The organism is Collinsella sp. AM41-2BH (assembly GCF_003468085.1).
In the GTDB taxonomy this organism is placed as follows: domain Bacteria; phylum Actinomycetota; class Coriobacteriia; order Coriobacteriales; family Coriobacteriaceae; genus Collinsella.
Map to the genome: position 1 here is coordinate 63,791 of NZ_QSGH01000004.1, position 57,671 is coordinate 121,461.

44 protein-coding genes (1 of these 44 cut by a window edge) are annotated in these 57,671 nt (G+C 60.0%); 34 read left to right on the forward strand and 10 right to left on the reverse strand.

Going from position 1 to position 57,671, the window contains the following annotated elements; translation table 11 throughout:
- Positions 1-207: 207 nt before the first annotated feature.
- The 4 genes from hisS (at position 208) to larD (ending at position 7,115) form a co-directional block, all read left to right on the forward strand.
- Positions 208-1,521, forward strand: a complete 1,314-nt coding sequence (gene hisS / locus DW899_RS03240) for a histidine--tRNA ligase (RefSeq protein WP_117757833.1) — start codon at positions 208-210, stop codon at positions 1,519-1,521.
- Between the two features lie 256 nt (positions 1,522-1,777).
- The gene (locus tag DW899_RS03245; RefSeq protein ID WP_369832234.1) at positions 1,778-4,591 is read left to right on the forward strand and encodes a phosphoenolpyruvate carboxylase; all 2,814 of its coding nucleotides are present in this window, start codon (positions 1,778-1,780) and stop codon (positions 4,589-4,591) included.
- Between the two features lie 465 nt (positions 4,592-5,056).
- Positions 5,057-6,334, forward strand: coding sequence for a nickel-dependent lactate racemase (gene larA, locus DW899_RS03250; protein WP_233539885.1), 1,278 nt, complete (start codon positions 5,057-5,059; stop codon positions 6,332-6,334).
- Between the two features lie 49 nt (positions 6,335-6,383).
- Positions 6,384-7,115, forward strand: a complete 732-nt coding sequence (gene larD / locus DW899_RS03255) for a D/L-lactic acid transporter LarD (RefSeq protein WP_117799985.1) — start codon at positions 6,384-6,386, stop codon at positions 7,113-7,115.
- 322 nt (positions 7,116-7,437) lie between these two features.
- Here larD and DW899_RS03260 read toward each other — a convergent pair whose 3' ends face one another.
- From DW899_RS03260 to serB, 4 genes are all read right to left on the reverse strand, one after another.
- Positions 7,438-7,977 (reverse strand): TetR/AcrR family transcriptional regulator, encoded by a 540-nt coding sequence (locus tag DW899_RS03260; RefSeq protein ID WP_117799986.1) that lies wholly within the window; start codon positions 7,975-7,977, stop codon positions 7,438-7,440.
- Positions 7,978-7,979: 2 nt separating this feature from the next.
- On the reverse strand, positions 7,980-8,897 hold the full coding sequence (locus DW899_RS03265) for a LarC family nickel insertion protein (protein WP_117799987.1): 918 nt from the start codon (positions 8,895-8,897) through the stop codon (positions 7,980-7,982).
- 10 nt (positions 8,898-8,907) lie between these two features.
- Positions 8,908-9,690 (reverse strand): nickel pincer cofactor biosynthesis protein LarB, encoded by a 783-nt coding sequence (gene larB / locus DW899_RS03270; RefSeq protein WP_117799988.1) that lies wholly within the window; start codon positions 9,688-9,690, stop codon positions 8,908-8,910.
- Between the two features lie 114 nt (positions 9,691-9,804).
- Positions 9,805-10,440: a phosphoserine phosphatase SerB gene (serB, locus tag DW899_RS03275; protein WP_117799989.1), complete on the reverse strand. Its 636-nt coding sequence runs from the start codon at positions 10,438-10,440 to the stop codon at positions 9,805-9,807.
- Positions 10,441-10,696: 256 nt separating this feature from the next.
- On the opposite strand from serB, the gene aspS reads away from it, so the two are divergent.
- Positions 10,697-12,484, forward strand: a complete 1,788-nt coding sequence (gene aspS, locus DW899_RS03280; RefSeq protein ID WP_117799990.1) for an aspartate--tRNA ligase — start codon at positions 10,697-10,699, stop codon at positions 12,482-12,484.
- Positions 12,485-12,788: 304 nt separating this feature from the next.
- On the opposite strand, the gene DW899_RS03285 is transcribed toward aspS, so the two are convergent.
- Positions 12,789-13,805, reverse strand: a complete 1,017-nt coding sequence (locus tag DW899_RS03285; RefSeq protein WP_117799991.1) for a LacI family DNA-binding transcriptional regulator — start codon at positions 13,803-13,805, stop codon at positions 12,789-12,791.
- A 376-nt stretch (positions 13,806-14,181) separates the two neighbouring features.
- Between DW899_RS03285 and DW899_RS03290 the strand changes: the two genes are divergently transcribed.
- The 20 genes from DW899_RS03290 (at position 14,182) to DW899_RS03385 (ending at position 42,141) form a co-directional block, all read left to right on the forward strand.
- Positions 14,182-17,190: a glycoside hydrolase family 2 TIM barrel-domain containing protein gene (locus DW899_RS03290; protein WP_117799992.1), complete on the forward strand. Its 3,009-nt coding sequence runs from the start codon at positions 14,182-14,184 to the stop codon at positions 17,188-17,190.
- A 3-nt stretch (positions 17,191-17,193) separates the two neighbouring features.
- Positions 17,194-17,649: a hypothetical protein gene (locus tag DW899_RS03295; RefSeq protein WP_117799993.1), complete on the forward strand. Its 456-nt coding sequence runs from the start codon at positions 17,194-17,196 to the stop codon at positions 17,647-17,649.
- A gap of 153 nt (positions 17,650-17,802) precedes the next feature.
- Positions 17,803-19,266 carry an amino acid permease gene (locus tag DW899_RS03300; protein ID WP_117799994.1) on the forward strand — a complete coding sequence of 488 codons (1,464 nt, stop codon included), beginning with the start codon at positions 17,803-17,805 and terminating at the stop codon, positions 19,264-19,266.
- A 421-nt stretch (positions 19,267-19,687) separates the two neighbouring features.
- Positions 19,688-19,936: an HPr family phosphocarrier protein gene (locus DW899_RS03305; RefSeq protein WP_117634215.1), complete on the forward strand. Its 249-nt coding sequence runs from the start codon at positions 19,688-19,690 to the stop codon at positions 19,934-19,936.
- 185 nt (positions 19,937-20,121) lie between these two features.
- On the forward strand, positions 20,122-20,364 hold the full coding sequence (locus tag DW899_RS03310) for a FeoA family protein (protein ID WP_231500839.1): 243 nt from the start codon (positions 20,122-20,124) through the stop codon (positions 20,362-20,364).
- Positions 20,365-20,403: 39 nt separating this feature from the next.
- On the forward strand, positions 20,404-20,625 hold the full coding sequence (locus tag DW899_RS03315) for a FeoA family protein (RefSeq protein WP_006234774.1): 222 nt from the start codon (positions 20,404-20,406) through the stop codon (positions 20,623-20,625).
- Positions 20,626-20,748: 123 nt separating this feature from the next.
- Entirely contained in the window at positions 20,749-23,076 is a 2,328-nt protein-coding gene (locus tag DW899_RS03320) for a ferrous iron transporter B (RefSeq protein WP_117799995.1), read from the forward strand.
- Positions 23,077-23,251: 175 nt separating this feature from the next.
- Positions 23,252-23,452 carry a hypothetical protein gene (locus DW899_RS03325; RefSeq protein ID WP_117799996.1) on the forward strand — a complete coding sequence of 67 codons (201 nt, stop codon included), beginning with the start codon at positions 23,252-23,254 and terminating at the stop codon, positions 23,450-23,452.
- A 144-nt stretch (positions 23,453-23,596) separates the two neighbouring features.
- Entirely contained in the window at positions 23,597-24,676 is a 1,080-nt protein-coding gene (locus DW899_RS03330; RefSeq protein WP_117799997.1) for a substrate-binding domain-containing protein, read from the forward strand.
- A 459-nt stretch (positions 24,677-25,135) separates the two neighbouring features.
- Positions 25,136-26,563 (forward strand): glucuronate isomerase, encoded by a 1,428-nt coding sequence (uxaC, locus tag DW899_RS03335; protein ID WP_117799998.1) that lies wholly within the window; start codon positions 25,136-25,138, stop codon positions 26,561-26,563.
- Positions 26,564-26,659: 96 nt separating this feature from the next.
- Entirely contained in the window at positions 26,660-28,174 is a 1,515-nt protein-coding gene (locus DW899_RS03340; protein WP_117799999.1) for a tagaturonate reductase, read from the forward strand.
- A 78-nt stretch (positions 28,175-28,252) separates the two neighbouring features.
- Entirely contained in the window at positions 28,253-29,737 is a 1,485-nt protein-coding gene (locus DW899_RS03345) for a UxaA family hydrolase (RefSeq protein WP_117800000.1), read from the forward strand.
- Between the two features lie 379 nt (positions 29,738-30,116).
- On the forward strand, positions 30,117-31,676 hold the full coding sequence (locus DW899_RS03350; protein ID WP_157758022.1) for an MFS transporter: 1,560 nt from the start codon (positions 30,117-30,119) through the stop codon (positions 31,674-31,676).
- A gap of 114 nt (positions 31,677-31,790) precedes the next feature.
- Positions 31,791-33,386: a glycoside hydrolase family 28 protein gene (locus tag DW899_RS03355; RefSeq protein WP_117800001.1), complete on the forward strand. Its 1,596-nt coding sequence runs from the start codon at positions 31,791-31,793 to the stop codon at positions 33,384-33,386.
- Positions 33,387-33,517: 131 nt separating this feature from the next.
- The gene (locus DW899_RS03360; protein WP_117800002.1) at positions 33,518-35,701 is read left to right on the forward strand and encodes a pectinesterase family protein; all 2,184 of its coding nucleotides are present in this window, start codon (positions 33,518-33,520) and stop codon (positions 35,699-35,701) included.
- Positions 35,694-36,419 carry an SGNH/GDSL hydrolase family protein gene (locus DW899_RS03365; protein ID WP_233539886.1) on the forward strand — a complete coding sequence of 242 codons (726 nt, stop codon included), beginning with the start codon at positions 35,694-35,696 and terminating at the stop codon, positions 36,417-36,419. The genes DW899_RS03360 and DW899_RS03365 overlap by 8 nt, the downstream gene beginning before the upstream one ends.
- Positions 36,420-36,526: 107 nt before the next feature.
- The gene (locus DW899_RS03370) at positions 36,527-37,765 is read left to right on the forward strand and encodes a glycoside hydrolase family 105 protein (RefSeq protein ID WP_117800004.1); all 1,239 of its coding nucleotides are present in this window, start codon (positions 36,527-36,529) and stop codon (positions 37,763-37,765) included.
- A gap of 1 nt (position 37,766) precedes the next feature.
- Positions 37,767-38,672, forward strand: coding sequence for a sugar phosphate isomerase/epimerase (locus tag DW899_RS03375; protein ID WP_158566557.1), 906 nt, complete (start codon positions 37,767-37,769; stop codon positions 38,670-38,672).
- A 103-nt stretch (positions 38,673-38,775) separates the two neighbouring features.
- Positions 38,776-39,993 carry an FAD-dependent oxidoreductase gene (locus DW899_RS03380; RefSeq protein ID WP_117800006.1) on the forward strand — a complete coding sequence of 406 codons (1,218 nt, stop codon included), beginning with the start codon at positions 38,776-38,778 and terminating at the stop codon, positions 39,991-39,993.
- A 198-nt stretch (positions 39,994-40,191) separates the two neighbouring features.
- Entirely contained in the window at positions 40,192-42,141 is a 1,950-nt protein-coding gene (locus DW899_RS03385) for an NAD(P)/FAD-dependent oxidoreductase (protein WP_117800007.1), read from the forward strand.
- 151 nt (positions 42,142-42,292) lie between these two features.
- Here DW899_RS03385 and DW899_RS03390 read toward each other — a convergent pair whose 3' ends face one another.
- From DW899_RS03390 to DW899_RS03405, 3 genes are all read right to left on the reverse strand, one after another.
- Entirely contained in the window at positions 42,293-42,934 is a 642-nt protein-coding gene (locus DW899_RS03390; protein ID WP_117563655.1) for an RpiB/LacA/LacB family sugar-phosphate isomerase, read from the reverse strand.
- A gap of 206 nt (positions 42,935-43,140) precedes the next feature.
- Positions 43,141-43,950 (reverse strand): gluconate 5-dehydrogenase, encoded by an 810-nt coding sequence (locus tag DW899_RS03395; protein WP_117800008.1) that lies wholly within the window; start codon positions 43,948-43,950, stop codon positions 43,141-43,143.
- Between the two features lie 857 nt (positions 43,951-44,807).
- On the reverse strand, positions 44,808-45,491 hold the full coding sequence (locus DW899_RS03405; RefSeq protein WP_117800009.1) for a YitT family protein: 684 nt from the start codon (positions 45,489-45,491) through the stop codon (positions 44,808-44,810).
- Positions 45,492-45,954: 463 nt separating this feature from the next.
- Here DW899_RS03405 and DW899_RS03410 point away from each other — a divergent pair, with 463 nt between their 5' ends.
- A complete protein-coding gene (locus tag DW899_RS03410; protein ID WP_147349719.1) occupies positions 45,955-46,647 on the forward strand; it encodes a GntR family transcriptional regulator in 693 nt (230 codons plus the stop codon).
- A gap of 379 nt (positions 46,648-47,026) precedes the next feature.
- On the opposite strand, the gene eda is transcribed toward DW899_RS03410, so the two are convergent.
- Both eda and DW899_RS03420 read right to left on the reverse strand, forming a co-directional pair.
- Positions 47,027-47,668, reverse strand: coding sequence for a bifunctional 4-hydroxy-2-oxoglutarate aldolase/2-dehydro-3-deoxy-phosphogluconate aldolase (eda, locus tag DW899_RS03415; protein ID WP_117800011.1), 642 nt, complete (start codon positions 47,666-47,668; stop codon positions 47,027-47,029).
- 254 nt (positions 47,669-47,922) lie between these two features.
- Positions 47,923-48,957 carry a sugar kinase gene (locus tag DW899_RS03420; RefSeq protein WP_117800012.1) on the reverse strand — a complete coding sequence of 345 codons (1,035 nt, stop codon included), beginning with the start codon at positions 48,955-48,957 and terminating at the stop codon, positions 47,923-47,925.
- A gap of 235 nt (positions 48,958-49,192) precedes the next feature.
- Here DW899_RS03420 and DW899_RS03425 point away from each other — a divergent pair, with 235 nt between their 5' ends.
- From DW899_RS03425 to ligA, 8 genes are all read left to right on the forward strand, one after another.
- The gene (locus tag DW899_RS03425) at positions 49,193-50,215 is read left to right on the forward strand and encodes a LacI family DNA-binding transcriptional regulator (RefSeq protein ID WP_158566558.1); all 1,023 of its coding nucleotides are present in this window, start codon (positions 49,193-49,195) and stop codon (positions 50,213-50,215) included.
- 133 nt (positions 50,216-50,348) lie between these two features.
- A complete protein-coding gene (locus tag DW899_RS03430) occupies positions 50,349-51,686 on the forward strand; it encodes a glutamine synthetase family protein (RefSeq protein ID WP_117800014.1) in 1,338 nt (445 codons plus the stop codon).
- A gap of 50 nt (positions 51,687-51,736) precedes the next feature.
- Positions 51,737-52,399 carry a response regulator transcription factor gene (locus DW899_RS03435; protein ID WP_006234733.1) on the forward strand — a complete coding sequence of 221 codons (663 nt, stop codon included), beginning with the start codon at positions 51,737-51,739 and terminating at the stop codon, positions 52,397-52,399.
- A gap of 182 nt (positions 52,400-52,581) precedes the next feature.
- Positions 52,582-53,709: a hypothetical protein gene (locus DW899_RS03440; protein WP_117800015.1), complete on the forward strand. Its 1,128-nt coding sequence runs from the start codon at positions 52,582-52,584 to the stop codon at positions 53,707-53,709.
- A complete protein-coding gene (locus DW899_RS03445; protein WP_117800016.1) occupies positions 53,699-54,076 on the forward strand; it encodes a hypothetical protein in 378 nt (125 codons plus the stop codon). Before DW899_RS03440 ends, DW899_RS03445 begins: the two co-directional genes overlap by 11 nt.
- Positions 54,073-54,696 (forward strand): hypothetical protein, encoded by a 624-nt coding sequence (locus DW899_RS03450; RefSeq protein WP_089573198.1) that lies wholly within the window; start codon positions 54,073-54,075, stop codon positions 54,694-54,696. The genes DW899_RS03445 and DW899_RS03450 overlap by 4 nt, the downstream gene beginning before the upstream one ends.
- Before the next feature lie 172 nt (positions 54,697-54,868).
- A complete protein-coding gene (locus DW899_RS03455; RefSeq protein WP_117800017.1) occupies positions 54,869-56,329 on the forward strand; it encodes a S1C family serine protease in 1,461 nt (486 codons plus the stop codon).
- A gap of 247 nt (positions 56,330-56,576) precedes the next feature.
- Positions 56,577-57,671, forward strand: partial view of an NAD-dependent DNA ligase LigA gene (gene ligA, locus DW899_RS03460; protein WP_117800018.1) — the 5' portion only. It continues 1,134 nt past the right edge of the window; only the first 1,095 of its 2,229 coding nucleotides appear in the window; its start codon is at positions 56,577-56,579; the stop codon falls past the right edge of the window.

A 57,671-nucleotide genomic window follows, 5' to 3' on the forward strand; every position in this document is an offset into this window, starting at 1 on the left:
GGGTCTACGAAATGATCCCTTTTCCTCCGTCCCCAAGGGATCACGTAATCCGAAGGGGACGGAGGAAAAGGGATCACAAACTGCGGCGGCGCGTCTGGCCGAACGAGCCCCCATACCCTCGTTCGGTCAGACGCGCCGCCGCGTTGCTGCTTTGTGCCGTATAATGTCCACTACCTATGACGCGATACAAAAGAAAGGTGTTTGCCCATGCAGGCACAGAAGGCGGAGGGAACCCGCGACCTTATCGGCGCCGAGATGCGCGCCTGGCAAAAGATGCAGCAGATTGCGGCCGGCGTGTTCGAGCCGTTTGGCTTTAAGCCCATCGAGACGCCCGCGATCGAGCAGGTGGACGTCTTTGTCCACGGCATCGGCCAGTCGACCGACGTCGTTCGCAAGGAGATGTTCCGCGTCTTTAGCGGCGCCAACCTGGAGCGCGTCTTTACCGAGGGCACCGACACAAAACTCAAGCCCAAGCAGCGCCTGGCGCTTCGTCCCGAGGGCACGGCCGGTGTGGTGCGCGCAGTCGTGGAGAACAACCTGGTGCCCCAGGGCTCCACGCCGTTTAAGGCTTACTACGCCGAGGCCATGTTCCGTGGCGAGCGTCCCCAGAAGGGTCGCCTGCGCCAGTTCCACCAGGTGGGTATCGAGTGGCTCGGCGCTCCCGATCCGGCGGCAGACGCCGAGTGCATCATCATGCTCATGGAGTTCTACAAGCGCCTGGGCTTCGATCTTTCCAAGCTCCGTCTGCTCATTAACTCGATGGGCGACGCTCAGTGCCGTCCGGCTTACCGCGAGCAGGTCAAGCAGTTTATCCTCGATCACGCTGACGAGATGTGCGATGAGTGCCGCGAGCGCGCCGAGCTCAACCCGCTGCGTGCCTTCGACTGCAAGAACGACCACTGCCGCGAGATCATGGCCGACGCGCCGCTGATGGGCGACAACCTGTGCGACGAGTGCCGCGAGCACTACGAGCAGGTCAAGCGCTATCTGGATGCCGCCGGTATCGAGTATGTCGAGGATCCCACACTGGTGCGTGGTCTGGACTACTACACCCGCACCGTCTTTGAGGTCGAGGCTCCCGGTGCCGGCGTCGGCTCCATCGGTGGCGGCGGCCGCTACGACGGCCTGGTCGAGCTCGAGGGTGGCAAGCCCACGGCGGGCGTCGGCTTTGCCGTCGGTTTTGAGCGCGCCCTGCTGGCCCTGCAGGCCTTTGGTAACGACTTGGGTGCCGAGGAGGCCCCGTGCGTCTACGTTGCCAATGCCGGCAAGGAGCTGCGTCAGAACGTCTTTGCCATCACGCAGGAGCTTCGCGCCGCTGGCATCGTGACCGAGGCCGACTACCAGGGTCGTTCGCTCAAAGCTCAGTTCAAGCAGGCCGACAAGGTTGGCGCCAAGCTCATTTTGGTCCTGGGTGGCGACGAGCTTGCCGCCGGCAAGGTCAAGGTGCGCGACATGGAGAGCCATGAAGAGGTCCTTGCCGATCTGGCCAACGTCGTCGAGGCGGTTCGCGAGCGCCTGTAGCGCATCATTTTGAGCTGCGGACCCGCTTGAGTGTCCCGTCCATTGCGAGCGATTGTTACGGGGGTGTTTCGCATTTATGCGGAATGCCCCCGTTTGTGTATGCCGTCCACCGAGAAATACGACCATTTAGAGCAAAACCCTTGCAATGCAGAAAATACTTTTGTGTGGTAAAGCGCAATCAGTATCGAAAGTATTTCGCAAGCGCCTATAATGAATACCGCATGTTACGTGCATAGAAGGAGGAATGGGAGGAAACGTGGCTGAGAACCTAAGCAACCAGTCTGTACCCGAAGCCGCGGCGCGCGTCGCTGCCGTGGTCAACCGCCTCGTTAACCGAATCGGCTCGAATGCCGAGTCCAGGGAGCGTCTCGCCGAGATCGAGATCCCCGAGGAGCTGCGCGACAATCTGGCGCTGTTCCTGCGCCTGGAGCGTCGTGTGCTTAGCGAGTATGATCCTGAGATCGCGGACCTGTTCGACAAGATCCTGTCGGCCGAGATTGTGGCCAATGCCGGCAACCCCGGTACCCGCGCTGCCGACGAGGCCGTCGACGAGCAGGGCGTGCCCACCGCCGACGAGCCCACCGCCGTGGCATTCCGTGAGGTCGTCGATTTGATCGACAGCCTGCCGCTCGATAAGCAGCAGGTCATCGTTCGCGCCTTTACGAGCTTCTTCCACCTGGCAAACCTGTCGGAGGAGAACTACCGTGTGGCGCAGCTGCGCGAGCGCGAGGCCGGCGCATCGACCGATACCGAGGTCGATCCCGCCAACGAGCTCACCGTCGCCTATCACCAGTTGGTAAACGAGATGGGTGTCGAGGGCGCCAACGAGCTGCTCAGCAAGCTCGAGTTCCACCCTGTCTTTACCGCACATCCCACCGAGGCCCGTCGTAAGGCCGTCGAGGGCAAGATTCGCCGTATCTCCAACCTGCTGGAGGAGCGTCCGCGTCTGGGCGGCTCCGACCTGGTGGAGAACGAGCGCCATATGCTGCAGGAGATCGACGCCCTGGTGCGTACGAGCCCCATCGCGCTCAAGAAGCCCACGCCGGTCGAGGAAGCCGATACCATCATCGACATCTTCGATAACACGCTGTTCGACGTCATTCCCGTCATCTATCGTCGTTTTGACGACTGGGTGCTGGGTGATAAGGCCGGTACCGTGCCGCCGCTGTGCCCGGCATTCTTCCATCCCGGCAGCTGGATCGGCTCCGACCGTGACGGTAACCCCAACGTCACCGCCAAGGTAAGCCGTGAGGTCGCCGCCAAGTATTTCACCCATATGGTGCTCAAGCTCGAGGACAAGTGCCGCCGCATCGGCCGCAACCTCACGCTCGAGGCTACTTACAGCAAGCCGTCTGCCGAGCTCATCAACCTGTGGAACCATCAGGTCGAGATGAGCACTCAGTACACCGCACGTGCTGAACTAATCTCCGAGCACGAGCCGCATCGCGCCGTCATGCTCGTCATGGCCGACCGACTCAACGCCACCGTGCGTCGCATCACCGACACCATGTACCACAGCGCCGATGAGTTCTTGGAGGACCTGCGCGTCGTCCAGCGCTCGCTGGCCGCCTGCGGTGCCGTCCGTGCTGCCTACGGCCCGGTCCAGACCATCATCTGGCAGGTCGAGTCCTTCGGCTTCCACATGGTCGAGATGGAGTTCCGTCAGCACTCCGTGGTGCACGCCCGCGCCCTCAAGGATATCCACGAGAACGGTATCCATGGTGATCTGCAGCCCATGACGCGCGAGGTCATCGATACCTTCCGCGCTATCGGCTCCATCCAAAAGCGTTACGGCAAGAAGATGGCGCACCGCTACATCATCTCGTTCACCAAGAGCGCCCAGCATGTGGCCGACGTCTTTGAGCTTGCCCACCTGTCCTTTGCGCATGAGGAGGATGTCCCCGAGCTCGACGTGATCCCGCTGTTCGAGCAGCTTGAGGACCTCGAGGGCTGCGTCGACGTGCTCGACCAGATGCTTACGCTGCCCGTGGTGCAAAAGCGCCTTGCCCAGACCAACCGTCGCATGGAGGTCATGCTGGGCTATTCCGACTCCTCCAAGGATGCCGGTCCTACTACGGCTATGCTCGCGCTGCACTCCGCACAGGAGCGTATTGCCAAGTGGGCCGAGAAGAACGATATCGATCTGGTGCTCATGCACGGTCGCGGCGGTGCCGTGGGCCGTGGTGGCGGCCCGGCCAACAAGGCCGTGTTGGCGCAGCCCAAGGGTTCGGTCAACTGCTTCTTTAAGCTCACCGAGCAGGGCGAGGTCATCTTTGCCCGTTACGGTAACCGCACGCTGGCTCAGCGCCATGTTGAGTCCGTTGCCGCCGCAACGCTTTTGCAGTCGGCCCCGAGTGTCGAGAAGACCAACACCGAGACCACGCAGAAGTTCTGGGATATGGCCGACAAGCTCAACGCTGCAAGCCACGAGCGCTATCTGGACCTGCTGAACACCGAGGACTTTACACCGTGGTTCTCGACCGTGACGCCGCTGACCGAGGTCGGTCTGCTGCCGATCGGCTCGCGTCCCGCCAAGCGCGGTTTGGGTGCCAAGTCGCTCGACGACCTGCGTACCATTCCGTGGATCTTCAGCTGGAGCCAGGCGCGCATCAATCTGGCCGCCTGGTACGGCCTGGGTACCGCCTGCGAGCAGTTTGGCGATCTGGACCAGCTTAAGGCTGCCTACCAGGAGTGGCCGTTCTTCCGCACCTTTATCGACAACATCGAGATGTCGATCGCCAAGACCGACCAGCGCATCGCCAAGATGTACCTGCACCTGGGCGATCGCCAGGATTTGTCCGAGAAGGTCTTCACCGAGATGCAGCTCACGCGTAAGTGGGTTCTTGCCATCGTCGGTGACGAATGGCCGCTGCAGCGCCGCCGTGTGTTCGGCTGCGCCGTCCGTGTGCGTAATCCCTACGTCGACGCCCTGTCCATCGCCCAGGTTCGCGCCCTTCGCGAGGTGCGTATGAACCAGGACGAGATGGCCGAGGAGAAGAAGGCCGAGTACATGAGCCTGATTCTTTCGACTGTGACCGGCGTCTCGGCAGGATTGCAGAACACGGGGTAATCGATAGCCCTGTAGTCGTCCGGGCCCGCCATCAGCTTACTTTTAGGCACGTCCTCGGACATGCAAGAAGCCCTCGCTGCGCACTTCGTGCGGCGAGGGCTTCTTGCGTCCTGCGGAGTGTGCCTAAAAGTAAGCTGATGGCGGGCCCTACGATGTCCGGTCTTCGGTGGATTACTGGCTGGGGGAATAATGGCGCGCTTTGCGCGTTTTGGATGGGGTTTGTCCCGGCGGCGCGTTTGGCGCTTCGCGCCTCGCGTCTTATCGATCGGGATTGAGATGCATGTGGCGCTTCTTGACTTACGACTGTAGCGGCCGCGGTCCCGTTTGGGATCGCGGTTGTTTTGTTGTGGGTCAAATATGAACGTTGTGTTAATGAGTCGGTGGACGGTGGTGTTTTTCGGTGAGCGGCGTATCCTTCCAACGGTTTATCTAGTGTGTCAGTTGAAAGGAAGAGGGCGCTCGTCATTGTTTGAATGTGAACTGCCGTTTGACCACAAGACGTTGCATCTGGAACTCGAGGATAAGAACTTCGCGGGTGTGATGGAAGGTCATCAAAACGAGTTTAAGACCACGAAATCGCAGGAAGAGCTGGTGGAGGAGTCGCTTGCCAACCCTTACGGCTCGCCTTCGCTCGAGGAGCTTTGTGCTGGCAAGAAGGATATCGTCATCATTAGCTCAGATCATACGCGTCCCGTTCCCTCGCGTGTGACGATGCCTATTCTGCTGCATCACATCCACTCCGCTGCGCCTGAGGCGCGCGTTCGCATTCTGGTTGCTACGGGTATGCATCGTCCGTCGACGCACGAGGAGCTCGTCAACAAGTACGGCGAGGAGATCGTTGCCAACGAAGAAATCGTTATGCACGTCGCGACTGACGACAGCATGATGAAAAAGATCGGCACCCTGCCTTCTGGTGGCGAGTGCATCATCAACAAGATCGCTGCCGATTGCGACCTGCTTCTTGCCGAGGGCTTCATTGAGCCGCACTTCTTTGCCGGCTTCTCTGGCAGCCGAAAGTCCGTCCTGCCTGGCATCGCCAGCTATAAGACCATCATGTACAACCACAACGGTCAGTTTGTGAACGACTCCCATTCGCGTGCCGGCAACCTGTGCCACAACCACGTGAGCGAGGACATGTTTGCCGCCGCCGAGATGGCTCACCTTGCCTTTGTGCTCAACGTGGTGCTCAACGGCAAGCACGAGGTCATTGGCTCCTTTGCCGGCGACATCCATAAGGCGCACGAGGCTGGCTGCGAGTTCGTGAAGAGCCTTGCCGGCGTTGAGCCCGTGGAGTGCGAGATTGCCATCACCACCAACGGCGGCTACCCGCTCGACCAGAACATCTACCAGGCCGTGAAGGGCATGTGCGCTGCCGAGGCCACGCTTCCCGAGGGTGGCGTGATTATCGATGTCGCCGGTTGTGCCGACGGTCACGGCGGCGAGGGCTTCTATCACAACATCGCCGACAACGATCCGGCGGAGTTTGAGCGTGCCTGCATCGATCGTCCCAAAGACAAGACCCTGCCCGATCAGTGGACGAGCCAGATTTTCGCTCGCATCCTGGCACATCACCCCGTGATCATGGTTACCGATCTGTGCGATCACCAGATGCTCAAGGATATGCACATGACGCCGGTCAACACCCTCGAGGAGGCACTCAAGCTCGCCTTTGAGATGAAGGGTGCCGATGCCAAGGTTGCCGTCATTCCCGATGGCCTGGGCGTTGTTGTTGCGCAGCACTAGTGCGCGGCCTAAACGAATCGTTTATAACCGACAAGAAAGATAAGGTTTTATGCTTACCAAACTCCTCTGCGAATTCGGCGCGACGGCCCTCATGATCGTCTTTGGCGTGGGCGTGCACTGCGATACCGTGCTCAAGGGCACCAAGTATCAGGGCTCCGGCCATATGTTTGCCATCACCACCTGGTCTTTTGGCATCTCGGTCTGCCTGTTTGTCTTTGGCGGCGCCGTGTGCATGAACCCCGCCATGGTGCTTGCCCAGTGCATCGTCGGCTTGGTGCCGTGGGGCAGCTGCATCCCCTTCATGATTGCCGATATGCTCGGCGGCTTTGTGGGTGCCGTAATCGCCTGGTTTATGTATGCCGATGAGTTCAAGGCTTCCGAGGGCGTCGTCGACCCCATTGCCCAGCGCAACATTTTCTCGACCAACCCCACCACCGAGGGTACGAACTATGCCCGTAACTTCTTCTGCGAGGCTATCTGCACCTTCGTGTTCATCAGCGCCATCCTTGCTGCCGCTAGCCGCGCCGGCGAGAACGTTCTGATGCTCGCAATCTGCGTCGGCCTGATCGTTTGGGCTGTCGGCATGGGCATGGGCGGCATCACCGGCTTCGCCATGAACCAGGCTCGTGACCTTGGTCCTCGCATGGCCTATCAGGTGCTGCCGATTAAGAACAAGGCCGATAACAACTGGAAGTACGGCCTGCTTGTTCCTGGCATCGCGCCGTTTGTCGGTGCTATTGTGGCCGCGCTGTTTGTGCATGGCTTCTTGGGCATGTTCTAGTCCAAGGCTACATAGTTGTCCGCTGGCCGCATGGGGTAACTTCCCAGCGCGTCCTCGGACATGAAAGAACCTCCGCTGCGCACTTCGTGCGGCGGGGGTTCTTTCGTCCTGCGGAATGCGCTGGGAAGTTACCCCATGCGGACACCTGCGGGGTCTTTGTTGCGCTCGAGCAAGCAACCCAACATATATATCTGAATTTAAATGGGATGGGCGCTTTGTTGCGATGGGCCTTGAGAGACGGACGGCACTTTGGGTAGGCTCGATGCCTTGGGGTGGAGCGGTGCCTTGAGATGGGGGTTGCGCTTTGGGGCTGAGCGGGTACTTAGTTGAAGAGGGGCGCTATGGCTGAGAGGTAGTTTTTGGCTACGTCGGCTTTGTTGGCTTCGAAGTTGTGCCAGGCCCACCATTGGACCATTCCTACGAAGCTTGAGGCTATGTGGTGTAGTAGGAAGCTTCGGTCCATGGTGGCGGCGGGGCCGTTTGGGTCGGTGGGGACGGTTTCGGCTGCTCGTGACATGATGGTCTTGCGTAGGCAGTCGGCGAAGACGCGTGAGCCGGCGCCGGCTACGAGGGCTCGTACACCCTGGCGGCGCTCCCAGAGGTTGTTGAGGATATGCTCGACCTGCACGAGTGGGTCGTCGAGCGGTGTGCCATCGTCGTCGAGGGCGTGGGTGCAGATGTCGCTCACGAGTTCGGACAGTAGGTCATCTTTGCTTTTGAAGAGGCCGTAGAACGTGGCCCGACCCACATGGGCGCGAGCGATAATGTCGCCGACGGTGATCTTGCCGTAGTCCTCTTCGCGCAGCAGCTCGGAGAACGCCGCAACGATGGCAGCGCGGCTTTTTGCCTTGCGGGCATCCATGGCTATGCGTCCGCGTCAACGAGCAGGCAGCGGAGCGTGCCGGAGCAACCCTCGTAGGGGCGCTTGCCGGCGCCGTAGCCGACGGCCTCGATGCGGTAGCGGGCCGGCAGGTGCTCGGACGTGCGCAGTGCGGCGACGATGGCGGCGCCCGTGGGCGTCACGAGCTCACCGGCGACCGGCGCGGGCGTGAGGGCGATATTGCACGCTTGGCACAGGTTGACGACAGCGGGGACAGGAATGGGCATAAGGCCGTGGGCACAGCGGATGGTGCCGTGACCCTCGGAGAGCGACTCGACCACGATGTCCTCAATACCTAGGTCATCGAGGCAGATGGCGACAGAGCAGACGTCGACGATGGAGTCGATGGCGCCCACCTCGTGGAACATGACGGTCTCGGTCGTTTTGCCGTGGGCCTTGGCCTCGGCGGCGGCGAGCGCGGTAAAGATGGCGAGCGCGCGACGCTTGGCGCCATCGCTTAGCTGCGAGTCATCGATGATGGCGGTGATATCCGCCAAAGAACGGTGGTGATGGTGGTGGGCGTGATGATGGCCATCGTGGTCATGGCCGTGGGCCTCATGGTCATGCTCGTGGCTGTGCTCGTGTTCGCGCTCGCCATGATCATGATGGTGGTGCTCATGCTCATGTGTGTGCTCGGCAGCTGCTTCGTTGCCGTAGAGCCAGGCCATATCGTGATCGTGGTTCTCGAGTTCCTCTGCAAGCTGGACGTCGAAATCGCAGGCGTCGATGCCATGCTTGTTTGCGCGCGTGACGGCGATCGTAAAGCCGTCGACCGGCAGCGTGGCAAGTTGCTCGCGCAGGTGCTCCTCGCTGGCGCCCAGGTCGAGCAGGGCCGCGACGGTCATGTCGCCGCTGATGCCCGAGGTGCCGTCGATGATAAGCGTGTGCTGATGGTTGGACATGAAATGCTCCTTAGCGGGCGCAGGACGTGCCGGCGCTCAGATGATTGATAAGACTTGCCTGGTAGGCGGCACCAAAGCCGTTGTCGATATTGACGACCGAAACGCCGCTGGCGCAGGAGTTGAGCATGGCGAGCAGCGCGGCTACGCCACCAAAGCTCGCGCCGTAACCCACGCTGGTGGGAACGGCTATGACCGGACAGCTTACCAGGCCGCCGACAACGCTCGCCAGTGCGCCCTCCATGCCGGCAATGGCGATGACCACCTGTGCCTGGGCAAGTTCCTCGGCATGCGCGAGCAGACGGTGCAGGCCGGCGACACCCACGTCGTAGAGGCGGTCGACCTCGTTGCCATAGAACTCGGCCGTCAATGCGGCTTCCTCGGCGACGGGCAGGTCGCTCGTACCAGCGCAGGCGACGACGATGCGTCCGTTGCCGGTAGGGGAGGGCTTGCCGCCCACGAGGGCGAGCTGTGCGTCCGGGACATATCCCAGGTCGATGCCGTTGCCAAGAAGCTCGGCGGTGCGCGCGGCTTTTTCGGCATCCAGGCGCGTGACCAGGATGCGCTCCTGGCCGGCATCGCGCAGCGCTTTGATAATGGCGGCAATCTGATCGGCGGTTTTACCGGCCCCGTAGACAACCTCGCCGGCTCCCTGGCGCACCCCGCGCGAAAGATCGAGCTGCGCAAAGCCCAAATCGGCGGTCGGAGCCGTCTGGATGCGCGTGAGGGCGTCGGCAGGGGTGACTGCTCTGCCGGCAACATCGCTCAGCAATTGCTCAAGATCTCGCTTATCCATATATGTTCCCTTCGACGGCGCAAAGTCTAGCACTCAAAGGGTATGTTTCCGAACACTAAGACAAAATTGTTCGGAAACTATAGGACAGACTGATTCACTTGTTAGATGGATTGACTAGTCGCGCAGGATGATGTCCATGGCGAGCATCAGGTTGCGTTCGTCGATGGCAAACGGGGCCGCCTCGCGCGTCTTGGGCTTGGCGCAAAACGCGATGCCCGTGCCCGCGGCCTGAATCATGGGGATGTCGTTGGCGCCGTCGCCGATCGCGACCGTGTGGGCCATATCGACGCCGCACTCAACTGCCCAATCTAGCAGCTGGATGAGCTTGGACTCCTTGGTCACGATGTCGGCCGCCAGCTTGCCGGTGAGCTTGCCGTCCACGACTTCCAGGCGGTTGGCCAGGCAGAAGTCGATACCCGCGGCAGCCACGATTTTGTCAGCGACCTCGTGGAAACCGCCGCTCACCACGCCGACCTTCCAGCCCTTGCTGTGTGCCGAGCGCACAAGCTCCAGCGCGCCGGGGGTAAACGTCACGCGCTCAAAGGTGCGCTCGAACACACTCTTGTCCAAGCCGGCAAGCAGCCCCACGCGCTCCTCGAGCGCCTGCTTAAAGTCGAGCTCGCCGCGCATGGCGCGTTCGGTGATTTGTGCAACTTGCTCGCCCACGCCGGCTTCCTCGCCCAACAGGTCGATGACCTCCTGGTTGATGAGCGTGGAGTCGATATCCATAACGATGAGGCGTGCAGTCATGGCGGGCCTTTCCGAGTGCAGTTGTATTGGGGCACATTGTCGCACGTGGCGCGCGTCGGCGACGGCCACGGTGCGTCAATTGTTTCGTCTCCGTCAAGTCTTTGGGCAGGAGCTACTTTTTCGCGGCACATCGACGCAGGTGCGATAACATAGAACGCCATGTCTGGCTGCGCGGTTTACGCAGGCCGGGTAAATCTGTACGACGCCGCCCGGAACGACACGGGGCGGCACAGATCCATAAAGGAGGATCACTGGTATGAGCCAGACCCGTCCCATCGACGAGCATTCCATGCACACCCGTACTTGCGGTGAGCTTCGCCGCGAGAACGTGGGCGAAGAGGTCACCCTCACCGGTTGGGTGAGCCGTCGCCGCGACCACGGCGGCCTTATCTTCTGCGACCTTCGTGACCGCGAGGGCATCACGCAGCTCACCTTCGACCCCGAGCACTCCGACGGCGACGCCTTTAAGATCGCCGAGACCATGCGTCCCGAGTGGCCCATCAAGATCCACGGCGTCGTGCGCTCCCGTGGCGAGGAGACCACCAACACCAAGCTCGCGACCGGCGAGATCGAGGTCCTGACCGACCACGCCGAGGTGCTCAACACGTCCGTCACCCCGCCGTTCCAGATCGAGGACGGCATCGAGACCAGCGAGGACACCCGTCTGCGCTATCGCTATCTGGACCTTCGTCGTCCCGAGATGATGGCCAACCTCAAGCTGCGCTCCGACTTTACCTTTGCCATTCGCGAGGCGCTGCACAACCGTGAGTTCATGGAGGTCGAGACGCCCTCCCTGTTCAAGTCCACGCCCGAGGGCGCTCGCGACTTCATCGTTCCCAGCCGTATTCAGCCGGGCAACTTCTACGCCCTGCCGCAGTCCCCGCAGCTTCTGAAGCAGCTGCTCATGGTCGGTGGCGTCGAGCGCTACTACCAGGTTGCCAAGTGCTTCCGCGACGAGGACCTGCGTGCCGACCGTCAGCCCGAGTTCACCCAGGTCGATATCGAGATGTCCTTCGTGGACCAGAACGACGTTATGAGCGCGCTCGAAGAGGTCCTGGCTGACGCCTTCGGCCGCATGGGCGTCGAGATGCCCACGCCGCTGCGTCGCATGAACTACTGGGAGGCCATGGACACCTATGGCTCCGACAAGCCCGATACGCGCTACGGCATGCACCTGGTCGACCTGACCGACATTTTTGCCAACTCCAAGTTCAAGGTCTTCGCGACCGCTGCGAACGAGGAGGGCTCTGTCGTCAAGGCTATCAACGCCAAGGGTGCCGGTGCCTGGGCGCGTGCCAAGATCGATAAGCTTGCCGGCGTGGCCTCCACGTTTGGCGCCAAGGGCCTGGCCTGGATCGCCTTCCGCGAGGACGGCTCCATCAACAGCCCCATCGTCAAGTTCTTCTCGGACGAGGAGATGGCGGCTCTGCGTGAGCGCATGAACGTCGAGCCCGGCGACCTTGTGATGTTCGCCGCCGGTCCGCGCCTGCTCTCTGACGAGATCCTGGGCGGCATGCGTTCCCACATGGCCAACGCGCTCGAGATCAAGCGCGAGGGCCACGACTTCCTGTGGGTCGTCAACTTCCCGCTGTTCCACTGGGACGAGGACCGCAAAGCCTATGCAGCCGAGCACCAGCCCTTTACCCTGCCGACCGAGACTGACATCGCCAAGATCGAGGCCGACCCGCTGGCAGCCGGTTCCTGCACCTACGACTTTGTCATGGACGGCTTTGAGGCCGGCGGCGGCGGTATGCGTATCCACAACGCCGAAATGCAGATGTCCATGCTCAAGCTCCTGGGCTTTACCGAGGAGCGCGCCGAGTCGCAGTTCGGCTTCCTCATGGAGGCTCTCAAGTTTGGTGCGCCTCCGATGGGCGGTTTCGCTCTGGGCCTGGACCGCGTGTGCATGCTGCTCACCGGTTCCGACTCCATCCGCGACGTCATGGCGTTCCCCAAGACGGCCAGCGGCTCCGACCTCATGTCGGGCGCCCCGAGTGCCGTTAGCGGCGCCCAGCTCAAGGACGTCAGCCTGCGCCTGATGTAGGCAAGCGGCTACATATTGCCCGTAACGAGGGAGGGACACGTGCCTTCCCTCGTTTTTTATACGCCGAGATTGTGAGGGCATGGGATGACCGGGCGTTGCGGAAAGTGCGTCCCGGAATCTGCGTTCAGAACGGGTCGCGCTTTCCCAAAGGGGGTCCTCTGGGAAAGCGCGACCCAGAATTCGGCAAAATAATGGGACACAGTTTCCGCTTGAGCGGTCTAACGGAAACTGTGCCCCAGAATGAGCGCTCAAAACGGGGCAGGCTTTCCGCAACAACTGTCTGGCGAAAAGCCCGGCCCAGTTTCTACAGCGAGTCTCTCTGGATCAGCTGCATGTGCATCACGGAGGTGGTGGGCTCGGCACCCTTGATCATGTCGAGCGCAATGTTGGCGGCCATGTGGCCTTCTTCGCGCAGGGGCTGGCGGACGGTCGTGAGCGCGGGGACGCAGCACGCCGCAATCTCGTGATCGTCGAAGCCGACGACAGAAACGTCTGCCGGAACGGATAGGCCTGCCTCGTTGAGTGCGGTGATGACGCCAGCCGCGATACGGTCCGATCCGCAGAGCACGCCATCGAAAGCAATCTCGCGCGCGAGGATCTGGTGCATGGCCTGATAGCCGTCTCCGCTGTTCCAGCCGGTATAGATAACGTTTGCGCCTGGGAGGTCTTCGCCCAGGACGGTGCGGTAGCCGCGCAGGCGGTCGACAACAGCGGGGTTGTCTTGCGGTCCCAACACGGCGACGATATCTTTGCGCCCGCGCTCTTTCATAGCGAGTGCCGCAAAGCGTCCACCCTCTTCGTCGTCAGAGTAGACTGTCGAGAACACATCGCGATAGGGGTGGCCCTCGAGCTGGCCGCACAACACGGTGGGTACGCCCAGCTCGCGCAGCACCTCGAGCAGCTCGCTGCCCTTGTAAGGGGAGACGTCGATCACGGCGTCGAACGAGCGGCGCTCAAAGTGCTCGCGTGCGCGGTTGCGCTCATGCGTAGAAGACGCCTGCAAGATAACGGGCAGATAGGACGACTCCGACAGTTCCTCGGTAATGCCGCTCAAAAATTCGCTATAGGTGGGGTCGCTGAAGAGCTCACTCAGGGGCTCGGTCACGAGCACGGCGATGATTTCCGTGCGCCCGACAGCGAGCGCTCGGCCGCGAGCGTTGGGGACAAAATTGACTTTCTTGGCCGCCGCACGGACGCGCTTTTTGGTTTCCTCGCTAATGCGGGGCGAATCGTTGAGGGCGCGCGATGCCGTGGAGCGCGACACGCCGGCAGCTGCGGCAACCTCGGCAAGCGTAGGTGCGGTGCGAACTGGCTGGGTCATGGCGTCTCCTGGAAAATGCGGTCGATGTTGTCACTGATACGGGCTGGTGCGGATACAGCTTACTATAGTGCACCTGAACAGCGTTCATGATATCCGGTGACAGGTGTCGTTTTGCAACCAAGCCGCAATCGAATACGTCTCGTGTGGGTGAGATATCAGCGGGCGTGGCGGTTGCCTACGAGCTTAAGAACGATGTTTTGCGTTGAGTTTCGATATTCAGGGTGACATAAGTGTCGCGGTTGTACAACCGGTTGCACCGTTAATCCGGCCAAATCGACCGTTCAGCGGACAACCGGTTGCACAGTTTTTTGCATCGCCCGTAAGATAAAGACAACCGGTTGCACAAGAATCACTACGATGACGAAGGAGCATCACCATGGACGCCATTAACGATTGGGAAAACCAAGCGCTCACCCACAGGAACCGCCTGGCACCCCATGCGTACTTTATGGGTTATGAGACCGCCGATCTCGCCGCTACGTACAGCCGCGAGCTGTCGCGCGGGTTTGTCCAGCTGTCTGGCTCGTGGCAGTTCCGCCTCTTTGAGGGGCCTGCTGCCGTCTCCAACGAGGAGCTCTCCACGTACAAGTCCGAGTGGGATCACGTGGAGGTTCCGCACCTGTGGCAGGTAGACGGCTATGGCAACCTTGCCTATACCGACGAGGGTTTCCCGTTTCCGGTGGATCAGCCGTTCGTTCCCTCCGACGACCCCACGGGCGTCTACCAGCGCATCGTCAACCTTCCCGCCGTTCCTGCCGGCGCCCGCGAGATCATTCGCTTCGACGGCATCGAGAGCTATGGCGAGCTGTACGTCAACGGTCAGTTTATCGGCATGACCAAGGGCTCGCGCCTGTCTGCCGAGTTCGACGTGACCGACGCGCTCGTCGAGGGCGACAACCTGTTTGCGGTCAAGGTCCTGCAGTACAGCGATGGCAGCTATATCGAGGATCAGGACATGTGGTGGGCCTCGGGCATCTTCCGCGATGTGTACCTTATGCAGCGTCCCGCCGCGCACCTGGTCGACTTTAGGTTCCGCACGCACCGCGAGGGCGATGCCGCTCTGATCACGCTCGATACGGTGGCCGAGGGCGCTTCCCGCGTCGTGTTTACGCTCAGCGATGGCGAGAATGTGGTCGCTACGGGCGAGTGCGTCGATGGCCATGCCGAGTGCAGCGTTGCCGATGCCCACTTCTGGAACCCCGAGGACCCCTTCCTCTATGACCTTACGTTTGAGGTCTACGACGGCGACGAGGTCAGCGAGTACGTTCCGCATCACCAGGGACTTGCCGAGGTGACGGTCGAGGGCAATCATATCTACCTCAACGGCACTTACTTTAAGATGCATGGCGTCAACCGCCACGATCACGACGATCACAAGGGTCGCGCCGTGGGCCTCGATCGCATGCGCCGCGACCTGGAGCTCATGAAGCGGCACAACATCAACGCGGTGCGCACCTCTCACTATGCCAATGACCCGCGCTTCTACGAGCTGTGTGATGAGTATGGCATCATGCTGGTCGCCGAGACCGATATGGAGAGCCACGGCTTCGAGAATATCGGCAACATCGCCCTGGTCACCGACGATCCGGCATGGGAGCCGGCCTACGTCGACCGCATTGAGCGCCTGGTGATGCAGGAGCGCAACCACGCCTGCATCATTATGTGGTCGATGGGCAACGAGAGCGGCTATGGCTGCAACATCCGCGCGATGTACGCCAAGGCTCACGAGCTCGATGATCGTCCGGTCCATTACGAGGAGGACCGCAACGCCGATACCGTCGACGTCATTTCCACGATGTACTCCCGTGTGTCGCAGATGAACGACTTTGGCGAGCATCCGTTCCCCAAGCCGCGCATCAACTGCGAGTACGGCCACTCCATGGGCAATGGCCCCGGAGGCCTGTCCGAGTACCAGGAGGTCTTTGATCGTTGGGATTGCATCCAGGGCCAGTTCATTTGGGAATGGTGCGACCACGGTTTGGCTGCTGTGACCGAGGACGGCGTTGCCTACGACATGTATGGCGGCGACAACGGCGACTACCCCAACAACAGCAACTTCTGCATCGATGGCATGGTGTTCCCCTGGCAGCAGCCGAGCCCGGGCCTTACCGAGTACGGCCAGGTCATCTGCCCGGTCCGCATGGCTTATGACGCCGAGGCAGGCGAGCTGACCGTCACCAACAAGCGTTGGTTCACCACCCTCGAGGATGTCTGCCTGTCGGCCGAGACCCTGGTGGACGGCGACGTGGTCTGCCGCAAGACGCTCATGCCCGGCGCGGTTGCCCCCGGCGAGTCCGTCCAGCTGCCGCTGGTGATTCGCGAGGCCGCGGTAGGCGAGACCCTGCTGACCGTGCGCGCCTACACCATGGCGGCTCACGCCTGGTGCGAGCCGATGTTCCAGTTGGGCGCTAGCCAGTTTGCCATCGCCAACCATCCGGCGCCGGCCATCGCCGCCCCCGCTCGTCCTGAGCTTACGGTCGAGGAGACCGAGCAGGAGATCCGCATTCACTCCCTCAACGGTGAGCTGACCTTCAACAAAGTTAACGGTACCGTGAGCGAGTGGAAGGCATCCGGCCGCGATGTCATGGCTTCTGGCCCCCAGGTTGGTTTTTGGCATCCGCTCGTCGATAACCACGCCCAGGAGTATGACTCCCTGTGGAAGGACAACTTCATCGATGTGATGCAGACGTCTACCCGCAAGGTTTCTTGGAAGCAGGACGGCAATGCGGTCGTCGTTACCGTGAGCCAGCGTATTGCTCCTCCCGTCCGCGCGTTCGGCATGCGCGTCGAGCTCGTCTACACCGTGCTTCCGAGCGGTCGCGTCGACCTCAAGGTTTCCGGCGAGCCCTACGGCGATTACTCGGATATCATCCCGCGCATCGGCATCTCCTTCGAGGTCCCCGGTTGCGATCGTGCCGTTGAGTGGTATGGCCACGGCCCGGGCGAGAACTATCCGGACTCGTTGCGCGCCAACCCGGTCGGTCATTACCGCACTACGGTCGACGACATGTTCACGCCGTATGTCATGCCCCAGGATTGCGCTAACCGCGAGGGCACCCGTTGGGTTGCCCTGCGCTCCAGCCACGGTGACGGTCTGGTCGTGACGCGTCCGAGCGACGCCGCTTCCAACCCGTTCTCGTTCTCGGCATGGCCCTATAGCTGCGAGGCTATCGACAGCGCCAAGCACGTCTACGACCTTGTCAAGGGTGACACGGTCACGGTCAACATCAACGACCAGCTGCTCGGCCTTGGCTCGAACTCTTGGGGCTCCGAGGTGCTCGATTCCTATCGCACCCGTTTTGAGAGCTTCAGCTTTGAGGTGTCCCTGCGACCGCTGACGTCTGCCGATCTGGCTCAGGCGCTGGCACCCATTAAGGAGGCATAAGTCATGCATGTCTTTAACTCGCGTGTCGATTTCGACGCTCAGATGAAGTCCGTCAAGAAGTGGATGCGTACCGGACAGGCGCTCGATGGTGTTGCCGACCTGCAGCACGACGTGGCCTACTCTATCGGAGACTCGCTGGTGTATTGGTGGGTGAACGCCCACGAGGCGGCTACTGCCGATCTGGTCGGTCACCGTCGCTACCATGCCGTGCTCGCCCCGCTCGACGGCGACCTGACCGTCGAGGTTGCCCCCAAGGCAGGCCTCACCTGCACGCGCGCTTACAGCGATATCGACGATCGTGAGCGCTTTGAGGGTACGGGGGAGACCGTGACGATTCCCGCCGGCGGCGTTGCCGTCGTCGAGATCGACGAGGCCTACCGTGTCGTGGCCGATGCCGCGGATTCCCGCGTCGTGGTACTGCACGTGACGGTTGAAGGTTATTCCTTCCCCAACAAGTAGTATTCGTCCGTTTGGACGTTTGCTTTGCGCCGTTAAGGGGGATGGCTTTGTTGACTCCCTTTTCCCCATCCCCCTTAGCAGGTGTGCTGTCCACGATTGCGCTTGCAGTCCGGACGGTTTTAGATGAGATATAACGGATGATTGGGAGGGCTTATGAGCTCCGAAAAACGAGGAACGATTGGTTCGTTCGCTCTGCTGGGCATGACGGTCGCCGCCGTGTTCGGTATCAAGAACATCATCAACAACAACGCGGCCATCGGCTTGGCAGCTGCGCCGTCGTTCTTCTTCGCCACGCTTTTGTACTTTGTCCCCTATACCCTGGTTACCGCCGAGTTCGTCGGCCTCAACAGGGACTCCGAGTCTGGCGTGTACGCATGGGTTAAGACCTCGATGGGTGGTCGCTGGGCGTTCCTGACGGCATTTAGCTACTGGTTCGTTAACCTGTTCTACTTTGCGTCCGTCCTGCCCAACGTCATCATTTACGCGAGCTACGTGTTCTTTGGTGCCAATGCCGAGCTCTCGCAGCTGTGGATCACCATTATCGAGATCGTCGTCTTTGCTATCGCCACGTGGGTTTCGACCAAGGGCGCTAAGTGGATCGGCTCCATTTCCTCCTTCGGCTCGACCGCGGCTCTCGGCCTGACTGCCGTGTTCATCTTGCTGTCCCTGGCTGCTGCCTTTGGCGGCGTCGAGTTCGCTACGGCTCCTACTCCGGCTAACATGGCGCCCGACACGAGCAGCTTTGCCACTACGTGGGGCTTCTTCGGTACGCTTGCCTGGATCATCCAGGGCGTTGGCGGCGCTGAGTCTGTCGGCGTGTTCCTTAACGACCTTAAGGGCGGCGTCAAGGCCTTCGTGCGCACCGTCGTTATCGCCGGCCTGACCATCGGCCTTCTGTACGCAGGCGCTTCGCTGCTGGTCAACCTGTTCATTCCCGAGGGCGGCGTTGCCATCTCCACCGGTATCTTCGACGTATTCGGCGCTGTCTTTGCCCACTTTGGCATTCCCATGGAAGTGTCCACGCGCGTCATTGGCCTGATCCTTCTCGCTGCCACGCTGGGCTCCCTCATGATGTGGACCTCTGCTCCCATCAAGGTCTTCTTCACCGAGATCCCCAAGGGCGTCTTTGGTAGCAAGATCGTCGAGCTCAACGAGCACGGCATTCCCGCCCGCGCCGCTTGGCTGCAGTTCGCCATCGTCGTCCCCATCCTGATCATCCCGGCCTTGGGCTCTGGTAACCTCGACGACCTGCTCATGATCGTCACCAACATGACGGCTGCCACTGCTCTGCTCCCGCCGCTGCTGATCCTGCTTGCCTACTTTATGCTGCGCAAGAACTTCGACGCCGCTCCCCGTGACTTCCGCATGGGCTCGCGCAGCTTTGGTCTGGTCATTGCCGCATTCCTGCTTGTGGTCTTCTGCTTTGTGCTTGTCTGCGGCACCATCCCGCTCGATCAGCCGCTGTGGCTGACGCTGGTCTACAACGTTGGCGGTGTGGTTGTCTTCCTGGGCCTTGCCGTGATGTGGTACAACCGCTATATCAACCGCCTGCGCGAGACCGATCCCGAGGCCGCCGAGAGCGAGCTGCGCCCCTCCGTCCTCGACATGATGGAGTAGCGGCTAGGATTAATCTACGGCTGTGGAATAAATCGATTCCCTTTCCTAAGGAGGGGCCTTACGAGGCCCCTCCTTTTGTGTTTTGGGGCATGGTTTTGGACCCCGTGGTCAAAAAATGCCAAATATGAGTACTGTTGCAAAAGAGGTGTCATATTTTTCGGCCTGTTCTGAGCAAAAACGGGCTCAAAATCAATTTATATAACCCCCTTTAAAGGGCGTTTGACGGCTTTCAACCTCTTCGAATCGCTCAAAGGAGGCAATTTGCTCTCGATTTTGCTGCTACTAAATTGGTGACAGTACTCATATTTGCCACTTTTTGCCCACGAGGTGTTCAGAGGAGCTCTCGACAAGCATCTAACGCTACAATAACTACCACGTGGCTGGGTTTGCCGGCCGAATGTGCGATGCCGTGGGAGGGGACATGGTCGAGTTTACAAAGACGATTAAAGATCCGTTGGGACTGCATGCCCGCCCGGTTGCGCTGCTCTATGACATTATTGCCAAGCATCGTAGCAACGTATCGGTCAGCATCGGCGATCGCCATACCGACGGCCGCGATGTAATGGGGCTCATGGCTCTCTACGGCGAGTGCGGCGAGGACATCATCTTCCGCATTTCGGGCGTAGACGAGGCCTCGTGTGTCACGTCGATCAGAAACCTCTCCCTCTAAACGCAACAATGTGACAAAGGGGCTGTCCCCTTGTCACACCTGTTTCATATGGGAAACTTTTTCGAAAACTGAATAGGGACCCTTTCCAAAAAGTTAACCACGTGCTAGTTTACTGTAGCGAACATAGACGTGGTTAACTTTTGCTGCGTCGATGTTGAGGACGAACTGACGTTAGGAGCACACTCATGTCTTGCGGACCGCAGATGCCGGCCATGCCGCTTTCGATGGTGAAAGCGGGCGAAACCGTGCACGTGTCTCGTGTAAAGGGCAATGAGGACATGAAGCACCACCTCAAGGACCTCGGCTTTGTCGAGGGCAGTGAGGTTCACGTGGTGAGCTCGAGTGGCGCCAATATCATCGTCACCGTGCTGGGCGCACGCTTTGGTATCGATACCAAGGTCGCCATGCACATCATGACCGTCGGTTAGTTCGCAGCATTTCATAAAAGCTGAAAGGGGGAAAAGAATATGAAGACGTTGGGTGACGTTAAGGTGGGCGAGAGCTCTACCATCGTCAAGCTTCATGGCGAGGGCGCGCTTCGCCGTCACCTTATGGACCTGGGCCTCATCAAGGGCACTTCGTTCAAGGTCGTTAAGGTTGCACCGCTCGGAGATCCTGTCGAGATCAACGTGCGCGGCTACGAGCTTTCCATCCGCAAGGAGGAGGCTGCCGTCGTCGAGGTCCAGTAAGGGCTCGCGGCAACTATTTATGCAGATAAAGTTAGGTTTTTCTAACTTAAATTTGCGATGTTGAAGCACATTATCCAGCCCGTGCGGAGAAAGCAGCGCGGGCACACAAGGAAGAAGGATTGAATGGCGGATTCTCAGATCCATGTCGCGCTGGCGGGTAACCCCAACTGCGGCAAGACCACGCTTTTCAACCTGATCACCGGCGCCAACGGCTACGTTGGCAACTGGCCCGGTGTCACGGTTGAGAAAAAGGAAGCCAAGCTCCTAAGCGACAAGAACGTTACCATCACGGACCTCCCCGGCATCTACTCGCTTTCCCCCTACAGCCCCGAGGAGCAGTGCTCTCGCGACTACCTCATGAGCGGCGAGCCCGATGTCGTTGTCCAGGTGGTCGATGCCACCAACCTCGAGCGCAACCTGTACCTGGCGCTTCAGGTTATCGAGACCGGCCTGCCCGTGGTCGTGGCCCTCAACATGGCCGACCTCGTGGAGAAGAACGGCGATAAGATCGACACGGACAAGCTTTCCAAGAAGCTCGGCTGCCCGGTCATGATGATCTCGGCCCTTAAAAACAAGGGTATCACGGAGCTGTTCGAGCAGGTCAAGAAGTCTGCTGCTTCCAAGGGCCAGGTGCCGGAGCACAAGTTCGATTCCTCCATCGAGGACGTTCTGGACCACATCGAGAACAACCTGCCGGCGAGCGTTCCCGCCAACAAGCGTCGCTACTACGCTGTCAAGCTGTTTGAGCGCGACGCGGACGCCTGCAAGCTCATCAACCTTACCAAGGAGAAGGCCGCTCGCGTGGAGCAGCTGGTCGCCCAGTGCGAACAGGACTGCGACGACGACGCCGAGTCCATCATCACCGGCGAGCGCTATGGCGTGATTGCCCACATTATCGACGAGTGCATGACCAAGGCTCCGGCCAAGATGAGCACCTCCGAGAAGATCGACCGTGTGGTTACCAACCGCATCCTGGGCCTGCCGATCTTTGTGGTCATCATGTTCTGCGTGTACTACATCGCCGTTTCTACCCTCGGCGGCACGGTGACCGACTTCACCAACGACCAACTCTTCGGCACCGACGGCTGGTACGTGCTCGGTCAGGGTCGCGACGCCTATGACGCAGCTGTTGAGGCTGCGGGCGACAACGCCGACTCGGTCGACCCGGCGCAGTACGGCCCCTATGTCCCGGGTATCACCACCGTGGTGCACGACGCCCTTGTGGCGGGCGGCACCGAGGACGGTGGCCTGGTCGATTCGCTGGTCTGCGACGGCATCGTCGGCGGCCTGGGCGCCATCTTCGGCTTTGTGCCGCAGATGTTCCTGCTCTTTGTGATGTTGTCTTTCCTGGAGGACTGCGGCTACATGGCCCGCGTCGCCTTCATCATGGACCGCGTGTTCCGCCGCTTTGGCCTGTCCGGTAAGTCCTTTATCCCCATGCTCGTGTCCTCGGGCTGCGGCGTCCCCGGCGTCATGGCCACCAAGACCATCGAGAACGAGAAGGACCGCCGCATGACGGTCATGACCACCACGTTCATTCCCTGTGGCGCCAAGCTGCCGATCATCGCCCTGCTCATGGGCTCCATCATCGGCGATTCTTCCACCACCGCCGCATGGATCAGCCCGCTCTTCTACTTCCTGGGCGTCTTTGCCGTCATCGCCTCGGGCCTCATGCTCAAGAAGACCAAGCTCTTCGCCGGCCGTCCGACGCCGTTCGTTATGGAGCTTCCTGCCTACCACTTCCCGGCGATCCGCTCTTGGGCGCTGCACGTGTGGGAACGCTGCTGGGCCTTTATCAAGAAGGCCGGCACGGTCATCTTCGCGTCCACCGTCGTCGTTTGGTTCCTCTCCAACTTTGGTAGCTATAACGGTTCCTTTGGCTTCCTGCCTGCGATGGACGGCATCCCCGAGGAGTTTATGGACTACTCCGTGCTTGCCATGCTCGGCAACCTGGTCGCTTGGATCTTCGCCCCGCTCGGCTTTAGCACCTGGCAGGCAACTGCGCTGACTGTTTCTGGCCTTGTCGCCAAGGAGAACGTCGTCGCCACCGCCGGCTCGCTGCTGTCGGTTGCTGACGCCGCCGAGACCGACCCGAGCCTGTGGACCGCGTTTGCCGGCATGTTCCCGACTATGGGCGCCTGCGTTGCCTTCGGCGCTTTCAACCTGCTGTGCGCCCCGTGCTTTGCCGCCATGGGCACTATCCGCAATCAGATGGACTCCGGCAAGTGGACCGCGATTGCCATCGGCTACGAGTGCGCCTTCGCTTGGGTCATCGGCCTGTTCATCAACCAGTTCTACAACCTGCTTGTCCTTGGCCAGTTTGGTATCTGGACGGTTGTGGCCATCGTGCTGCTGGTTGCGATGCTCTTCCAGATCTTCCGTCCCATGCCCAAGCACGCTTGGACCGACGAGGATGAGACCAACACCGCTTCCGCCGCAGTTTCCGCTTAAGTCCGAATAAGGATTAGCCCCTTTCCACGAGCCCGGGTGTCCCAGCGACACTCGGGCTTTTTGGTGGGGGAGATGTGGCGTTTCCGCAGATAAAACCGACCAAAATATACCTGTCCCTTTTTGGCAGATGGAGAATGGGGTAAAGTAAGTGGTGGTTAACTAGAGGAGGCTTGCTATGGCACCTATCGATATTGTTGTGCTGGCCGTTATCGGCATTGCGTTTGTCGCCGTGTGCGTGCGCATTTATCGCAAGGGCACCTGCGCCGACTGCGCTCAAGGTGGCGTTTGCACGGGACATTGCTCCAACAAAAAGACGTGCGCCGCACTTAAGGGCGTGGACAAAATCGCCGAAGACTTGGGCCGCGGTGTCAAATAGGCCCCAGACGTCCAAGCGCCTCGCGAGCATCCGTTCGCGGGGCGCTTTGCACATTTGGGGGCGAGCGCGGCGAGTTGAAGAGTGATTTTGGGGTATCGTTACCTGTACTGTTAATTGGCAACTTATCTATAACGGAGTAACCCCATGAGCGCTCGCGTAACCATGAAGGACATAGCCGCCGAGCTTGGCGTTTCCATCAATACCGTGCACAAGGCCCTGACGGGTAAGGCCGGCGTGAGCGAATCCGTGCGCTCCAAGGTGAATGCTAAGGCCGAGGCCATGGGTTACCACCGCAACACAAGTGCCTCGAGCCTGCGCCGCAAGGATATCAACCTGGTGTTTTGCCTGCCCCGCGCATCGTGCGAGGGGGCGTACTTTTTCCGTTACCTTTGGGAAGGCTGCAACCGCTTTGAGCAGGAGGTCATCGACCGGGGCATTACGGTTGAGCGCGTTGAATTTGGCGTGGGTGGCTACGCCGATGCGCTCGAGCAGATTGATGAGCGTCTGCAGGTAGGCGAGAAGATTGACGGCCTGCTTGCCTATGTTCCGGGTGATGACCGCGCAACCGAGCTCTTGAGGCAGATTGCCGAGGCGGGCGTGACAATCGAGCTCGTAGACGGCGACCGCCCGCACCTCGATCGCCTGGGTGCCAGTCTAGCGGACTATTCCGCGGCGGGCAGTCTTATGGCGGAGCAGGCGGCAAATCTGGTCCACGCTTCTGGGGCTGATGCCCGCGTGCTCCTGTTGGCGGGCGACCCCTATACCGATTCACACTACCTGACCGCCCGCGCCTTTCATAATTACCTGCGCGAACACGATATTCCATGGCAGGTTGAGGACCTTGCCGGCGCCCATGCGCAAGTCAAACAGCTCGAGCGCGAGCTTGAGCAGCGCTTGAGTGCGCCGGATGCTCCCGAGCTCATCTGTAGCGTTTTTGCCGTTGGTTCCGAGGTGGTCGCCGACGCGCTTGTTTCGAGCGGCAAGGCCGGCAAGGTCATGGTGATCGGCAACGACCTGTTCCCCGAGAGCGCCTTGGCCTTGCGCCGTGGCATCTTTACCAATATTGTCTATAAGGACCCGGTGAGCTTGGCCTACCGTGGCGCCAAGACTTTGGGCGAGTATTTGCTGTGGGGTAAAACTCCGGCGGAGCCCGTGCAGAAGGGTGCTGTGGAGATGGTGTTTGCCAGCAACGTCGACCGCTACTGCGAGCTTGCGGGAATTTAGCCGTTTGGTCAGGTACCCCCTCTTGCGACGTGCATTTTTTGGAGTATTCAGCAATGGCGTGTCCCGAAAGGGGCTAGGACGACTGTTTTAAGTGCCCCCGATGGCGTAATTCGCCATCGGGGGCATTTATTTATGCCGATTGGGCGCAATATGAGCATCAGATAGGGCTTCGAAGACGGCGCGCGGTGCGCTCCGATGCTGAATACTCCCAAAAATGCACGGCGGAACATGACCCACCTGGCCAAAGCGCTCAAGTTCGGTATTCGGGGACGCCTGCCAATTCGCAATACATACAAGTTACGGCTCCAGTAACCGTTGAACGGGCAAAATCGACCGTTCACACCATGGTGGTTAGGTGAACGTTCACCTTTTAAGGCGCAATGAATTAGTATAGTGAACGTTCACCTAGAGGATAACGAGCGCATTGTGCGCCCGCTCCGCCAACAAAGGGGTTGTTTGATGAAAAACTTCATGGACGATCAGGATTTCCTGCTGAGCACCAAAACCGGTGAGGAGCTGTTCCACAACTTTGCCGAGGGCATGCCCATCGTTGACTACCACTGCCACATTTCTCCCAAGGAGATCTGGGACGACAAGCGTTTTGAGAACATCACCGAGGTTTGGCTGGGCGGTGACCACTACAAATGGCGCCTGATGCGTGCCAACGGCGTCGACGAGCGCTTCATTACCGGCGATGCCCCTGCTCGCGAGAAGTTTCAGAAGTGGGCCGAGACCCTGGGCCGTTGCGTGGGCAACCCCGTCTTTGAGTGGAGCCACCTGGAGCTTAAGCGTTACTTTGGCTACGAGGGCGTCCTGAACGGCAAAACCGCTCAGGAGGTCTGGGACCTTGCCAACGCCAAGCTCGCCGAGGCCAGCTTTACCTGCCGCAACCTCATCAAGCAGTCCAACGTCCGCATGATCTGCACTACCGACGACCCCGCCGACAGCTTTGAGTGGCACAAGAAGATTGCCGCCGACGACAGTTTTGACGTTCAGGTCGTTCCCGCCATGCGCCCCGATGCCGCCCTGCGCATCGAGCGTGGCCAGGAGTTCGCCGACTACTGCAAGCATCTCTCCAAGGTTGCCGGCGTTGAGATCAGCGACTTCGAGGGCATGAAGGCCGCCATCTCCAAGCGCTACGACGTTGCCCACGAGCTGGGCTGCCGCGCTTCCGACCACGCGCTCGACTACGTTATGTACGTTCCGGCTACCGCCGACGAGATCGAGACTATCTTTGCCAAGGGCCTTGCCGCCGAGCCGCTTACCGAGGACGAGGTCCTCAAGTACAAGACGGCCTTCATGCAGTTTGTCGCCGGCGAGTATGTCCGCCTTGGCTGGGCCATGCAGCTGCACTTTGGCTGCAAGCGTGACAACAACCGCGCTATGTTCGCCAAGCTCGGTCCCGACACCGGCTACGACTGCATCTCCAACTACACGCCGTCCGACCAGCTGGCCGATTTCCTCAACTCCATCCAGGAGTCCACGGGTCTGCCCAAGACCATCCTGTACAGCCTGAACCCCATCGACAACACCATGATCGATACCGTGATGGGCTGCTTCCAGGGGGCTCCGACCGCCGGCAAGATCCAGAACGGCTCTGCCTGGTGGTTCAACGACAACGAGATCGGTATGCGCGAGCAGCTCACGGCTCTGGCTAACGAGGGCGTGCTGGGCAACTTTGTGGGCATGCTTACCGATTCCCGCTCCTTCCTGTCCTACCCGCGTCACGAGTACTTCCGTCGCGTGCTGTGCGGCGTGATCGGTGAGTGGGTCGAGCAGGGCAAGTACCCCGCCGACATGGAGCTGCTGGGAGCCATTGTGCGCGACATCAGCTACAACAACGCGGTCCGCTACTTCGGCTTTGACCTGGATACCGTCGAGGCCTAAACCCGCATCGAACCACACCGAACTCGGGAGCGCCGTTGCCGCACGCGGCGCCCCCGTTTTGCCTGCACGCTAACAAACGCCTAAGGAGACACATCGATGGAGAACATCAGCTACGAGACGCTCGAGAAGATCGGCTACAAGGGCTACCTGCTGCCCAAGGACGCGCCCGAGAAGGTTCTGCAGTTTGGCGAGGGCAATTTCCTGCGCGCCTTCGTCGACCGCTTCTTTGACATGGGCAACGAGGCAACCGGCTGGAACGGCAAGGTTGTCATGGTGCAGCCCATCAGTGGCGCCTTTGGCTTTGCCGACGGCATCAATGCCCAGGACGACCTGTACACCGTGCTGGTGCGCGGTAAGGAGAACGGCAACACGGTTGACGAGTCCCGTGTGATCAGCGCTTGCAGCCGCTGCCTCAATCCGTACCGCGAGGCGGACTACCGCGCCATGATGGAGGTTGCCGTCTCCGACGACCTAGAGATTATCGTCTCCAACACCACCGAGGCTGGCATTGCCTACGATCCGTCCTGCAAGGCCGACGATATGCCGCCCGCGAGCTTCCCCGCCAAGCTTGTCCAGGTCCTTCACACCCGCTGGGCTGCCGGCAAGCCGGGCGTCATCGTGCTCGCCTGCGAGCTCATCGACCATAATGGCGAGGAGCTGCTGCGCATCATGAACCAGTACGTAAGCGATTGGGGCTGGGAGGACGAGTTCTCGCAGTGGATGGCCAACGACTGCACCGTCTGCACCACGCTCGTCGACACTATCGTCCCCGGCCGCATCCGCGACCCCAAGGAGGCCGCTGCCGTGGCCGAGCGCCTGGGCTACGAGGATCCCTTCCTGGCCGTGCGCGAGCCCTTCCAGATGTGGGGTATCCAGGGCGATGAGTCGCTCAAGGAGCGTCTGCCCTTCATGAAGGCCGGCCTGCCGGGTGTCTTTGTTACCCCCGATGTCACCCCGTACAAGAAGCGCAAGGTCCGCATCCTCAACGGTGCCCATACCGCCTTTGTCCCGGGTTCCTGGGTTGCCGGCTTTGACATCGTGCGCGATTGCATGCATGACGAGACCGTTCGCGGCTTCATGAACACCATGCTCTACGACGAGGTCATCCCGACGCTTGCCGCCGACCTGGACGTCGAGGACTGCAAGGCCTTTGCTGCCGCCGTCGAGAACCGCTTCGACAACCCGTTTATCGACCACGCGCTGCTCTCCATTTGCCTCAACTCAACCGCCAAATGGCGTGCTCGCGACCTGCCCACGCTCAAGGACTATGTTGCCGAGACCGGCAACCTGCCCAAGTGCCTGGCGACGAGCCTCGCTACGCTCATTGCCTTCTATACGCAGGAGCTCGTTGCTCGCGAGGGCGATGGCCTGCACCTGCGCCGCGCCGACGGCACCGAGTACACCGCTCAGGACGATGCCTTCGTGCTCGACTTCTACGCCGCCCACGCCGGTGCAGACGATGCCGAGCTGGTGCACGACGTGCTCAGCAACGAGCAGATGTGGGGCGAGGACCTTACGCAGATCGCCGGCCTTGAGGAGTTTGTCGTCAACGCGCTTGCCGTTGTGCGCGCCGAGGGCGCCAAGCAGGCGTTTGCCAACGCCCAGGCCTAAATCCTTCTGTGCGCCCGCCGGGCAACTGGCGGGCGCCCGCTGACTTCTGCTCAACCTGTAGGGTTAGGACTCTTTGTAATGAATACTATCCAGATCAATCCGGCCGACAACGTGATCGTCGCGCTGTCGCCGCTTGCCAAGGGCACCGCCGTCGCGGTTCCCGGGGTGGGCGAGGTCGTTGCCGCGGAGGATATTCCGCAGGGCCACAAGATGGCCGTGCGTGCCATTGCGGCGGGGGAGGACGTCGTCAAGTACGGTCTTCCTATCGGTCACGTGACGGGCGACATCCAGCCCGGTCAGTGGCTTCATACTCATAACGTCAAGACTAACCTTTCGGGCGAGGTCGAGTACGCTTACAACCCGACGCATCCGGTCGTTGAGCCGGTTGAGCCCGAGACCTTTATGGGCTTCCGCCGCGCTGACGGCCGCGCCGCCACGCGCAACGAGCTGTGGATCATCCCCACGGTCGGCTGCGTCAACGAGGTCGCACGTGCCATGTGCGAGCAGGCTCAGGATCTGGTCGAGGGCTCGCTGGAGGGCGTTTACTACTTCCCGCATCCCTTTGGCTGCTCGCAGACCGGTGCCGACCATGCCCAGACGCGCCGTCTGCTGGTGGCGCTCTCGCGTCACGCAAACGCTGCGGGTGTGCTGTTCCTGTCCCTCGGTTGCGAAAACTGCACGCACCAGCAGGTACTCGACGAGCTCGGTGACTTTGATCGCGAGCGCGTTCGATTCCTCGCCTGCCAGGATGTAGCCGACGAGCAGGTCGAGGGTCACAAGATCCTGTCCGAGCTTGCCGACCTGGCCAAGCAGGCCAAGCGTGAGCCCATTCCTGCCTCCGAGCTGGTCATTGGCCTTAAGTGCGGCGGCTCTGACGGTCTTTCGGGCATTACCGCCAACCCCACGATCGGTCGCGTGAGCGATATGGTTGTCGCCCGCGGCGGCACGTCGGTGCTCACCGAGGTTCCCGAGATGTTTGGCGCGGAGAGCATTCTGCTCGATCGCTGTGAAAGCCAGGACGTCTTCAATGCCGCCTCCGACATGCTCAACGGCTTTAAGGACTACTTTATCAGCCACGGCGAGGTCGTCTATGAGAACCCGAGCCCCGGCAACAAGGACGGCGGCATTACCACGCTCGAGGACAAGAGCTGCGGCTGCGTGCAAAAGGGCGGATCTGCCCCCATCGTCGACGTGCTGCCGTATGCCGGTCAGGCTACCAAGCATGGCCTGAACATGCTGTGCGGTCCGGGCAACGACATGGTATCCACCACGGCCCTGACGGCTGCCGGCTGCCACGTAATCCTGTTCTCGACCGGCCGCGGCACGCCGTTTGGCGCACCGGCGCCTACACTCAAGGTGTTCACCAACCAGCGTCTGTGCGACCACAAGGCCAACTGGATGGACTTTAACGCCGGCGTGGTCGCCACGGGCGAGCGTACGCTCGACGAGGCTGCCGACGACCTGTATCAGATGGTGCTGGACACGGCGAGCGGCAAGCTTACGAGTGCCGAGCGTCGCGGCTGCCACGAGATCAGCATTTGGAAGGATGGCGTCTGCCTGTAGCGGTAAATGGGTTCGCATAGGGCGCTATTGACCATGGCCCCGTCGGGAGTGTTCCCGGCGGGGCCATGTTTGTTCTGTCTGTTCGGGCGTGTCTTCCTGAGGGTACGGGAGCGGCGAAAACAATAAACGTTCACCTAATCGACCTCAAATTTAAACCCACTCAATACCCATGTAATCGTGATTTTTTTCAAGTCAGATATCCGTTTAACGGCAAAAAACGACCGTTCAAGGATAATATACAAGTGAACGTTCACCTATCATATGCAATCGCGCATAATCTAGCTAAACGTTCACCCTACGAGTGGGCGATATGCAGACAGACATCGGTATGGACTCCAATGTCTTGTTACAAGACAATCGAGAAAAGAGAGGGAGCTCGATGACTAACAAGATCGGTAAAAAGCGCAAGATCACATTCTGGACGCGCTTGGGCTTTGGTATGGGCGGCATGCTCAACTCCGGTGCCCTGAGCTTTACGCACAGCTACATGGTGCTGTTCCTGTCCACGGAGTGTGGTCTGTCCGCAGGCGAGGCTGCGCTGATCAGCTCGTTCGCCATCTATCTCAACGCCATTCTGTGCCCGCTCATGGGCTTTGTGGCCGATAACTTCTACGCTACCAAGATCGGCCGCATCTTTGGCCGCCGCCGTTTCTGGATCTTGCTGGCTATCCCGATGATGGTCGCCGAGCCGCTCATCTTTGTGGCTACGCCGTTTGGTTTCCCGTACTACTTTGTGTTGTACCTGATCTACAACGTCGCGTACACGTTCTGCACCGCCAACCTGTCGCCGCTTACCATCGAGATGACCGATGACTTCAAGGAGCGTACGTACCTCACCGGCTACAAGCACCTCTTTGGTAACGCCGCCGGCTTCCTGATGGCAGCACTCGTCGGCTTTGGCTTTGGCACCTTCGGCGAGACCAACCCGTTCAGCTACTTCATTATTGCTACGATTAACGCTTCGGTCATGGCAATCTCGCTGCTCTGCGTGTACCTGTCTACGTGGGAGCACACCCCCGAGGAGGTCGCTCAGGAGAAGATCGAGAGCGTCGGCGAGGGTATCAAGAAGTTTTTCATCGACGTTATCTCTACCTTCCGCAACAAGTCCTTCCGCAAGGTCCTGTATGCGCAGGTCTCCACGAAGCTCGCCGCTGCCTGCTGGTCTGCGTGCCTGTCCTTCTTCATCGTCTACTGTCTGCAGATTCCTAAGTCCTACGAGTCCGTGATGGAGATGCCCGGCAAGGTCGTCGCTATCGTCTGCACCGCCATCTGGGTCGCCCTCATGGCCAAGAAGGGCTTCCACAAGTCTTGGTACCTGGCAAACGTCGGTTGCGCCGCGTGCATCATCGCCTACAACTACTTCGCCTTTGGTCAGATCAACGGCACCTCCACGGTCGCCATCGCCATGATCGCCTACCCCATCATCTTCGCCATCTGGAAGTTCTTCTACGTTGGCTTCCAGTATCTGCCCGATGTTCTGCTCAACTACATCCCCGATGTCGATGAGCTCATCACCCTGCGTCGTCGCGAGGGCATCTACAGCTCCGCTCAGCAGCTCTGCCAGCAGATCGCCCAGGCTGTTGCCGTCAACGTATGGGCTATCGTCCTTGCTGCCTCCGGCTTCATTCAGACCGCCGGCAACAGCGATGCCGTGACCCAGCCCGCCACCGTGCCTCTGTACATCTGCGGCTACATGCTCATCGGCTGCGCCGGCTTCTTCCTGCTCGCGGCCGTCCTTGCCCGCGGCATCAAGATTGACAAGGAACAGTGCGACATCCTTTGCGACGAGATCCACCGTGTCAAGGAGGGTGGCAAGATGGCCGACGTCAAGCCCGAGGTCAAGGCACTCTGCGAGGAGCTCTCCGGCTTTAAGTACGAGGACTGCTTTGCCCACAACAATGTTGGCTTCCAGGACGGCAGCGTAATTCCCGCCGAGTAGGGCAGGCGCATCGTCCAAACCAAAGGGCCGTGCCACCGGAGATCCGCCGGCGGGTGCGGCCCTTTTTTAAAAAAGAGTAGTATGAACTTCTGATTACCTTTGAGGGAGAGACCCATGGAGACGAACGTTATCTGGCGCAACGCGCGTGCGGCCGTTATCGAGCTTGACGATGGCGGCTACTTTACCTGTGCCGATACGTGGGAGATCTTTGTCAACGAAGAGCCCGCCGGTACCACGAACACGGTCGAGACCTATGTTGACGGCCTGGTTCCCGGCAAGCGCAACCTGATCCGCTTTGTCTGCGGCGAGCGCGAGCTGAGCGTGGGCGTCACCACGCCGGCCGAGCCCTTTACCATCAACGTTCGCGACTGCGGCGCCAAGGGCGATGCCGAGCACGACGACACCACCAATATTCAAGCTGCCATCATGGCCTGCCCCAAGGGCGGGCGCGTGCTGATCCCCGCCGGCAACTACCGCATCAAGTCCCTCTTCCTTAAAAGCAATATCAACATCGAGCTTGCCGAGGGCGCGGTGCTGCTGGCCCGTCACGACCGCGCGGCGCTTGCCTACATTCCGGGCACGGTCACGGGCGACGAGGGCGCCGGGTATGCCGGCACCGACATGCTGCCCCTGGGCCGCTGGGAAGGCGAGAGCTTTTCGACCTACTGTTCGACCTTTACGGGCCTGAGCGTGCACGACGTGTGCATCTATGGCCGCGGCGCCATCGACGGCCAGACCGATTTTGCCGAGGACAACTGGTGGAACAAGGACTTTAAGAACATCTTCCGTCCCGAGGAGGGCCGCGAGGTCGCCCGCCCGCGCATGATTTTCCTGTCCGAGTGCGAAAACGTGAGCCTTGCCGGCTTTACCGTGCGCAACAGCCCGGCGTGGAATATCCATCCCATTCTGTGCGAGCACGTCGATGCCCTGTGCCTGTCCATCGAGGGTCCCAAGAACTCCCACAACACCGACGGTTTTGATCCCGAGATCTGCGGTTTTGTCCGCATCCTTGGCTGTCAGTTCTCGGTGGGGGACGACTGCATCGCCATCAAGAGCGGCAAACTGGGCATTGAACCCGAGCTCCGTCCCGCCACGCACGACGTGCTGATCTCGCACTGCTACATGCACGACGGCCACGGCGCCGTGGTGCTGGGATCCGAGGCCGCCGGCGGCATCAAGGACCTCACCGTGAGCAAGTGCCTCTTTGAGCGCACCGACCGCGGCCTGCGCGTCAAGACACGCCGCGGACGCGGCAAGGACGCCGTCAACGAGGGCATCACCTTCGAGCACATTCGCATGGATAAGGTGCTCACGCCCTTCGTGGTCAACTCGTTCTACTTCTGCGACAAGGACGGCAAGACCGACTACGTGCAGTCTCGTGAGGCGCTGCCCGTCGACGACCGTACGCCCGGCTTTGGCGCCACGACGTTTTGCGATATCGAGGCCACCAACTGCCATGCGGCCGCGGCCTATATCACGGGCCTTCCCGAGAGCAAGGTGACGCGCCTGACGTTCCAAGATGTCCATGTGACCTTTGCCGCCGATGCCGAGCCCTTTGTGCCGGCCATGGCCTGCGGCGTGGAGCCCATGGTGCGCCAGGGCATCATCGCGCAGAACGTGAAAGTCCTCGACCTGCAGAACGCGCGCATCGAGGGTCAGGATGGCGACGAGCTGCAGCTGCAAAACGTCGACAAGGTTATCCGCGCGTAGGGTAGTGCTCCTGCACAAGTGAATACGGCATGTTGAGGCGTGCGACGGTTGGGTCTGCCCGGCTGTCGCACGCAATCTATAGGTGCCGGTATTGCATGGTGGGTGTTCTGTGACAGAAAGCGTAATGACAGATGAGTGGTAAAGAACAGCTCTTTGAGGTATCGCTCGAACGCGAAGGCGCGTATCGCAGCATTTCGGCGGCGCTCGAGGCGGCGGAGCGGTGTGTGCCCGATGCGACCGTGCCGGTGCGCGTGCTGGTGGCGCCGGGTGAGTACCGCGAACGGGTCGAAATTCGTCGTCCGCATGTGACGCTCGAGGGCGAGACGGCCGACAGCGTGCGTATCGTGGGAGGCCTGGGTGCCAAGATGCCTTCGGAAGATGGTAGCGGCCAGGATGAAAGACTCGGCACCTTCCGTACGTACACGGTGCTGGTCGATGCCGACGACGTGACGCTTGCGGGTCTAACAATCGAAAACAACGCTGGTGATGGGCGCGAGGTCGGCCAGGCGATTGCCCTGTATGCCGATGGTGACCGCCTGGTTGTCGATGCCTGCTGCATTAAGGGACACCAGGACACGCTCTTTTTGGGGCCGCTGCCGCCGCGCGAGGCCAAGCCGGGCGGCTTTATAGGCCCCAAGCAGTTCGCCCCGCGCCGCGTGGGGCGGCAGTATTTTCGACGTTGCCGGATCGAGGGCGATGTCGACTTTATCTTTGGCGGCGCGCGTGCCTACTTTGAGGGGTGTGAGATTCGCTCGCTCAACCGCGATATGGATGTCAACGGGTATGTAACGGCAGCCTCCACGCCTCAGGGCGAGCCGTACGGATTTGTGTTTCATGGCTGTTCGTTTACAGCCGATGAGGGCATTGCCCCCGGATCGGTCTATCTGGGTCGTCCATGGCGCGAGTGGGCCCAGACCGTTTTGCTCGAATGCTGGCTGGGCCCCCATATTTCACTCGAGGGTTGGTGGGATTGGAATAAGCCAGCGGCACATGACGGCACCCTGTATGCCGGCGGTGCCCTGTTTGGCCCGGCGGGTGATACTGCCGCTTGGGTGCCGTGGGCGCATTGCCTGACCGGTCAGGATTCCGAACGCTATGCGCGTGACCGAATGCTTGCCGGCACGGATGGTTGGGATCCCGAGGGCGGCGACGGTGATGCGGTAGAGACGGCCGGGCTATCTGCCAATGGCCGCACCGTGCACATCGAGACGTACTACGAGGACGAACCTGCGCTGCGCGCCCGACTGAAGCGCGAGGGGCGCTCGGCCGCATTTACGGGCAAGACTCCCACAGACTTTGAGGCATGGAAGGCTGCGACCAGGACTCGTCTGTACGATATTTTGGGTCTTTCGCTTATGGACCGCGCCCCGATTGAGATTCGTGAGCTCAATCGCGTGCGGGTTGCCGGCAGCATCGTGCGTACTCATGCGGTGTTGCAGGTTGAGCACGATGTGTGGATGCCGTTTTACCTGTTGGAGCCGTCCCGCCCCAAGCTTGACGAGCGGGGACTCAAGCGCTGCTATATCTGCCCGCATGGTCACCAGGGGGCGGGTGCTGCAAGCATAGCCGGCGTTGCGGGCGTGCCGGCGGTCGACGATGCCGTGCGTAAGTTCAATTACGACTACGGTCTGCGTTTGGCGCGCATGGGTTACGTGACCGTCTGCCCCGATGCGCGTGGTTGGGGATACCGTCGTGACTGGAAGGGTCAGGGCGACGACGAGAACAGCTACCTGCGCGGTACGTGTCTGAATCAAGCACGTATGGCCGAGCCGCTGGGTCTTACGGTCGCGGGCCTCAACGCCTGGGACAACATGCGCTTGATTGATTACTTGGAGACACGCGGTGACATTGCCATGGACGACCTGGGCTGCTTTGGCTTCTCGGGCGGCGGGTACATGACGCTCTATCTGGCTGCGCTCGACCCGCGTGTGCGCAAGGCGTTTGTCTCGGGCTATCTGTATGGCGTCGATGACTCGCTACTGCATCTCAACGGAAACTGCAGTTGCAATTATGTGCCGGGGCTTTGGCGCCTGCTCGATATGGGAGACATCGCCTCGCTGATCGCGCCGCGCCCGCTTTTGGTTCAAAGCTGCGAGAAAGACCATCTCAACGGCGCCCGCGGACTGGCGAACGTAGACGAGCAGCTCGATATCGTTCGCGACGCCTACGCGCTGCTGGGCAAGGCCGACAACCTCTCGCACGAGGTTTGCCCGGGCGGACACCATTTGGGCGTCACGCACCTTGCAGATGACATTGCGTGGCTCGATGCGCACGCGCTCGTTGACGCGAACGCACAAGACGGGGCCTGTGCATAGACGGCCGATCGACAACAACGCTGCCGTGGCAGCATCGAAGGAGAACAACATGGGCATCAAGCGTCTGAACGAATCCACCATCTGCGCTTTTGGCGACTCGACCACCTGGGGCGATAACGGATGCGGCGGGGGAGGTAATGACATCTCCTGGACCTCGCACCTGGGTGCGCTGCTGGGCGGCGCTACGGTCGAGAATTACGGCATCAAGGGTTCGCGTATTGCCGTCAAGGCCGACCGTAGCGATTCGTTTGTCGAGCGCTTGGACGGCATCAATCACGCGGCAGATATCTGCATCGTTTTTGGCGGCGTTAACGACTTTAGCCGTAACGTGCCGCTGGGAGAGCTGGGCAGCACGGACGTGCACGAGTTCTACGGTGCGCTCGACTACCTGATCTGCACCATCACGGCGCGCTCGCCTCAGGCAAAGCTGGTGTTTATGACGCCGTGCAAGACGAGCGGCAAACACGAGAAGGATATTCCGGCAAGCAACGAGGCCAACCATCTGGGCCTGACGCAAGACGCCTATGTGCGCGCGATGCTGGAGGTCTGCGATCGCTACTCGGTGCCGGTGATCGACCTGTATGCGCAAAGCGGCATCAGCCCGTTTTTGCCAGAGCACCGCGAGCTCTACATGCCGGACGGTCTGCATTACAGCCCCGCCGGCTATGAGCGCCTGGCGCATCGCATCGCCGCGGGCCTTACCGCCGTTTGCCGCTAAAAGTCTGCCGTTTACGGGGATTATAGGGTTAACGTTCACCCTTTAATTCCCGTTCGCGTTACACTAGGGTTAACGTTCACCCATCAATAACGTCAGAGGGGACAGCAATGGGTTGCAATCAAATCCTGGACCGTTATATCAAGCAGTTGGTCGAGACCTCCACGCCGCAGGCGCCGGCCTGGAACATCGAAAAGCTTCGCGCCGGCAAGGAGAACACCTGGAACTATATCGACGGCTGCATGATCAAGGCGCTCATCGAGCTGTACGAGATCACCGGTGAGCAGCGCTACCTGACCTTTGCCGACGACTACATCGACTTCTTTGTCCAGGAAGACGGCACCATCAAGCATTACGACCCGCAGGAGTACAACCTCGATAACGTCAATGCGGGTAAGACCCTCTACAAACTCTATGACCTGGTAGGCAAGCCCAAGTACCGTGCCGCCATGGATACCATCTATCGTCAGCTCGAAACCCAGCCGCGTACCAAAGAGGGTGTGTTTTGGCACAAGGCCGTCTACCCCAACCAGATCTGGCTCGACGGCATGTACATGGCGCAGCCGTTCTACATGCAGTACGAGCTGAGCTTCCACAACCGCCGTGCCTGCTCGGATAGCTTCCATATGTTCCAAGTGGTGCACGATTTGATGCGCAACCCCCTCAACGGCCTGTACTATCACGCCTACGACGCGAGCCGCAAGCAGTTCTGGTGCGATCCCGTCACCGGCCTTTCGGCCAACTTCTGGTTGCGCGCCGAGGGCTGGTTTGCCATGGCGCTCATCGATACCTGGGAGCTCATGCCGCCTTCGATGTCGGCCGAGAAGGACGAGATCCGTAAGATGTTCCACGACCTGATCGACGCCATGCTGCCGTATCAGGACGAGAAGACCGGCATGTGGCACCAGGTCATCAACCTGCCCAACATCGCCCCCAACTATCTGGAGGAGTCGGGCAGCGCCATCTTTGCCAACGCCATCATGAAGGGCGTGCGCCTGGGCGTGCTGGGCGAGCGCTACTACCAGTACGGTCGCCGTGCGTTTGATGGCATCTGCGATACGTGCCTGTCCGAGCGCGACGGGCAGTTGGCGCTTGACAATATCTGTCTGGTGGCGGGCCTTGGCAACACCGCGCACCGCGAGGGCACGTTTGGCTACTACATGAGTGAGCCCGTCGTCAAAAACGACGCGAAGGGCGTGGCCCCGCTGGTGCTCGCCTATATCGAGACCATGCACCACGACAAGCTGGCCGGCAAGCGCGACCCGCTCGCCCCCTCGGGCGTGTGCTCCATCGAGGACCCGTTTGGCGGATACACCCCGGGCATCAATGCTCGTAAGGGATGTGAATAGCGTGGGGGCCATTACTCCGGGCGTACGTTTGCACGACCTTCCGCAGGGAACCGTCGAGGAGCGCATTCGCATGGCAGGAGAGCTGGGCTTTTCGTGCATTCAGCTGCCGAACAAGGTGCTCTACGCATCAATGGGAATCGATCGATGCGGTCTGACCCACGAGCTCGCCGAGCATTTGCGTGCGGTGCTCGACGAAGCGGGCATTACGGTGGCGGTGCTTGGCTGCTACAAGAACCTGGCGACGCCCGACCGCCAACAGCTCATGGATAACTTTGCCGAGTACGAGGCGTGCCTGAACTTTGCCCAGATGCTCGGCGGATGCCCTGTTGGCACCGAGACCGGCCGTCCCAACGCGCAGAACCGCGTCGCAGACGATCGCATGACCGACGAGGCACTCGATGCTTTCATGGACGGACTCGCGCACGTCTGTGAGCGTGCCGAGGCCGTGGGTGGGCAAATTCTGATTGAGCCCGGCTGGAACGAGACGGTCAACACGCCGGATCGCTGCCGTGAGGTGCTGGAGCGCGTCTCGAGCCCGGCGCTCGGTGTAATCTACGACCCGGTGTCGTTGCTGCACCCCAATGTTGTTGGCGAGGCGTCCGAAATCACAGCGCGTATGCTCTACTTATGCGGCAGCAAGATCCGCGTGCTGCACGCCAAGGATTTTGAGGTCGTTGACAACGAGGACGAGGCCGGTTGGTGCGACGGTACGGGTTCGCGCCTGGTGTGTCGCGGTGTGGGCGAGACGGGACGATATGACTTTGAGCCCGTGGTGGCCTGGGCCGCTGCCGCTTGCCCGGGGATTCCCTGCGTGGTCGAGAACAGCGTGCCGGCGACAGCGGCCGGCTGCCTGACGACACTCGAGCGCATGTCTGCTTGTTGCGGGGCTTCACATCGCGAGATATAGCATTGGCTTTTGCCATGGCGGCCAATTGAGTTTGCCTGACTGGGGGCGACGATGAAGGGTCTTTATCGTCGCCCTATCGGATTACATCAAAAAGGGGAGTTGCGTGGCTATCCACATTGTCGAAGAGGCAAATCGTTGCCTAGGTTGCAAAAGGGCGTTCTGCCAGATTAAAGGCTGCCCGGTTCAGACGCCTATTCCGCAGGTTATCGACCTGTTTAAGCAGCGTCGTCTGGAAGAGGCGGGCGAGCTGCTGTTCCAGAACAATCCCATGAGCGCGGTCTGCTCCATGGTCTGCAACCATTCGGGCCAGTGCGAGGGCTCGTGCATCCAGGGCCGCAAGGGCACGCCGGTGCATTTCTCGAGCATCGAGAACTATATCTCGACCGCGTATTTGGACCGCAAGGAGTGGAAGCCCGCGCCGTCGTGCGGCAAGCAGACTGCCGTGGTCGGCTCCGGTCCTGCCGGCATTACCGTAGCCATTAAGATGGCCCAGCTGGGCTGTGCCGTTACGGTGTTTGAGCAGCGCCCCGAGATCGGCGGTGTGCTGGAGTACGGCATCCCCGAGTTTCGCCTGCCCCGTGCTCTCGTGCAAAAGTACCGTCACGTGATGTGCTCGCTTGGCGTGCGCGTCCGTCCCTCGACCACCATCGGTGGTGCGCTGCATATCGACGACCTGCTGCGCGACGGCTACGATGCGGTCTTTGTCGGTACCGGTACCTGGCGCGCCCGCAAGCTGGGTATTCCCGGCGAGTCGCGTGGCAGCGTACTATTTGGTATCGATTACCTGGTCGATCCCACGAGTGTGGCGATCGGTCAGAACGTGGCGGTTATCGGCGCCGGCAACGTGGCCATGGATGTCGCCCGTACGGCTCTGCGCTCGGGCGCTCGCAAGGTTACCGTGTATGCCCGATCGCGCCATATCTCGGCCATCGATGACGAGGTGGAGCTGACCGAGCTTGACGGTGCCGAGATCGTGCGCGGCAAGGCGATTTGCGCCATCGACGATAACGGTCCGGTGTTCGAGACGGCTATCTTTGACGAGGACGACAACGTGGTGGGCTACGAGGAAGAACTTGACCATGTGCCCGCCGACACGGTTGTGATTGCGGCCTCGCAGGTGCCCAAGGACAAACTGGTGCTTACGACGGGCGGTCTGGAGACCGACCATCGCGGCCTTCTTTCGGTCGATGAGCATGGTATGACGACGGTGCCGGGCGTCTTTGCCGCCGGCGACGTGGTCAACGGCCCGCTCACTGTGGTCCATGCTGTAGCCGGCGCCAAGCTCGCCGTCGAAGGCATGATCAGCTACCTGGGCCTCTAACTCATCCCATCCATCAGTTGCGGTGAAATACGGACTGTTTTGGCTGTCAGAAGCCTCATCTACTCCGTATTCCACCGCAACTTTTTTGTGGGTCGAGTAAAAGCCGGGGGAGCGCTCACGGTCGGGCATTGCGCGGTTACTGCTACGATAGGTAGGTCAGCAACTGCCGCCGAGCGGCTCAAACGAAAGGAAGCCTGCATGGAGTCCTCCTCCTACCCGATGCTCTTTAGCCCGATCAAGGTCGGAACGACCGAGGTCAAGAACCGCGTCTTTATGCCGCCGGTATCTACCAACCTGGCCGATCACGGCTATGTGACCGACGATTTGGTCGACCATTACCGCGCCCGTGCCAAGGGCGGCGTGGGCCTGATCATCACCGAGGTCGTGACGGTCGAGCCCACCTATACCTATCTGCCGGGTGATATGTGCTGCTACGACGACACGTTTATCCCCGGCTGGGAAAAGCTCGCCGCGGCCGTCCACGAGTACGGCTGCAAGATCATGCCGCAGCTCTTCCACCCCGCCTACATGGCCTTTAACATTCCGGGCACGCCGCGCCTCATCGCCCCGTCCTTTGTGGGCCCGTCCTATGCTCGTGAGGCACCGCGCCCCATCACGGTTGATGAGATCCACGAGCTCACGCATCAGTTCGGCGATGCCGCCGTGCGTATGCAGAAGGCCGGCGTCGATGGCGTCGAGGTCCATGCGGCGCACGCCCATGGCATGCTCGGCGGCTTCCTGTCGCCGCTCTATAACAAGCGTACCGACGAGTACGGTGGCTCGCTCGACGCCCGCATGCGCTTCTTGCTCGAGGTTATCGCCGAGATTCGCGAACGCTGCGGCAAGGACTTCATCATCGACGTCCGTATCTCGGGCGACGAGTACACCGATGGCGGCCTGACCCTCAACGACATGATCTATGTCTCGCGTCGCCTGGAGAAGGCTGGCGTCGACATGATCCACGTGTCGGGCGGCACCACCATCAAGCGCGGCTCTGCGATTCCCGCCGCCGGCACGCAGCAGGCCTCGCACGCCGCCTGCTCGCGCGAGATCAAAAAGCATGTGAACATTCCCGTTGCCACGGTCGGCCGCATCAACGAGGCATGGATTGCCGAGGAGCTGATCGAGGACGGCGCTGCCGACATCTGTATGATGGGCCGCGCCAATCTGTGCGATGCCGAGTTCTGCAACAAGGCGGCTGCCGGCAATGCCGACGAGATCCGCCCCTGCATCGGTTGCCTGCGCTGCCTGAACGGCATTATGTTTGGCAAGCGTATCTCCTGCACCGTCAACCCGGACGTGGAGCGCGACGAAGCCGGCTACGAGCCTGCCGCCGAGGCCAAGAACGTGCTCGTCGTGGGTGCCGGTCCCGCGGGCATGGAGGCGGCCTACATTGCCGCCAAGCGCGGTCATAACGTGGTGCTCGTGGATAAACAGGACGAACCGGGTGGCGAGATGCGCATCGCGGCCGTGCCGCCGGCAAAGCAGGAGCTCACCCGCGTGATCAAGTATCAGTACCGTCGTCTGGCCGAGGCCGGTGTCACATGCGTCTTTGGCACCGAGCTTTCGGCCGAGGACATTCAGCGCGACTACGCGGGCTACGAGGTTGTCCTGGCTTATGGCGCAGAACCCATCGCTCCGGCCTTTATGCAGGGCTTTAAGCAAGTTATGACGGCCGACGACCTGCTGGGCGGCAAGGCTTTCCCGGGCAAGAAGATTGTCATCGTGGGCGGCGGCACCGTCGGCTGCGAGACGGCCGATTACCTGGCCCCGTTGGTCAACGACCTGTCGCCGGCCAATCGCGATGTCACCGTCATCGAGATGACCAAGACGCTTGCCGCTAACGAGGGCGGCGCCGGTCGCGCGGTGCTCATCACGCGCATGCTCTCCAAGGGCGTTCACGTGCTGACCGAGGCCAAGGTGACCGAGATCACCGAGGACACCATCTCGTACGAAAAGGATGGCCAGATCCACACCATCGCCGATGCCGATACGCTGGTGCTTGCCATGGGCTATCGTCCCAATACCAAGCTTGCCGACGACCTTGCCGCTGCCGGTGTCTCCACCCACGTGCTGGGCGATGCCCAGAAGTGCGGCAACATTCGTGATGCCATCGGCGACGGATACAAGGTTGCCTGCGAGCTCTAGTTAACCCCTTGGTGCATGGGGGACGGGTTACTTTGCACCAACTTGGTGCATCTGAACCTGACCCCCTTTGCACCACTCGATAGCAAAAAACGGCGGCCGCCCCGAGTTTCGGGACGGCCGCCGTTTGCGTTGGCTGTAATGAGTCGTGCGATTAGAGACCCAAGAGCTCCTTGACCTTGGCGATGATGGCCTCGTCGGTGGCGTTGGCGAAGAAGTACTCCTGGAAGTGCTCACCAGCCAGGGCGCCCTTCACCAGGTCCTGGTCGATTTCGCCCAAGACGTCGACGAGCGGACGCATGGTTACAGCGCGGACGCCGTCGAGGATCTTCTTGTTGCGCTGCTCGGGCTCAACACGCTCGGCGGGATAGCCGTTACCCGAACCAAAGCCAAAGAGCTTCTCGAAGGTGTACTCGAGGTTGAGCTCCTGGCCCCAGCCGTTCTTGAGGGCGAAGGGCATGGCGACGGCGTTGCCATCGTTGACCTGAGCAAAGGTGTAGGCGTCGAGCGGGTCGGCAACGTGGCCGCACAGCACGCCGGGGAAGGAGTTGCAGGCGAGCATGGCGCCCTCGCCGGTGCCGCAGCCGGTCACGACGTAGTCGGCAGCGCCGGAGTTGAGCAGCACAGCGGCAAGGATGCCGTTCTGCACGTAGGTGAGAGGCTTGGAATCGGCATCGGCATACATGCCATAGTTAAAGACGGTGTGGCCCATGGGCTCGACAACCTTCTTAAGCGCAGCCTCAATCATGGGGTTCTTGGAGTTCTGAGAATTCTCGTTGATCAGAGCGATCTTCATAGGAGTTAACCTTTCTACCAAGCGTTTTTTCTTTTTGTTTCTGTATGCGGGCGGCGGCTAATCCAGCCCAGGATGAGCTGTGCGGGCGGCGGGCGATAAAGTCTGTCGCGAGTTCCGCACGAGCCGGAAAGCACTTAATGTGCTTTCCGTGCGAGCAGGACTGCCCGAGCAGCAGACTTTATCGCCCGCCGCCTCGCCCAGTTTCCTTACTGCGGCTGTTTGCCGATGTAGGCGAGTATGCCGCCGTCCACGTACAGAATGTGCCCGTTGACGAAGTTCGAAGCATCGGAAGCCAGGAACACGGCGGGACCCTTCAGGTCCTCGGGCGTGCCCCAACGGGCTGCCGGCGTCTTGGCAATGATGAACTGGTCGAACGGGTGACGGCTGCCATCGGGCTGCGTCTCGCGCAGCGGCGCGGTCTGCGGCGTGGCAATGTAGCCCGGCCCAATGCCGTTGCACTGGATATTGGCCTCGCCAAACTCGGAGCAGATGTTCTTGGTGAGCATCTTGAGTCCGCCCTTGGCGGCGGCGTAGCCAGCGATGGTTTCGCGGCCCAGCTCGCTCATCATGGAGCAGATATTGATGATCTTGCCGTGACCCTTGGCGATCATGCCCGGCAGGCAGGCCTTGGACACGATAAACGGGGCATTGAGGTCGATGTCGACGACGCGACGGAAGTCCTCGGCGCTCATGTCGAGCATCGGGGTGCGCTGGATGACGCCGGCGTTGTTGACCAGAATGTCGGGCGTGGTGCCAAAATCGGCCTCGATCTTGGCGATGAGCTCGGCGACGACGGCCTCGTCGGTGACGTCGGCAACATAGCCGTGAGCATCAAAGCCCAGCTCGCGGTAGTGCTTCTCGGCCTCGGCGACCTTGTCGGCGTGACGGGCGTTAAAGGCGACCCTGGCGCCGGCTTCGCCGAGTGCCTCGGCCATGGCCATGCCGATGCCATAGGTGGCGCCGGTCACGAGCGCGACCTTGCCGTCCAGGCGGAAGCTGTCCATAAGGTTAGACATAGCGATCCTTCCAAAAGAAACGTTCATCTATATAAGTCTTACTTTTAATACAAGCTCAGTATAGGAGAAGCGGAGGAATTTGCATTCAGGTTTCCCTAGAAACAGGTGAACGTTCACTTTTAAAAGGTGAACGGTTGGAAGCGATTGCCGTGATGTCTGCTATTTGCTCTTCGCCTGCGCGCCCTCCGCGATCATGTTGCGGTTGTAGACCAGGTGCAAATACATCGCATCGTGCGCTGCGGTGGGGTTGCGTGCGGATGGCCCCCTCAATCAGCTTTTCATTTCTCCTCTCATAAATGCGCGGCACAAAAGGGCCCCGAGTTCACACGAGCTCGGGGCCCTTTTGTTTGGATTACGGACGCATTGCCGGATGAAAACACTTTGCGTTTGGTAAAGAGTCGTATGAGCGTGAAATTTGTATCTAATTTCCGTACGCAAATAAGACGAAAACCGTTTGCGTCTGGTTCTAAGCCGTACGCAAACGGTTTTCGTCTTATTTAGATCACGAAGTGAGATCGAGAAACAGACAGGACTGAGCCGTGCGCGAACACTGTCCGCGCTCGAATCTCTGCTCAGCCGAAACGCAATCATGAAACAGGGGACAGGCCGCGCCACGAAATACGAGCGAGCGTAGTCCGAAAGACCTGTGTTACCAGGCAGGCCCCAAGCCGCGAATGGCTTGGGGCCTTTTGCATGCCGGCTGGCAATGGGCCAATTTATGTCAAGTTATAGCAACATATAGCTCCGCTTGCGGGGTTTGCGACGGGCTATTCCTCATCGTCCGTATAGCGCGTGCGTCGTTATTTGCGACATAGACATGCCGGGCACTCGAGCCTCGTTTGCTCAGCGGCTGTTCGCTATTTGGCGCCAAACGCCATACGGACGAATCGCTGGGCAAACAGCTTGTTGGCGAAGTTGATGATGTGGCCCAAGAACAGTGCCGAGATGGCGGTGGTTACGCCAAAGCCGCCTAAGTTGTGCATGCATACCAGCGACAGCGTGAGCGAGGCGGCGACATGCGAGCAATCGAACACGATCTTTACGTCTCCAAAACGGCGCTTGAGCTTTTCCGCAATGACCTGCACCAAGCCGTCGGGTGCGTTGGGGACAACGCCCATGTTGACGACGAGACTGACGCCAAATGCGGTGATAGCGAGGGAGAGCAGCATGGTCGCAACCTGCGCGGGGAGCGCCGTGGGATGCAGCGGGTTGAACGCCATGAACAGATCGGTGAAGCCGCCCATTAGCGTTGAAAAGCAAAGCTCGAGCAAAATGCGCGGTTGAAATTCGCGTCGCAAGATGGCGAGCTGCGCCGCGATGTAAGCGACATAGGTAGTTGTAATCCAAAAGCCGAGCGTCTTGCCCGTGAGCATGGATAGGGTCGTGGCAAAGCACGTGAGCGCGGCGACGCCCAGGCCAGATGCCGTCTGGAGGCTCATACCGAGTGCCAGCACGGCAACGCCCGCCAGATACATCAGCATTCTTATGACGGTATGACGCCAGTCGATCTTCTCGCCATGCATGATGATGAGCGGTCGCATGCTGCTGCATCCTTTCGATTGAATGATATTTGAAAAGAAATGTCTGACCTGGGCCGGCAAAAAGAGGGTTATCGGAGGCACTGCCTTAACGGCAGAAAAGCCGGCCCCATGGTCAGTCGTCTAGGAATGTCTCGTTGTGCCGGAATGGGACTGAAGGGCTCAACAAGACGGGAGGAAAGCAAAAGACATGGCCTGGGCAATAGGATGCCAAGATGGTAGGGTGCGTCTTAGCATCCTATTGCCCAGGCTTGACGAAATCGGTTTCGTTGAGATTTAGTATACGTATGGGAATCCATTTGCAAAGCGAAATAGAAGAAATTAGGTGAACGTTCACCTAATTGCAACAACTTATCGGTCAAAAGCCGAATCCCGGCCCTACCCCTCAAACATCGCCGTGGGATGGGGGATGCGATAGTATTACGTGGAGATATTCGACAAACCGTGGGCTTCATTCGAGGGCTTTATGGAACAGCACCAGTATCATCAGAGCCTGCAAGATCAGGCATACAACGCATTGCGCTCCAAGATCATCTATGCCGAGCTCAAGCCCGGCACGCGCTTATCGGCGATCGGTCTGGAAAAGGAGACGGGAATCGGGCGCACGCCCATTCGCGAGTCGTTCGTGCGCCTGCGCGAGCAGGAGCTGGTGGAAACGCGCCCCAAAAGCGGCACCTATGTCTCAAAGATCAGCATGGAGCGCGCCGAGAACGCCTGTTTCTTGCGCGAAAAGCTCGAGAGAAGCGTGCTCATTAAATGCTGTTCGGCCGCCACACCCGAGCAAAAGCATCGGCTCGAGCAGATTCTGGCCGAGTCCGAGTCGCTCGACCATCGCGAGACGCGTCGCTTTTTCGATCTGGACAACCTGTTTCACGAGACGTGTTTTGAGATCGCCGGCCGCCACATGCTGTGGGATTGGATGAAGAGCGTCAACACGCATTTTGAGCGATACAACTGGTTGCGTATGGTGTCGCAGGATCTGGATTGGGAGCCGATTCGTCGGCAGCATCGCCGGATTCTCGAGGCCATTAAAAAGGGCGATACCGACACGGCGAGCTACCTGGCAGAGACGCACCTGCATCTGATGCCCGAGGAGCAGGGCCCGGTTATCGCCTTGCATCCCGACTATTTCGAGCTGTCCAAAGACTCGGCCATCTAACTCGTTCCCTACATTAGTTGCGGTGAAATAGGGACTGTTTTGCGGCTTTGACGACGTAAGCAGTCCGTATTTCACCGCAAGTGCGGGGGTGCAATCGGGGCATGAAAAGGCTGCGGCGCCGCTTGGAGGAAAAGACCGGAAGCAAGGGTCCATTCCTCCAGACGGTGCCGCAGCTGTTTTGGTGGACTGGATTATGTTGAGTCGGTTGATTGACCGGGAAAGCAAAGCGGCTCGGGCGCGTGTCGCTTCCGTCACGTTCTATCAGCATACAAGACGGTTTTGGTTCTTGTTCGTGACGGAAACGGCGCGCTTCCGAGCCGCTTTAAAAGAAAGGGGGCGAGGTCTAGGGCACGCCCCCTTTCACGATAGAGAGCTAAATCTAGCCGCGGACCTTCTTGACGACGTCCATGGCCTCGCGGGCAATCTGCTCGACCTTGGAGAAGTCGCCATCGGCGAACAGGGCGGGCTTGACCATCCAGGTGCCACCGCAGGCGATGATGGCGGAGGAGCTCAGGTACTCCTCGACGTTGGCAGTGCTCACGCCGCCGGTGGGCATAAAGCGATGGCCGACAAACGGAGCGGCGAGGGCCTTGATGGTGTTCAGGCCACCATACTGAGCCGCGGGGAAGAACTTGGTGACCTTGAGGCCCAGGTTCTCGGCGGCGGTAACCTCGGAGGGGGTCACGGTGCCAGGAAGGACGGGCAGGTCGATGCCGATGCAGTGCTTTACAACGTCCTCGTTGTAACCCGGGGAGACGATGAACTTGGCACCGGCGGCGCGGGCCTGCTCAACCTGCTCGACAGTCAGGACGGTGCCAGCGCCGACGCACATCTCGGGCTCGGCCTCGTCCATAGCGGCGATGCACTCGGCGGCGCAGGCGGTGCGGAAGGTGACCTCGGCGGACTTCATGCCAGCTGCCATAAGGGCGTGAGCGAGCGGAGCGGCGTCCTCGACCTTATCGAGCACGACGACGGGCACGATGCCCAGGGACTCAAGCGTGGTGTAGAACTGATCGAACATGGTGTTCCTTTCGAATGTGTGGCGCGCGTGGGCGCATAGTTGCCAAATGCGCTGGTCAAGAGCCGATTTTGGATTGGTTATCGGAGGCACTGCTTGGGGTCACAAGCAATTCCAAAACCGGCTACGCGACCAGTCGTATAGGAAATGCCGGGCAAAACCGGAATGGGACTGGTGGTTTTGCCCGACCGGAAAAATCGGGGATCGGGCCGCAGGGGTATGGGTGTGGAGAACTGCGGCCCACGGAATGGGGCGGTTTAGCGCGCGACGCGAGTGCCACCGTCGGCGGCGAATGCCACGGCTGCGATCTCGTCTGCGGTCACCAAGTTGGAATCGCCCTTGATGGTGAGCTTGAGGATCGATGCCGCAATCGCGTAGTTGACGGCGTCCTGTGGCTCAAAGTCGTTGATGAGGGCATGAACGAGGCCGGCGTTGAAAGCGTCACCGGCGGCAACGCCCTCGAGCACGTGCACGTCATGAGCAGAGGAGAACCAGTGCTCGCCGCTCTCGGCGTCAAAGAGCATGCCCATCCAGATGGAGCGCTCGACGCAGGAGATGTTGCGGACGACCGAGGCGACCTTCTTGCAGCCGTACTCGGCGCAGATCTGACGGGCCATCTCGACGTAGGTGTCGCGCTCCTCGATGCCGTGGGCAAGGGAGCCGGAGACGCAGGTCATACCGAGGCCGGCAGGCGCGTCCTCGTCGTTGGCGATGCAGATGTCGACGAGCGGCAAGAGTTCCTTCATGGTGGCCTGCGACTTCTCGGGCGACCACATCTTGCCGCGATAGTTCACGTCGCACACGGTGGTGATGCCCTTGGCACGGCAGGCGGTGAGGGCATCCTTGCAGGCGGCGGCCATCTCATCGGACACGGCGGGAGTCACGCCAGAGAAGTAGAAGACATCGACGCCCTTGAGGATTTCGTCCCAATCAAAGACGTCGCGCTTGGCCATGTTGATGGCGGAATACTTGCGGTCATAGACGCAGCCGTTGCCGCGCTGCGAGGCGCCGACCTCAAACACATAGGAACCAAGACGGTCGCCCTGACGCACAACGCGCGTGGTGTCGACGCCGTAAGCCTTCAGCGAGCGAAGGGCGCACTCGCCCAGACGGTTGGCCGGAACAACGGAGACGTAAGCGGCGTTGTCGCCCTGGTAGGCCAGGGAAAGCGCGGTGTTGGCTTCGGCGCCGCCGTAGCGGACATCAAACTCGGTCGCCTGCTCAATGCGCAGATGATCTTTGGGCGAGAGCCTCATCATGATCTCGCCGAAGGTAAGAACCGTTTTACCCATGGTCGCGCAGCTCCTTCTTGCTCGTGCGTACACCTTTAATATGGCGTTGGCACGGAGGTGCCAAGACGGTAGGGTACATCTTTGCACCTCCATGCCAGCGCTTGCCGAAATCGGTTTACGAAATCGGTTTCGTTTCGAGTTGTAGTATACTCACCTACAGCGTTTTGCAAGCGAGATTTTTAAAAAAATGCCTAAAATGGCTCAGACCGCCGACAATTGGGAAACGGGGTGCGCTATGGCGCAGATGAGAATCAAGGACATTGCCGCCGAGGCGGGCGTGAGTCCGGCCACGGTTTCGCGCTATCTCAATAACCGCCCCGGGCAGATGACCGAGGAAACCCGCGCTCGCATCGCGGCGGTTATCGAGCGCACCGGCTATCGCCCACGTGCCGCCGCACGCAATCTGCGCAGCTCGCGCACCAACCTCATCGGCGTAATCTTGGCCGACATCGCCAACCCGTTCTCCAGCGCCATGCTCGAAGGGCTTTCCGCCAGCGCCGCCGCGCGCGGCTGCTCGCTCATGACGGCCATTAGCGGCAACGACCCCGCCAAGGAGGCAGAGTCGCTCACCAGACTTATCGATGCCGGCGTGGACGGCCTGGTCGTCAATACCTGCGGAGGCAACGACAAGGCGATTGCCGCGGCCGCGGGGCGCCTGCCCGTTGTACTGCTCGACCGCGACGTTGCCGACGGTGGCATCGATCTGGTGACCTCCAACAACCGTGAGCTGGTCGCCGGCCTGGTAGACGCCTTGGCTGCTGCGGGCAGCGAGCGTCTGTGCCTGCTCACCGAGGCAAGCGACGACAGTCCCGTGCGTCGCGAGCGCGCCGAGGCGTTTGCCGACGAGCTCTCGCGCCGCGGCCTGGCCGGCGAGGTCGTCACCTTGGCGGACGGTGGCGTCGAGGGTGTCAGTCGCCTGGACGAGGCCATCCGCGAGTACGCAGGTAAAAAGCTCGGCCTCATTGCCGTCAACGGCCTGGTTTTCCTGCGTCTGACCGAGGCACTGGCACAGTTGGGGCCCTCGTTGCCGGTTGGCCTCAAGATCGCGACGTTTGACGATTACCCCTGGAACCACGTGCTCTTTGGCGGTGTGACCACGGCCGCGCAAGACACTCTCACCATCGCCGAGCGCGTGGTCGAGCGCCTGTCCGAGCGCATCGACGTCGTTACCACTACGGTGGGCGATGCCGCAAAGCTCGCCCCCAAGCGCATCGAGGTCCCCGGCCACATCGAACACCGCGCTTCGACCTCGCGCTAGTCTCTTGGCCTCACGGCCTGTTCGCACACGTTTTTTGAGCGCTTGATACGCTTTAACCCTGCGGAAACATTTTTCTGCGATAGTATCTGCGATATAGACCAGTCGAAACCCGCCCGAAAGAAAGGGGAGCGACATGAACCAGCAGAACATCGATTACGTACTCCGCTCCGTAGAGCAGCGTGACATCCGCTTTGTGCGTCTGTGGTTTGTCGACATTCTCGGCCGCCTCAAGAACTTTGCCATTAGCCCCGAGGACCTTGAGGTCGCTTTTGAGGAGGGTATTGGCTTTGACGGCTCCGCTATCGAGGGCTTTGCCACGCCCGAGGAAGCCGACATGCTGGCGTTTCCCGATGCTTCGACCTTCCAGATTTTGCCGTGGCGTCCGAGCCACAACGGCGTAGCCCGCGTGTTCTGCGACGTGTGCACTCCCGATCGCAAGCCGTTCGCCGGTGACCCGCGCGATGCCCTGCGCCGCATGTTCTACAAGGCCGAGAAGGCCGGCTACCTGCTCAATGTGGGCGCCGAGCTGGAGTATTACTACTTCCCTGACGAGCACACCCCCGAGCCGCTCGACAACGTGGGCTACTTCGATCTTTCGGTGAGTGATGCCGCCCGCGACCTGCGCCGCAACACGGTTCTCACGCTCGAGAAGATGTCCGTGCCCGTGGAGTACACCTTCCACGCCGCCGGCCGCTCGCAACACGGCATGAGCCTGCGCCACGCCGAGGCCCTGAGTATGTCCGACGCCATCACTACGGCCAAACTCATCATTAAGCAGCAGGCCTACGAGAGCGGTTGCCACGCCTCCTTTATGCCCAAGCCGTTGGCGGGCGAGGATGGCAGTGCTATGTTCCTGTGCCAGTCGCTGTTCGACCATGACGGCAACAACGTCTTTTGGGGCGAGGACGACGAGAAGTACCATCTCTCCGACGTCGCCAAGCACTACATGGCAGGTATTCTGGCGCACGCGCGCGAAATCAGCGCCATCACCAACCCCACGGTCAACTCGTACAAGCGCATCACCACGGGTGGCGACTCCGTGCCGCAGTACGCCACGTGGGGCCTGCGCAACCGCGCGAGTATGGTCCGCATCCCGGTCTACAAGCCCGGCAAGCCGCTGTCCACGCGCATCGAGCTGCGCAGTCCCGACCCCATGGCCAACCCGTACCTGGTCAACGCCGTCACGCTGGCGGCTGGTCTGGACGGCATCGAGCGCAAGCTGGAACTCCCGCCCGAGGCCACGGCCGAGACGCTCAAGCTTACCGACCGTCAGATGGTCGAGGCCGGCTACGCGCCGCTGCCGCGCTCGCTCAAAGAGGCGCTCGACGTGTTTGAGGACTCGCAGTTTATGAAGGATGCTCTCGGCGAGCACATCCACAGCTTCTTCCTCAAAAAGAAGCGCGACGAGTGGCATAAGTTTGAGTCTACGATCACCGAGTGGGAGATCAAGCACTACCTGGCGAACTCCTAATCGCGCTGGCTTGTTCCAGTACGATTGAGCTCATTTCTTTGGAGGCCGATATGTCCGAAAAGAGTGCCCTGTTCATGGCGCGCACGACGCGCTTCCACGAGTTTGCCCGCAGCCTGACGACCACCCTGGGTGTCGAGGTGAGTCTTGCCACTCCCGATTCGCCGACTGCGGCGCACGACTTTGACCTGCTGATCCTCGATTCCGATGGCATCCGCAGCGACCGCATCGATCAGATTGCCAAGTGGCTTGACGACCGCGGCGGTGTTCCCATGCTGGTGATCGTCGACGACGAGGCGCTCGGCACCCTGCGCCTGCCCAATCACGCGCATGCCGACTTTGTATGCCCCACGGCGACGCCCAACGAGCTCAAGGCTCGCGCGCAGCGCCTGATGGGCGAGGAGGAGACCGTTACCGCCGACGATGTGCTCAACATCGATAACCTCGAGATCAACCTGGCTACCTACCAGGTGACGCTCGATAACGAGCCCATCGACCTGACGCTGATGGAGTACTCGCTGCTGAGCTTTTTGGCCACGCATCCCAACCGTGCCTACAGCCGCGAGGTGCTGCTGCACCGCGTGTGGGGCTTTGAGTACTGCGGCGGCACCCGTACCGTCGATGTGCATATCCGACGCATCCGCTCCAAGGTGGGCCCGCAGATCGCGGCGCACATCACCACCGTCCGCGGCGTGGGCTATTTATTTAAGGACTAGCAAGTAAATAGAGGAATGTGAGGGTACTGGAGATTTCTCCAGTACCCTTTTCTCGTTTAGGGCGAAAAGAAGACTTTTCACCGATTTAAAGTGTGTCAGTAAAAACAATATCAAACGTATAGCACTATCTCACGAATATCATTTAGTTACCGTATCTCCCTACTGTACGGATGGAGGAAGAAATGCGTTATTCGAAAAAGGTGATTGTCGGATTCATAGTATTGCTTGCCGCCCTGATGTCTCCAGGGTTGGTTTTTGGAGACGACGACTTGGTTCGTGTCACACCGCAAATAGCTGTGGAGCAAGCGCAAGCTTTCTTTGATGACGTATCGGATGAGCCGGTGACCGCTTGTGACCCAGTAAAAATGGTGAATTCCGATGGGGAATCAATCGGGTATATCGTTCGCGCGAAGCGGGATGACGTTAACTATGGCTACGTCGTATTTGATTCAGAGCGATCTTGGTGGATCAGCGAATACTGCTTGGCTCCGAACGCCCCTATGCCCATTGAGAATACAAGCGATGAAATAGCCCTTCTCGCATCCCAAGATGACATCGTTGCTTTGAAATTTGACGAGCTGTCTTTTGGTATTGCAGATCTGGATAATAACGTTGTTTTAGATGAGAAGGGATGCCGGTCAACAGCGGTGTTTTCTGTGGGAAATAGCCGCAGCGGATCTCCAGGCAGGTTCGAGGATGTTTTCGTATTGCCCAAAGACCTGTATAAACAAGGATATGTCATTGACGCAAGTAAAACTATTTCAGGGATGATAACGCCTACACAATCAGAGGTTATTAAAGAAACGGGGACCTATGCTTGCGATGTGTCTGCGATGTTTGCTGTAAGCAGCCATTATGTAACGCTAAACCGGCTCAAATTGCCAGACTTATATCATGAGCTTTGGCAGTTATCGGGAACATCCGGCAAACCAAATAAGTCATTCGATCAAGCTACGGGCCTTTACTTTACCCAAGGAGAGACTCCATCTCCAAATGCTGCCCCGGCTATTAAGGAGTTCTGTGCTAGGCGCGGGAAAAGGCTTGAGACATCATTTGCCTGGTATCCATCTTGGGATTCTTTCAGGGCAACTGCAGATTCTGGAAATCTCAGTATCTTTTCTGGGACTCTCAGTTCAAGCCATGACGCTCATGCGATGGCTGTTGCGGGATATGTGGCTATGCATAATACATATTCAAATGATAAGAAATATATGCTTGTTGTCTGGGATGGTTGGTTCAATCAGCTGCGTTTTCTTCCATATGACACAACGATTTATATATCGCATGAAGGGACGTATTGTGGAGAGTGACGGCGAAGATGATAGAAAGCGCATACGTAAAACGCTGGGGCTTCTTTGCGCATTTCTTGGGATATTGGTTGTCGCGGCCTATCAACCGATCCCCTCGGTCGTCGGTGGAAAAGATGACGAACATATTTCAGTTGAAGTACAGACGCTGTCGGATATTCATAACGGACAATTTGAGGCTCTCGTGTCAAGCGGAGGGCGGAAAGAGATTGATATCCGTAGTTACTTTAATACCGGAACTGCTTCAGGGCTGAAGGCGGGAGAGAAATGGATTCTATTCTTCGCAAGTGATGCCAATTTAGAAGAGGAAACTTTGCATCCCTACTATATGGAAAAAGTTAACCAAATCGGTGAGGAGCGAGAGGAATGATCAACAGAAGACAGCTATTCGTCTTGGCATCAGGAGCTGTTATGTTTGCTGGGGCGAGAGGGGCCAACGCTGCGCAGCTTACGAATGCGCAAAAACGATTGACGCTTGTGACCGACATGATAGTTCGGAATGAGGCTGGGGTTATTGTGTCCTCGGCGCGAAGCAAAGATGTCTTGGGTGCCGGAAATAGAAAAATGGCTGTTGGCAGCATAAACAGGAATAATGACGGTGCAGCGTCCCTGACAAGAGCGGCAACTAAGAATTTGGTGACGGTTCATAGGGAGTCAGATGATTCACTGCCGGTGTTGGCAAAGATTGAGATTGTTGTTGAATATTCTGAAGATGGGCAAAGCATTGCAATTCGGTCGGGAAAATATTCGATAATTCAAACCGATCCGCTTGTGATGTATGCAAACGCTTGGTATGCGCTCATGCAGAAAGATAAATATGTGATGAACTACTTCACAGAAAGCGAAGCATCATATGAAACGGGGTGGGGGCCAACGCCATACGATGCGGAGAAGGATAAGTGGACGTGCGGATCGGGTATGGGCGCGACGATTACAGACTTTATTAACGATTCAACATATAGTTTTGCTATCGACTGTTATATCGAATAGACATGACGGCATAAAACGAATTGGCCTATAAGCATGTCATTACTTAAGCAAAGCTGAAATCTTGGCATCTAGTGCTCGGGACTGCCCAGCTTGGGGTACAACTCAACGTGAACAACGATGGCCCGCCACGTGTTTGGCGGGCCTTTGGTTATTTGACGAAAGGATCGCAGCTATGAGCGAGAACGATTCCCAGCGTCCCCAGGATGCGGGCAACGCCGGCGAGACCCAACAGCAGCCGCGTGTGCAGGTAGAGTCGACGCCTGCCGACAGCAACATTCCCTACGTGCAGGCCTACGACACGCAGACCGGAAAGCCGCTGGGCAGCCAGCAGGTTGTAAACAAGCACACAGTGGTCAAGACTAAGACCAAAAAGCTGCCGATCTTTATTACGGCGCTTGCCGGTTGTGCCTGCGGCGCCCTGCTGGTCATTGCGCTCATTATGAGCGACACGCTCAACATTGGCGGCGGAAAGAATGCCGTGACGGCGGGTGCTTCGGGTTCATCGACGCAAAAGATTACGATTGATTCCGAGGACACAACGCTGGCCGAGGCGGTCTCTGCCAAGGCGCTGCCCTCTGTGGTCTCCATTACCGCTACTTCGAGTGGCAGCCAGAGCAACGCGCTTTCGCAGTCTGCCGACGAGTCGGACAGCTCGGGCAGCGTCGGTTCGGGCGTTGTGCTCGATACCGAGGGCCACATCCTCACCAACAACCACGTGGTCGATGGCTACGATCAGTACGTGGTGACCATGGATGACGGCACTACGTACGAGGCCGAGTTCGTGGGCAACGATGCCTCGAGCGACCTGGCCGTCATCAAGCTCAAGGACGCCGACGCCTCCAAGCTCACCCCGATCGAGATCGGCGATTCCTCCAAGCTCAACGTGGGCGAGTGGGTCATGGCGATCGGCTCGCCGTTCGGCAACGAGCAGTCTGTCTCCACGGGCATTGTGTCGGCGCTGTATCGCTCAACGGCCATGAGCTCTACCAACGGTAACACCATCTATGCCAACATGATCCAGACCGATGCCGCCATCAACCCGGGCAACTCCGGCGGTGCGCTCGTCAACGACAACGGTGAGCTCGTGGGCATCAACTCGCTCATCGAGAGCTACTCGGGCTCCAGCTCGGGAGTGGGCTTTGCCATTCCGGTTAACTACGCCAAGAACATTGCCGACCAGATCATCGACGGTAAGACGCCGGTGCATCCGTACATGGGCGCCACGCTTTCGAGCGTCAATGCGCTCAACGCCCGTAGCAACAAGCTGAGCACCGATAGCGGCGCGTATGTGGCGAGCGTCGTTGAGGATGGTCCTGCCGCCAAGGCCGGCATTCAGGAGGGCGACGTCATCACCAAGTTGGGCGACGATGAGATTTCGAGCGCCGATGGCCTGATCATCGCGCTGCGCAGCCACGAGGTGGGCGAGAAGGTCGAGATCACGCTCATGCGCGGCAAGGACGAGAAGAAGGTCACCGTCGAGCTGGGCTCCGATGAGAAGCTGCAGAACCAGCAGCAGGACGACAGCGCGACTGACACCGGCAACGGTGGCATTACCGACGAGCAGCTGCGCCAGTATCTGGAGGAGCTGCTTGGCCAGCAGGGCCAGGGTCAGGGCAACGGCCAGGGTTTCTAACGAGCTGTATCGCACATATCGAGGCCAGGGGGCTGTCCCATCAACGCGGGACAGCCCCCCTCTTTTCCTATTGATCCTTTGGGGACGGGGAAACGGATCATTTAGAGCTGATAAGAGCATGGTTTAATCGCGCGACCCACCCCAGTCTGGCGGCTGCCGATTCGGTGCGGTTTGAGACCGCTATTCGGCCCCATCGTGACCGGTGGTACTCTAGTATCCGTTTGAAATCGAGCGAAGGAGTGCCGCTATGGAGCAATCGAGCCTGTTTGGTGACGGCGTGGACATCGATACCGAAACGCCCACGACCGCGGAAGCCACCGCACCGACCGATGCCCGTGCCCAGGCGGCAGCGCGCGCGGCCGAGCTGCGCCACGAGCTCGACTACCATGCCTATCGCTACTACATGCTCGACGCGCCCGAGATCACGGACGCCGCCTTCGACAAAATGCTCGTTGAGCTGCAGGAAATCGAGGCCACCTACCCCGACCTGGTGACGCCCGACAGCTATACCCAGCGCGTGGGCGGCTACGTGAGCGAGCAGTTTACGCCGGTCACGCACATGGCACGCATGTATTCCATGGATGATGCCATGGACCTGGACGAGCTCGACGCTTGGCTCCAGCGCACCGAGGATGCGCTCGGTGCCGGTAGCGTTACCTATACCTGCGAGCTTAAGATCGACGGTCTGGGCGTGGCGCTTACCTACCAAAACGGCACCTTTGTGCGCGCCGCCACGCGCGGTGACGGCACAACGGGCGAGGACGTGTCGCTCAACGTGCGTACCATCAAGGATGTGCCCATGCACCTGTCCGAGCCGGCGCTCGCCCACATGGGTGCCGACCGCGAGCGTACCATCGAAGTACGCGGCGAGGTCTATATGCCCAAAGGCAGCTTTGTTCGTCTGAATGAAGAGGCCGATGCCGAGGGCCGCGACCCCTTCGCCAACCCGCGCAACGCCGCCGCCGGATCGTTGCGCCAGAAGGATCCCAAGGTCACGGCGCGCCGCGACCTGGCCACCTTTATCTACGCCATTGCCGATACCGATCCGCTGCACGTCCACAGCCAGCGTGAGTTCCTCGACTGGCTGCGCAGCGCCGGTTTTAGCGTCAACCCCAACGTGGCCCGCTGCGCCACGCCGGCCGAGGTCCACGAGTTCTGTGCCCAGGCCCTCGAGCATCGCGGCGACTTGGACTACGACATCGACGGCGTGGTCGTAAAGGTCGACAGCTTCCAGCAGCAGCTCGACCTGGGCTTTACCGCTCGCGCACCGCGCTGGGCCATTGCCTTTAAGTTCCCGCCCGAGGAAAAGCAGACCGTCCTGCGCGAAATTCGCATCCAGGTG

Bases quoted from the DNA above. Each gene is read 5' to 3' on its own strand.
- DW899_RS03370 (WP_117800004.1), top strand. From the start codon at position 36,527: ATGGGTTGCAATCAAATCCTGGACCGTTATATCAAGCAGTTGGTCGAG.
- DW899_RS03305 (WP_117634215.1), top strand. From the start codon at position 19,688: ATGGTCGAGTTTACAAAGACGATTAAAGATCCGTTGGGACTGCATGCC.
- DW899_RS03340 (WP_117799999.1), top strand. From the start codon at position 26,660: ATGGAGAACATCAGCTACGAGACGCTCGAGAAGATCGGCTACAAGGGC.
- aspS (WP_117799990.1), top strand. From the start codon at position 10,697: ATGAGCCAGACCCGTCCCATCGACGAGCATTCCATGCACACCCGTACT.
- DW899_RS03410 (WP_147349719.1), top strand. From the start codon at position 45,955: ATGGAACAGCACCAGTATCATCAGAGCCTGCAAGATCAGGCATACAAC.
- DW899_RS03420 (WP_117800012.1), bottom strand. From the start codon at position 48,957: ATGGGTAAAACGGTTCTTACCTTCGGCGAGATCATGATGAGGCTCTCG.
- larB (WP_117799988.1), bottom strand. From the start codon at position 9,690: ATGGATAAGCGAGATCTTGAGCAATTGCTGAGCGATGTTGCCGGCAGA.
- DW899_RS03355 (WP_117800001.1), top strand. From the start codon at position 31,791: ATGGAGACGAACGTTATCTGGCGCAACGCGCGTGCGGCCGTTATCGAG.
- DW899_RS03455 (WP_117800017.1), top strand. From the start codon at position 54,869: ATGAGCGAGAACGATTCCCAGCGTCCCCAGGATGCGGGCAACGCCGGC.
- DW899_RS03450 (WP_089573198.1), top strand. From the start codon at position 54,073: ATGATCAACAGAAGACAGCTATTCGTCTTGGCATCAGGAGCTGTTATG.
- DW899_RS03425 (WP_158566558.1), top strand. From the start codon at position 49,193: ATGGCGCAGATGAGAATCAAGGACATTGCCGCCGAGGCGGGCGTGAGT.
- larD (WP_117799985.1), top strand. From the start codon at position 6,384: ATGCTTACCAAACTCCTCTGCGAATTCGGCGCGACGGCCCTCATGATC.
- DW899_RS03345 (WP_117800000.1), top strand. From the start codon at position 28,253: ATGAATACTATCCAGATCAATCCGGCCGACAACGTGATCGTCGCGCTG.
- DW899_RS03325 (WP_117799996.1), top strand. From the start codon at position 23,252: ATGGCACCTATCGATATTGTTGTGCTGGCCGTTATCGGCATTGCGTTT.
- DW899_RS03310 (WP_231500839.1), top strand. From the start codon at position 20,122: ATGTCTTGCGGACCGCAGATGCCGGCCATGCCGCTTTCGATGGTGAAA.
- DW899_RS03405 (WP_117800009.1), bottom strand. From the start codon at position 45,491: ATGCGACCGCTCATCATCATGCATGGCGAGAAGATCGACTGGCGTCAT.
- DW899_RS03315 (WP_006234774.1), top strand. From the start codon at position 20,404: ATGAAGACGTTGGGTGACGTTAAGGTGGGCGAGAGCTCTACCATCGTC.
- DW899_RS03295 (WP_117799993.1), top strand. From the start codon at position 17,194: ATGCATGTCTTTAACTCGCGTGTCGATTTCGACGCTCAGATGAAGTCC.
- serB (WP_117799989.1), bottom strand. From the start codon at position 10,440: ATGACTGCACGCCTCATCGTTATGGATATCGACTCCACGCTCATCAAC.
- DW899_RS03260 (WP_117799986.1), bottom strand. From the start codon at position 7,977: ATGGATGCCCGCAAGGCAAAAAGCCGCGCTGCCATCGTTGCGGCGTTC.
- DW899_RS03285 (WP_117799991.1), bottom strand. From the start codon at position 13,805: ATGACCCAGCCAGTTCGCACCGCACCTACGCTTGCCGAGGTTGCCGCA.
- DW899_RS03330 (WP_117799997.1), top strand. From the start codon at position 23,597: ATGAGCGCTCGCGTAACCATGAAGGACATAGCCGCCGAGCTTGGCGTT.
- DW899_RS03360 (WP_117800002.1), top strand. From the start codon at position 33,518: ATGAGTGGTAAAGAACAGCTCTTTGAGGTATCGCTCGAACGCGAAGGC.
- hisS (WP_117757833.1), top strand. From the start codon at position 208: ATGCAGGCACAGAAGGCGGAGGGAACCCGCGACCTTATCGGCGCCGAG.
- eda (WP_117800011.1), bottom strand. From the start codon at position 47,668: ATGTTCGATCAGTTCTACACCACGCTTGAGTCCCTGGGCATCGTGCCC.
- DW899_RS03350 (WP_157758022.1), top strand. From the start codon at position 30,117: ATGACTAACAAGATCGGTAAAAAGCGCAAGATCACATTCTGGACGCGC.
- DW899_RS03395 (WP_117800008.1), bottom strand. From the start codon at position 43,950: ATGTCTAACCTTATGGACAGCTTCCGCCTGGACGGCAAGGTCGCGCTC.
- DW899_RS03390 (WP_117563655.1), bottom strand. From the start codon at position 42,934: ATGAAGATCGCTCTGATCAACGAGAATTCTCAGAACTCCAAGAACCCC.
- DW899_RS03430 (WP_117800014.1), top strand. From the start codon at position 50,349: ATGAACCAGCAGAACATCGATTACGTACTCCGCTCCGTAGAGCAGCGT.
- DW899_RS03385 (WP_117800007.1), top strand. From the start codon at position 40,192: ATGGAGTCCTCCTCCTACCCGATGCTCTTTAGCCCGATCAAGGTCGGA.
- uxaC (WP_117799998.1), top strand. From the start codon at position 25,136: ATGAAAAACTTCATGGACGATCAGGATTTCCTGCTGAGCACCAAAACC.
- DW899_RS03265 (WP_117799987.1), bottom strand. From the start codon at position 8,897: ATGTCCAACCATCAGCACACGCTTATCATCGACGGCACCTCGGGCATC.
- DW899_RS03435 (WP_006234733.1), top strand. From the start codon at position 51,737: ATGTCCGAAAAGAGTGCCCTGTTCATGGCGCGCACGACGCGCTTCCAC.
- DW899_RS03300 (WP_117799994.1), top strand. From the start codon at position 17,803: ATGAGCTCCGAAAAACGAGGAACGATTGGTTCGTTCGCTCTGCTGGGC.
- DW899_RS03290 (WP_117799992.1), top strand. From the start codon at position 14,182: ATGGACGCCATTAACGATTGGGAAAACCAAGCGCTCACCCACAGGAAC.
- DW899_RS03320 (WP_117799995.1), top strand. From the start codon at position 20,749: ATGGCGGATTCTCAGATCCATGTCGCGCTGGCGGGTAACCCCAACTGC.
- DW899_RS03440 (WP_117800015.1), top strand. From the start codon at position 52,582: ATGCGTTATTCGAAAAAGGTGATTGTCGGATTCATAGTATTGCTTGCC.